Annotated in this window: 52 protein-coding genes, 1 tRNA gene, 1 riboswitch and 1 other annotated feature (1 of these 55 running past the window's edge); of the genes, 11 read left to right on the forward strand and 42 right to left on the reverse strand. The window is 38.6% G+C overall.

Annotated features, from left to right (window positions below; all coding sequences use genetic code 11):
• Positions 1-35: 35 nt before the first annotated feature.
• Complete coding sequence (locus tag FD44_RS00595) at positions 36-1,700, reverse strand: putative polysaccharide biosynthesis protein (RefSeq protein ID WP_010620022.1); 1,665 nt, start codon at positions 1,698-1,700, stop codon at positions 36-38.
• Positions 1,701-1,861: 161 nt separating this feature from the next.
• On the opposite strand from FD44_RS00595, the gene FD44_RS00600 reads away from it, so the two are divergent.
• Positions 1,862-2,776 carry an alpha/beta hydrolase gene (locus FD44_RS00600; RefSeq protein WP_050899322.1) on the forward strand — a complete coding sequence of 305 codons (915 nt, stop codon included), beginning with the start codon at positions 1,862-1,864 and terminating at the stop codon, positions 2,774-2,776.
• A gap of 19 nt (positions 2,777-2,795) precedes the next feature.
• Here FD44_RS00600 and leuS read toward each other — a convergent pair whose 3' ends face one another.
• A complete protein-coding gene (leuS, locus tag FD44_RS00605) occupies positions 2,796-5,216 on the reverse strand; it encodes a leucine--tRNA ligase (RefSeq protein WP_010620024.1) in 2,421 nt (806 codons plus the stop codon).
• A gap of 79 nt (positions 5,217-5,295) precedes the next feature.
• Positions 5,296-5,499: a binding site (T-box leader), on the reverse strand.
• A gap of 116 nt (positions 5,500-5,615) precedes the next feature.
• On the opposite strand from leuS, the gene FD44_RS00610 reads away from it, so the two are divergent.
• Entirely contained in the window at positions 5,616-6,272 is a 657-nt protein-coding gene (locus FD44_RS00610) for a phosphatase PAP2 family protein (protein ID WP_010620025.1), read from the forward strand.
• A gap of 100 nt (positions 6,273-6,372) precedes the next feature.
• Here FD44_RS00610 and FD44_RS00615 read toward each other — a convergent pair whose 3' ends face one another.
• On the reverse strand, positions 6,373-7,866 hold the full coding sequence (locus tag FD44_RS00615) for an MDR family MFS transporter (RefSeq protein WP_033445234.1): 1,494 nt from the start codon (positions 7,864-7,866) through the stop codon (positions 6,373-6,375).
• A gap of 56 nt (positions 7,867-7,922) precedes the next feature.
• Entirely contained in the window at positions 7,923-9,116 is a 1,194-nt protein-coding gene (metK, locus tag FD44_RS00620) for a methionine adenosyltransferase (RefSeq protein ID WP_010620027.1), read from the reverse strand.
• A riboswitch (SMK box riboswitch) is annotated at positions 9,114-9,204 on the reverse strand. Its footprint overlaps the gene before it by 3 nt.
• 127 nt (positions 9,205-9,331) lie before the next feature.
• Between metK and FD44_RS00625 the strand changes: the two genes are divergently transcribed.
• A complete protein-coding gene (locus tag FD44_RS00625; protein WP_010620028.1) occupies positions 9,332-10,051 on the forward strand; it encodes a hypothetical protein in 720 nt (239 codons plus the stop codon).
• Positions 10,052-10,077: 26 nt separating this feature from the next.
• On the opposite strand, the gene FD44_RS00630 is transcribed toward FD44_RS00625, so the two are convergent.
• Entirely contained in the window at positions 10,078-10,353 is a 276-nt protein-coding gene (locus FD44_RS00630) for a hypothetical protein (RefSeq protein ID WP_029327561.1), read from the reverse strand.
• Between the two features lie 648 nt (positions 10,354-11,001).
• Here FD44_RS00630 and FD44_RS00640 point away from each other — a divergent pair.
• A complete protein-coding gene (locus tag FD44_RS00640; protein ID WP_010620031.1) occupies positions 11,002-11,322 on the forward strand; it encodes a heavy metal-binding domain-containing protein in 321 nt (106 codons plus the stop codon).
• A gap of 55 nt (positions 11,323-11,377) precedes the next feature.
• Here the strand turns inward: FD44_RS00640 and FD44_RS00645 are convergent.
• The 4 genes from FD44_RS00645 to rnz form a co-directional block, all read right to left on the reverse strand.
• Positions 11,378-11,465, reverse strand: a tRNA-Ser gene (locus FD44_RS00645).
• A gap of 80 nt (positions 11,466-11,545) precedes the next feature.
• Positions 11,546-12,064, reverse strand: coding sequence for an adenine phosphoribosyltransferase (locus FD44_RS00650; RefSeq protein WP_029327562.1), 519 nt, complete (start codon positions 12,062-12,064; stop codon positions 11,546-11,548).
• Positions 12,065-12,087: 23 nt separating this feature from the next.
• Positions 12,088-14,409, reverse strand: coding sequence for a single-stranded-DNA-specific exonuclease RecJ (recJ, locus tag FD44_RS00655; RefSeq protein ID WP_010620033.1), 2,322 nt, complete (start codon positions 14,407-14,409; stop codon positions 12,088-12,090).
• Between the two features lie 51 nt (positions 14,410-14,460).
• Complete coding sequence (gene rnz, locus FD44_RS00660; protein WP_010620034.1) at positions 14,461-15,399, reverse strand: ribonuclease Z; 939 nt, start codon at positions 15,397-15,399, stop codon at positions 14,461-14,463.
• Between the two features lie 419 nt (positions 15,400-15,818).
• Between rnz and FD44_RS00670 the strand changes: the two genes are divergently transcribed.
• On the forward strand, positions 15,819-16,562 hold the full coding sequence (locus FD44_RS00670) for a hypothetical protein (protein WP_010620036.1): 744 nt from the start codon (positions 15,819-15,821) through the stop codon (positions 16,560-16,562).
• Positions 16,563-16,605: 43 nt separating this feature from the next.
• Here FD44_RS00670 and FD44_RS00675 read toward each other — a convergent pair whose 3' ends face one another.
• The 5 genes from FD44_RS00675 to FD44_RS00695 form a co-directional block, all read right to left on the reverse strand.
• Positions 16,606-18,528 (reverse strand): acyltransferase family protein, encoded by a 1,923-nt coding sequence (locus FD44_RS00675; protein WP_010620037.1) that lies wholly within the window; start codon positions 18,526-18,528, stop codon positions 16,606-16,608.
• Between the two features lie 44 nt (positions 18,529-18,572).
• A complete protein-coding gene (obgE, locus tag FD44_RS00680) occupies positions 18,573-19,871 on the reverse strand; it encodes a GTPase ObgE (RefSeq protein WP_010620038.1) in 1,299 nt (432 codons plus the stop codon).
• 92 nt (positions 19,872-19,963) lie between these two features.
• Positions 19,964-21,754, reverse strand: coding sequence for an excinuclease ABC subunit UvrC (gene uvrC / locus FD44_RS00685; protein WP_010620039.1), 1,791 nt, complete (start codon positions 21,752-21,754; stop codon positions 19,964-19,966).
• A 127-nt stretch (positions 21,755-21,881) separates the two neighbouring features.
• Positions 21,882-22,628 carry an amino acid ABC transporter ATP-binding protein gene (locus FD44_RS00690; protein ID WP_010620040.1) on the reverse strand — a complete coding sequence of 249 codons (747 nt, stop codon included), beginning with the start codon at positions 22,626-22,628 and terminating at the stop codon, positions 21,882-21,884.
• On the reverse strand, positions 22,618-24,090 hold the full coding sequence (locus FD44_RS00695) for an ABC transporter substrate-binding protein/permease (protein ID WP_010620041.1): 1,473 nt from the start codon (positions 24,088-24,090) through the stop codon (positions 22,618-22,620). The genes FD44_RS00690 and FD44_RS00695 overlap by 11 nt, the downstream gene beginning before the upstream one ends.
• Before the next feature lie 137 nt (positions 24,091-24,227).
• On the opposite strand from FD44_RS00695, the gene FD44_RS10610 reads away from it, so the two are divergent.
• Entirely contained in the window at positions 24,228-24,398 is a 171-nt protein-coding gene (locus FD44_RS10610; protein ID WP_010620042.1) for an SPJ_0845 family protein, read from the forward strand.
• 75 nt (positions 24,399-24,473) lie between these two features.
• Here the strand turns inward: FD44_RS10610 and argH are convergent, their stop codons facing one another.
• The 10 genes from argH to rpsO all read right to left on the reverse strand — a co-directional run bounded on the left by argH (position 24,474) and on the right by rpsO (position 35,989).
• The gene (argH, locus tag FD44_RS00700) at positions 24,474-25,853 is read right to left on the reverse strand and encodes an argininosuccinate lyase (RefSeq protein ID WP_010620043.1); all 1,380 of its coding nucleotides are present in this window, start codon (positions 25,851-25,853) and stop codon (positions 24,474-24,476) included.
• Entirely contained in the window at positions 25,843-27,141 is a 1,299-nt protein-coding gene (locus FD44_RS00705) for an argininosuccinate synthase (protein ID WP_010620044.1), read from the reverse strand. The genes argH and FD44_RS00705 overlap by 11 nt, the downstream gene beginning before the upstream one ends.
• 193 nt (positions 27,142-27,334) lie before the next feature.
• Positions 27,335-27,634: a nucleoside triphosphate pyrophosphohydrolase family protein gene (locus FD44_RS00710; RefSeq protein WP_010620045.1), complete on the reverse strand. Its 300-nt coding sequence runs from the start codon at positions 27,632-27,634 to the stop codon at positions 27,335-27,337.
• A complete protein-coding gene (gene yihA, locus FD44_RS00715; protein ID WP_029327563.1) occupies positions 27,624-28,229 on the reverse strand; it encodes a ribosome biogenesis GTP-binding protein YihA/YsxC in 606 nt (201 codons plus the stop codon). The genes FD44_RS00710 and yihA overlap by 11 nt, the downstream gene beginning before the upstream one ends.
• 94 nt (positions 28,230-28,323) lie before the next feature.
• Positions 28,324-29,574 carry an ATP-dependent Clp protease ATP-binding subunit ClpX gene (clpX, locus tag FD44_RS00720; RefSeq protein WP_010620047.1) on the reverse strand — a complete coding sequence of 417 codons (1,251 nt, stop codon included), beginning with the start codon at positions 29,572-29,574 and terminating at the stop codon, positions 28,324-28,326.
• Positions 29,575-29,753: 179 nt separating this feature from the next.
• Positions 29,754-31,070, reverse strand: a complete 1,317-nt coding sequence (gene tig, locus FD44_RS00725; RefSeq protein WP_010620048.1) for a trigger factor — start codon at positions 31,068-31,070, stop codon at positions 29,754-29,756.
• A gap of 223 nt (positions 31,071-31,293) precedes the next feature.
• Positions 31,294-32,481 carry an elongation factor Tu gene (gene tuf, locus FD44_RS00730; protein ID WP_010620049.1) on the reverse strand — a complete coding sequence of 396 codons (1,188 nt, stop codon included), beginning with the start codon at positions 32,479-32,481 and terminating at the stop codon, positions 31,294-31,296.
• Positions 32,482-32,771: 290 nt separating this feature from the next.
• Positions 32,772-33,701 (reverse strand): hypothetical protein, encoded by a 930-nt coding sequence (locus tag FD44_RS00735; protein ID WP_010620050.1) that lies wholly within the window; start codon positions 33,699-33,701, stop codon positions 32,772-32,774.
• A gap of 52 nt (positions 33,702-33,753) precedes the next feature.
• On the reverse strand, positions 33,754-35,493 hold the full coding sequence (locus FD44_RS00740) for a ribonuclease J (protein ID WP_010620051.1): 1,740 nt from the start codon (positions 35,491-35,493) through the stop codon (positions 33,754-33,756).
• Positions 35,494-35,719: 226 nt separating this feature from the next.
• Positions 35,720-35,989: a 30S ribosomal protein S15 gene (gene rpsO, locus FD44_RS00745; protein WP_010620052.1), complete on the reverse strand. Its 270-nt coding sequence runs from the start codon at positions 35,987-35,989 to the stop codon at positions 35,720-35,722.
• 282 nt (positions 35,990-36,271) lie between these two features.
• Between rpsO and rpsT the strand changes: the two genes are divergently transcribed.
• On the forward strand, positions 36,272-36,535 hold the full coding sequence (gene rpsT / locus FD44_RS00750) for a 30S ribosomal protein S20 (RefSeq protein ID WP_010620053.1): 264 nt from the start codon (positions 36,272-36,274) through the stop codon (positions 36,533-36,535).
• A 36-nt stretch (positions 36,536-36,571) separates the two neighbouring features.
• On the opposite strand, the gene holA is transcribed toward rpsT, so the two are convergent.
• The 17 genes from holA to pdhA all read right to left on the reverse strand — a co-directional run bounded on the left by holA (position 36,572) and on the right by pdhA (position 53,954).
• Entirely contained in the window at positions 36,572-37,606 is a 1,035-nt protein-coding gene (holA, locus tag FD44_RS00755; protein WP_010620054.1) for a DNA polymerase III subunit delta, read from the reverse strand.
• Positions 37,606-39,483, reverse strand: a complete 1,878-nt coding sequence (locus FD44_RS00760; RefSeq protein ID WP_162258112.1) for a DNA internalization-related competence protein ComEC/Rec2 — start codon at positions 39,481-39,483, stop codon at positions 37,606-37,608. Before FD44_RS00760 ends, holA begins: the two co-directional genes overlap by 1 nt.
• Positions 39,484-39,869: 386 nt before the next feature.
• Positions 39,870-40,349: a ComE operon protein 2 gene (locus FD44_RS00765; protein WP_010620056.1), complete on the reverse strand. Its 480-nt coding sequence runs from the start codon at positions 40,347-40,349 to the stop codon at positions 39,870-39,872.
• A gap of 68 nt (positions 40,350-40,417) precedes the next feature.
• Positions 40,418-41,143: a helix-hairpin-helix domain-containing protein gene (locus tag FD44_RS00770; RefSeq protein ID WP_010620057.1), complete on the reverse strand. Its 726-nt coding sequence runs from the start codon at positions 41,141-41,143 to the stop codon at positions 40,418-40,420.
• Positions 41,144-41,218: 75 nt separating this feature from the next.
• The gene (locus FD44_RS00775) at positions 41,219-42,262 is read right to left on the reverse strand and encodes a SepM family pheromone-processing serine protease (RefSeq protein WP_010620058.1); all 1,044 of its coding nucleotides are present in this window, start codon (positions 42,260-42,262) and stop codon (positions 41,219-41,221) included.
• Positions 42,252-42,737, reverse strand: a complete 486-nt coding sequence (gene coaD / locus FD44_RS00780) for a pantetheine-phosphate adenylyltransferase (RefSeq protein WP_010620059.1) — start codon at positions 42,735-42,737, stop codon at positions 42,252-42,254. Before coaD ends, FD44_RS00775 begins: the two co-directional genes overlap by 11 nt.
• Positions 42,734-43,297: a 16S rRNA (guanine(966)-N(2))-methyltransferase RsmD gene (gene rsmD / locus FD44_RS00785; protein WP_010620060.1), complete on the reverse strand. Its 564-nt coding sequence runs from the start codon at positions 43,295-43,297 to the stop codon at positions 42,734-42,736. Before rsmD ends, coaD begins: the two co-directional genes overlap by 4 nt.
• Positions 43,297-43,590, reverse strand: coding sequence for a YlbG family protein (locus FD44_RS00790; protein WP_010620061.1), 294 nt, complete (start codon positions 43,588-43,590; stop codon positions 43,297-43,299). The genes rsmD and FD44_RS00790 overlap by 1 nt, the downstream gene beginning before the upstream one ends.
• A gap of 11 nt (positions 43,591-43,601) precedes the next feature.
• A complete protein-coding gene (locus FD44_RS00795; RefSeq protein ID WP_010620062.1) occupies positions 43,602-44,759 on the reverse strand; it encodes an FtsW/RodA/SpoVE family cell cycle protein in 1,158 nt (385 codons plus the stop codon).
• A gap of 160 nt (positions 44,760-44,919) precedes the next feature.
• Entirely contained in the window at positions 44,920-46,761 is a 1,842-nt protein-coding gene (gene typA / locus FD44_RS00800) for a translational GTPase TypA (protein ID WP_010620063.1), read from the reverse strand.
• 124 nt (positions 46,762-46,885) lie between these two features.
• Complete coding sequence (locus FD44_RS00805) at positions 46,886-47,671, reverse strand: inositol monophosphatase family protein (protein ID WP_010620064.1); 786 nt, start codon at positions 47,669-47,671, stop codon at positions 46,886-46,888.
• Positions 47,672-47,676: 5 nt separating this feature from the next.
• Entirely contained in the window at positions 47,677-47,970 is a 294-nt protein-coding gene (locus FD44_RS00810) for a UPF0223 family protein (protein ID WP_010620065.1), read from the reverse strand.
• Positions 47,960-48,919: a Rossmann-fold NAD(P)-binding domain-containing protein gene (locus tag FD44_RS00815; protein WP_010620066.1), complete on the reverse strand. Its 960-nt coding sequence runs from the start codon at positions 48,917-48,919 to the stop codon at positions 47,960-47,962. The genes FD44_RS00810 and FD44_RS00815 overlap by 11 nt, the downstream gene beginning before the upstream one ends.
• 130 nt (positions 48,920-49,049) lie before the next feature.
• On the reverse strand, positions 49,050-50,474 hold the full coding sequence (lpdA, locus tag FD44_RS00820; protein ID WP_010620067.1) for a dihydrolipoyl dehydrogenase: 1,425 nt from the start codon (positions 50,472-50,474) through the stop codon (positions 49,050-49,052).
• Positions 50,475-50,481: 7 nt separating this feature from the next.
• Positions 50,482-51,786, reverse strand: coding sequence for a dihydrolipoamide acetyltransferase family protein (locus FD44_RS00825; protein WP_010620068.1), 1,305 nt, complete (start codon positions 51,784-51,786; stop codon positions 50,482-50,484).
• Between the two features lie 66 nt (positions 51,787-51,852).
• On the reverse strand, positions 51,853-52,830 hold the full coding sequence (locus tag FD44_RS00830) for an alpha-ketoacid dehydrogenase subunit beta (RefSeq protein WP_010620069.1): 978 nt from the start codon (positions 52,828-52,830) through the stop codon (positions 51,853-51,855).
• A gap of 2 nt (positions 52,831-52,832) precedes the next feature.
• On the reverse strand, positions 52,833-53,954 hold the full coding sequence (gene pdhA / locus FD44_RS00835) for a pyruvate dehydrogenase (acetyl-transferring) E1 component subunit alpha (RefSeq protein ID WP_010620070.1): 1,122 nt from the start codon (positions 53,952-53,954) through the stop codon (positions 52,833-52,835).
• 295 nt (positions 53,955-54,249) lie between these two features.
• Between pdhA and def the strand changes: the two genes are divergently transcribed.
• Entirely contained in the window at positions 54,250-54,810 is a 561-nt protein-coding gene (gene def, locus FD44_RS00840; protein ID WP_010620071.1) for a peptide deformylase, read from the forward strand.
• Positions 54,811-54,826: 16 nt separating this feature from the next.
• Here def and FD44_RS00845 read toward each other — a convergent pair whose 3' ends face one another.
• A complete protein-coding gene (locus tag FD44_RS00845; RefSeq protein WP_010620072.1) occupies positions 54,827-55,327 on the reverse strand; it encodes a hypothetical protein in 501 nt (166 codons plus the stop codon).
• A 216-nt stretch (positions 55,328-55,543) separates the two neighbouring features.
• Here FD44_RS00845 and FD44_RS00850 point away from each other — a divergent pair, with 216 nt between their 5' ends.
• From FD44_RS00850 to FD44_RS00860, 3 genes are all read left to right on the forward strand, one after another.
• Positions 55,544-55,762 (forward strand): DNA-directed RNA polymerase subunit epsilon, encoded by a 219-nt coding sequence (locus FD44_RS00850; protein WP_010620073.1) that lies wholly within the window; start codon positions 55,544-55,546, stop codon positions 55,760-55,762.
• On the forward strand, positions 55,762-57,438 hold the full coding sequence (gene rnjA, locus FD44_RS00855; protein ID WP_010620074.1) for a ribonuclease J1: 1,677 nt from the start codon (positions 55,762-55,764) through the stop codon (positions 57,436-57,438). The genes FD44_RS00850 and rnjA overlap by 1 nt, the downstream gene beginning before the upstream one ends.
• A 143-nt stretch (positions 57,439-57,581) precedes the next feature.
• Positions 57,582-57,671, forward strand: partial view of a diacylglycerol/lipid kinase family protein gene (locus FD44_RS00860; RefSeq protein ID WP_010620075.1) — the beginning only. Its footprint extends 870 nt past the window's final position; 90 of the gene's 960 nt are visible here — the first part of the coding sequence; the start codon lies at positions 57,582-57,584; the stop codon falls past the right edge of the window.

Genomic DNA, 57,671 nt, shown 5'->3' on the forward strand with positions numbered 1-57,671 from the left:
AACTTGACAGGGCCTAGTGCACTGAACGGTATTTTTTATTTTATTTTAAATAAGGTTCTTAACCGGCCCACCCGTGACCCCATAACGCGATCGGCTAATCTTGAATGGAGAGCCAAATAAACGTAGACGTAGCCACCAATTGCTGCGGCAATCAGTACCACAATTAAACTAATGACTTTACCACTGCCTAATCCCAACCAGTTAACTAAGATTTCCAAAAGTCTGGTCATTACCCAAGCAACCGCAAACGTTAATAACGAATACAAGAGTACCCTGTTTGTGTCTCGACTAATTGCATGATAATTTAAGCCAAATTGACGATTCAGTGATCGAATGATGAGATAATTTGCAACGATAAATCCAGCAGCCGTTGCGACTAATGGGCCAAAACTACCCAAATAGTAAACAGCCGGCACTTGAACAATAAACTTAACAACCGTTCCAACTAGAAAGTATCTGACGGCCCGTTTATTCTGTGAAATTCCCTGCATAATAGCGGAAGTCACCGTAAAAAGTCCTAAAATAATCGAAACGTATGATGAAAATTCCAGAATTTGTGTTGCCAATTGTGCTTGTTGATGGCCGTAAAAAACGGTATTCAACGGCCCCGCAATCGCGGACATTCCTAAGGCGCTCGGCAACATGATGAATTCAAGCATCAAAAAAACGTTTGTAATTTGTCGGCTGATTTCACCGTGATCTTTTTTGGTATACGCTTCCGACAGTAACGGAACAGCAGTTATTGCCAACGCTGAGGATAAGGAAACTGTAATCATAATCAATTTATTTGAATTAGCAGCGAACATGGCAAATAAATCATTTAAATAAACTTGCGAATAATTTGCAGCTAATCTCATAATCCTAAAAAAGGTAAATTGATCAATCAGTTGAAAAATTGTAATTCCAGCTCCCAAGATAATAAACGGAACCGCCTGCTGTAATATTTCACGGTAAAGCTGCTTTGCTGGAACAATAATTTCGTTGCTACTGTTTCTTACTAGTTCTTGGAATTCATCACGTCTTCGTAAGTAATAAACGCCAAGAATGAGTAGCCCGGCTACAGCGCCAACAAATGCTGCAAATGTTGATTGAGAAACAGCAGTTACCCAGCTACCGTGCATGACGCGCATAATAACGAACGCCGTCACTAACATGTAGATAACCCGTGCTAATTGCTCAACAAATTGAGAAATCGCAGATGGTGCCATTTGCTGATATCCCTGAAAATAGCCCCTAGTCAGACTCATGGTTGGAATGATCAAGACTGCCCAAGCTAGAGAATGAAGAACCGGAATGACATTTTTATCGTCTCCAGCAAATATGGGTGCGCCAAAATAAAGTAACAAGGCACAAACGATTCCCGTTGCAGCAGCCAATACTAGCCCAAGCTTGTAAAGTCGAACGCCAACCCCATATTCATTTAGTGCATTATAATGTGCAACTTGCTTTGCTATTGCTGATGGGATTCCAGCAATCGCCGCAATTAGAAAGAAACTGTAAATATTATAACCCTTTGCAAATAGCGCGTTACCTTGAAAGAAGAGGCTACCAAACCAAATACCCCAAGGAATAATGTAAATTGCACCAAGTATTCGTGATAGAATGCTTCCCGCTGTCATCCAGGCGGAGCCATTGACCATTTGTCGTTGTGCATCAACAGTTGGTTTGCTGGTAGTGTCTTGATTTGAACTCTCAGACATTTTGTACCCTACTTTCTATTAATCAATCTTAACTATTCTAATATGAATTTAAAGACTTAGCAACGACAATTAGAAAAGCTTAACTAGCTTCTCAAAATCGAGTCTGCTATCATGGGTGCAATACATATAAAATTAAAAAAGTAAGGTCGGTTTGATTTCAATTGAGACGTAAAATTTGGCTATCCCTATTAATACTAGTTGTAATTGTGTCGATTGTTCTTGGTATCAACACAATTCATTTAAAAAAAGCGAAACTTAAGAAAACTTATTCCTTCAATTCTACCCCAACGCTCTTTGTTCACGGATGGACTGGAAGCTTAAAATCAGAATCACAAATGGTTAAAACTGCTGAAAAAATTGGCGTGGCAAAAACTGAATTAATCATTCATGTTAAGCCCAACGGTAAACTTAACTACATCGGACACTATCATCAACACGTCAAAAACCCAATCATTGAAATTGTATTCGATAACAATCGGGCTGGCGAGTTCAAAGATGCCGCTTGGATTAAATCTGTTATTAAGTCCTTAAAAAATAGGTACCATATCAAGCGATTTAATGCCGTTGGCCATTCAATGGGGAGTTATGCCCTTCTATACTATTGCTTGCTGAATGGTAAAAACCCCAACCTTCCCAAGCCCAATAAACTGGTCTTAATTGCAGGTCCATATGACGGCATCATCAATAATCATAAGCTAAATCAACCACAAACTGCGCCACTTAGCAATCTTTGGGAAGACAAGCCTAATGAAAATGCACTTTTAGCAAATGGCCGTCCAAAGATTGTTCATCCGGAATACCGTCGACTCCTTCGATTGAGAAAAAATATTCCCCGAAATATTCGCGTTTTAAATATCTATGGAAATTTGGAAAACGGCTCTAACTCTGATGGCGTCGTCACAATCACGTCGGCAAGATCACTTGGCTTTCTATTACGTGGACGAATTGCGAAATATAAAGAACTAAAAGTCGTTGGCGAAAATGCACAGCATAGCAAATTACACAAAAACAACTTTGATGTTAATAGAGGATTAATTTCCTTCCTATGGAAAAAGGAAAAGCTTGAGACCAAATAGTCTCAAGCTTTTTTTGTGGTTAACCAACCACAATATTCACAATTTTATTTGGAATAACAATCACTTTTCGAACCGTAACATCTTGTAAGTGCATCTTAACATTTTCATCTGCCAAGGCGATCTTTTCAATTTCATCCTTTGTTGCCTTAGTTGCTACCTTGATATGAGAACGAACTTTTCCGTTAACTTGAACGGCCAGCTCTACTTCATCCACAACTAATTTAGACTCATCAAACGTAGGCCATTGGGCATACGTGATTGTTTCAGTGTGTCCCAATAGTTGCCATAGCTCTTCAGTAATATGTGGGGCAATTGGCGAAAGCATCTTTACCAATCCCTCCATATAGATGATTGGCAAGTTGTCAGCTTTATACGCCTCGTTTACAAAGACCATCATCTGTGAAATGGCAACATTAAACCTTAAATTGGTCATATCGTCAGTCACGATTTTAACTGTTTCATTATAAATTTTATCGAGTTTATGATCATTCACCGTTGTTACGCGGTCGCGAAGATGATTATTATCATCGATCATAAGTCGCCAAACGCGGTCCAACCATTTATGCGCACCAGAAATTCCCTCAGTACTCCATGGCTTAGAAGCATCCAACGGGCCCATAAACATTTCGTAAATACGTAAAGTATCTGCACCATATGCGTTTACAATTTCATCAGGGTTGATGACGTTTCCTTTAGATTTAGACATCTTTTCGTGATTAGTTCCCAAAATCATTCCTTGGTTAACAAGCTTGTGGAATGGTTCCTTAGTTGGAACAACACCCAAATCATAAAGGACTTTGTGCCAGAATCTCGCGTAAAGTAAATGTAAGACGGCGTGCTCGGCACCACCAATATAAAGATCTACCGGTAACCAATACTTTAATTTTTCTGGGTCAGCGACAGCTTTGTCATTATGTGGATCGATATAGCGGAGGAAGTACCATGAGCTACCAGCCCATTGTGGCATTGTATTTGTTTCTCGCTTCCCCTTACGGCCATTCTCATCCACAACATTAACCCAGTCATCCAAATTAGCTAATGGGCTCTCACCGGTCCCTGAAGGCTCTAATTGATGAGTTGCGGGTAATTTCAACGGTAATTCATCTTCTGGAATTAGTGTTGTTTCGCCATCCTCCCAATGAATAACAGGAATTGGCTCACCCCAGTATCGTTGTCGAGAGAAAATCCAGTCTCTTAGACGGAAGTTAACCTTTTTCTTACCAACATTATGAGACTCTAACCAATCGATTGCCTTTGAAACGGCTTCTTTCTTGCCTAAACCATTCAAAAAGTCGGAGTTTATATGCACACCATCGCCAGTATAAGCTTCGTTTGCAACATCGCCGCCTTCAATAACTGGAAGAATTGGTAACTCAAATTTCTTGGCAAAATCATAATCTCGTTCATCATGAGCAGGCACGGCCATGATTGCACCCGTCCCATATGAGGCAAGTACGTAATCACCAATCCAAATTGGAACTTGTTTGCCATTAATTGGATTAATCCCATACGCACCCGTAAATACACCTGATTTATTTTTATTTAAATCAGTTCGTTCAAGATCAGACTTACTTTCAATTTGTTGCTTATAGGCATTCACCGCTTCACGCTGTTCGTCAGTTGTAATTTCGTCAACTAACTCATGTTCCGGTGCTAAAACCATGTAAGAAGCACCAAATAACGTATCGGGTCTAGTCGTAAAGACCTCAATCTTTTGATCATCACTGCCCGCCACATTGAAGAAAACGCTAGCTCCTTCAGAACGGCCAATCCAATTACGTTGTTGTTCTTTAATACTTTCAGGCCAATCCAAATCATCTAGATCATCAATCAGTCGGTCAGCATAAGCAGTAATCCGTAAAACCCATTGTCGCATTGGCACTCGGTATACGGGATAACCGCCTCGTTCTGTTTTACCGTCAATAACCTCTTCATTAGCAACTACCGTACCGCCCATGAAGTCAGGTGCCCAGTTAACCATAATTTTATCTTCGTATGCTAACCCTTTTTTATAAAGTTGCTCGAAAATCCATTGCGTCCATTTATAGTACGATGGATCCGTGGTATTAATTTCACGATCCCAATCGTATGAAAAACCAAGTGATTTAATTTGGCGTTTAAATGTTTTAATATTTTGAGCTGTAAAGTCCTTAGGATTATGCCCAGTTTTGAGCGCATATTGTTCAGCAGGTAATCCAAACGCATCCCAACCCATTGGATGAAGCACGTTATAGCCTTGCATGCGTTTCATTCGAGAAACAATGTCAGTCGCCGTATAACCTTCAGGGTGACCAACGTGTAATCCTTGACCAGATGGATAAGGAAACATATCAAGTGCGTAAAACTTCTTTTTTGATGAATCATCATACGTCTTGAAAGTTTTGTTTTCCTTCCAATAGTGTTGCCACTTTCGTTCAATAACCTCGTGATTATAAGCCAAATTTAAACGCTCCCTCTCAAAATAATAAAAATAATTTTTTTAATTTATACAAAAAAAGCCTACAAGAAGTTATCACTCCTTGTAGGACGAACTAGCCGCGGTACCACCTACGATTCCCAAAAAATGGGCTCTTAAATTCGTAACGCGAACTAAACGTCCTGATCTACTACAATTCAACCAGAAATCAATCAAGGTGAGTTCGGTTAATGAATGGGCTAAGTTCACAGCAACCACTTAGTTTCTGAACGCAATCATTTGCCTACTATTCCTCTAAAGATTAAAATTTTATAAGATGTCCTAATGCTACCAAAGCTATCCTCAAAAAGCAAGGTAGCTCAAGATAATTTGGCACTTTCTTCGTGCTATACTATGACTAGTTTATGAATGGGAGGACTCCTTTTGCAATCAAACTCACTAACAACTGAATGGAAAGTTTCCGGTATTCGCTGGTTGTTCGCCATCATTTCATTATTATTGTTCTGCATCATAGCGGTGGCCGTCAGTAAGCATCAATATTGGATTTCAGTCTTTGACTCTTGGATTATTAATCATGTGCGAGCACCTGAATTTAACTCGTATAAGCAACTAGGCATTTTTGTGACTAAAACTGGTAACCAGACCCCAGCTGGTATTCTGACGTTTGCGATCGTCGTCATTGCGTCAATTTTTAAAAACTACCGGTACGCCACTTTTTTGCTTGTTAATGTTTTACTGTTGGGCGGCCTGGGAAATTCGATTATCAAAGAAATCGTAAAACGACCACGTCCGGATGAAAATCCTTTTTTACATTTAACTTCATACAGTTTTCCAAGCGGCCATTCAATCACTGCAATGTTAACCTTTGGAACCCTTATCCTACTGATTCGCCATTTGATAAGGTCAAAGAAAATTCAAATTCCGCTTATCTTCGTCCTATGCATATGGATACTCATCATTGGAATGAGCCGAATTTATGTTGGCGTTCACTATCCAAGTGATGTATTGGCCGGATTCTTACTGGGTTACTTTTTTTTAACCCTTTCTCAAACTTTTTTCTATGGTATCAAATGGAAATAATAAAATTTGAATTTTACCAAGTTTCACGCTAATTAAGGATTACTAATCAGACAAAGCAAAAGGCTTAGCACATTTTACAATATGCCAAGCCTTTTTATGTCTACTCTAACTTATCTTGCTTTATTTCTGGTCGATCAAACCAGTTGGTTACAAATGCAATCAGAATCAAACAAACTCCCAAAATAAAGACATAATGAATTCCTTGATACAAAATATGTCGTAGAATTGGTAAAAGTTTTTCCTGAAGATCTGTTGCAGTTTTAGGATTAATTAACTTATTCATCATTGACATGGATGTCGATTGATGCGAATTAACGCCCTTCGCCATGGTCACATTCAACACAATTCCAAATACGGAAACCATCAGCGTTTGTCCAAGTGTTCGACTAAGCGTATTTAATGAAGTTGCGATTCCAATGTCCTTGGCGGAAACTTCATTTTGAACAGTAACCGTTGTTGTTGTAATCGTAATTCCAAACCCAGTTCCGCAAATTGCGGCGACTAAGTAGAACCAGCCAAATCCTGTTGAATATGGAAAGAGCGCAAAAATAGCAGATCCAATTAAAATAATCGTCAGACTAATCATCACCACTCGTTTGGGGGTCAAACTCAATAACAGTTTTCCTGCAATAAAGGACCCCACCATCCACATAATTGAGCTAGGCGCTAAAGCAAATCCGGCAATCGTAGCTGGCAAACCTTTGATTCCCTGAGCCCACATTGGAATGTAAACATCAAAACCAATAAGATAACCACTAATCAGCGCCGCAACCAAATTTTGAGTGACAAATGTTCTGTCCTTAAATAGTTCAAGAGGAATGATCGGATAGCTAACTCGTTTCTCTCGACGAATAAATAAATAGCCAGTTATAATTGCTAACACAAAAGTCCCGACCACCATGAACCAGTTTATGGTCGTTTCACTGAGCATTTGAAAAATATACATAATTGCTAACAAGGTAACTGATAGCCATAAACTCCCTTGATAATCCATCTTTGTTTTTCGAGGGACAAAGGTTTCGTGATGAAAAATAATAATTAATGCAATGACAATAATGCCAATTGGAACGTTGATAAAGAAAATCCAGTGCCACGTTAACTGATCAACAATGAACCCTCCAATTAACGGCGCTACAATAGATGCAATTCCCCATGAGGCTCCGTTAAAGCCAAGAACTTTGGCGCGCTTTTCGAATGGATAAATATCAGCAATAATCGTAAACGTCACTGGCATAATAGCACCAGCACCTATCCCTTGTACTGCCCGCCACATAATAAGCGTTCCCATGCTTTCAGATAAACCGGAGAGAGTTGACCCTATGATAAATACTGAGAGCCCAAAGACCAACACTTTTTTCCGCCCAATTGTATCTGAGAGTTTTCCGTATATCGGTGTAGCAATTGCGTTTGTCAGTAGATAGATAGAGAAAATCCAGTTCATGATTGAAACACCATGCAAATCACCAACAATCGTTGGCATTGCGGTTGAAACAATGGTCCCCTCAATTGCAGACATGAATGAAGCCACAAAAACGGCAATTGTCACAATGACGACATTACTCTTCTTTTCCAAAATTTCACCTCCGTGTTTCATCTCAATAAAAAACAGTGACAATTTTGTCAGAAAACAAAATTTATCGCTGTCCTTTTTTAGTTTCTATCGAAAAACTTCTTTAATTCATCAACCTTATCCAAATGTTCCCAAGGCAAATCAATATCTGTACGGCCAAAATGACCATATGCAGCAGTTTGCTTATAGATTGGGCGCTTCAAATCAAGCATTTTAATAATTCCTGCTGGACGAAGATCAAAAATTTGACGAATAGCACTCGTTAGCTTAACTTCCGAAACGTTTCCAGTTTCAAACGTATTAACAGAAATAGAAACTGGTTGTGCCACACCAATTGCATATGCTAATTGAACTTCAACTTGGTGAGCCAATCCTGCAGCAACAATGTTTTTTGCAATGTAGCGAGCAGCATAACTAGCTGAACGGTCTACTTTAGTGGCATCCTTTCCTGAGAAAGCACCACCACCATGACGTGCGTAACCGCCGTAGGTATCCACGATGATTTTACGGCCGGTTAGGCCTGCATCACCTTGTGGTCCACCAATCACAAAACGACCAGTTGGGTTAATGAAAAATTTTGTTTTATCATCAAGTAACTTAGCTGGAATAACAGCTTTAACGACTTGATCGATAACGTCTTTTCGAATTGTGCTTAACTCAACATCTGGATCATGTTGGGTACTAAGAACAACGGTGTCTACTCTAATTGGTTGATTATCATCATCATACTCAACCGTCACTTCAGCCTTAGCATCTGGCCGTAAGTAACTGATAACACCATCTTTTCGTAACGCAGCAATTTTTCTCATCAACCGGTGGCTTAATGAAATTGGAAGTGGCATCAGTTCAGGTGTCTCATCAATTGCATAACCGAACATCATACCCTGATCTCCGGCACCAATTTGGTCAAGTGGATCCTCATCACCCTTACGAGTCTCCAGAGAATCATCAACTCCTTGAGCAATATCCGGTGACTGCTCGTCAATCGCAACCATAACGGCACAGTTATCGCCGTCAAAGCCATACCGACCATCTGTGTAACCAATACTCTTAATGGTTTGACGAACAACATGTTGAATGTCGACATATGCCTTTGTTGAAATTTCACCAAAAACGAGTACGAGACCCGTCGTAACTGAAGTTTCACAGGCAACCCGCGCATCAGGGTCTTGTTCAAGCATCGCATCTAGGATTGCATCACTGATTTGATCAGCGATTTTATCGGGATGCCCTTCTGATACAGATTCTGAAGTAAATAAATGTTTTTCTTGCACTTTAAAATTCCCCCTATGGATTAAATACGGTTACAAGGCTTCTTCACATGAAGTGAATCCTATCGGGAATGGAAAACTCATAACTTTACAATCTTAGCACAATTAATACCCTGATGTAACGGCGAATTTTTCTAAACAGGATAATCCTTTATCACCAATAAAAAAATGCGTTATAATAATGCCTATAATTCTAAAAGTTATGGAGTAATTTAATAGTGAAATTTAACCTTGGATCACTAAATAAACAAAAGAAACTTCGAGAAATGCTCATCTACTGTTTTCTTGAAACGACAGCATGGTGGTTAATTATTTCTCGATTTACAGGTGCAAATCCTCTATCTTCCCTCACAACCCGTACGGTATCGCTCATGACCTTTAGTCTGATCAGTGCTTTCTTGATTGCTTTTATCATGGATACTAATTTCTCTTCAAATTTAATCTTGCCGATTGGAATCATCGGTTTGATTCCGATTATTCTTGATATTGAAAAGTTAACATTCCCAATCTTTGGGTTACTACTTTTGCTAATTATCGGGCTATTCGCCTCGTGCATCCCGCAATTACAACTGCAAAATTATTTTGGCCTACTTACTATCTCACTTTTAGTCGTAGCTGTTGTGCCAATTACCATCTATTATGGTCAATATCATTATTTTCCAAATGCACTGTTCACGAGTTTCATTGCTTTTTGGTTTCTAACGGCCTTTTTCTTAGAACCATATTTTACGAAAAAAACACAGTCCATCTCAATCACATCAATTGTTTTATTGGGTGCAACAGTGGTCGCTATTTTCTTCTTATCCCATATTTTTCTTGCTTTCGTCTCTGTCATATTGTTACTGGTTTCCTGGTACGCAAAACCGCTATTGCTCAAATCGCATTGGTGGTTAATCATATTTGGAATTTTACAGATTATTATCTCTTTCGCGCTTTAAGCCTTCGTCATTATGATGAGGGCTTTTTATAATGCGATGAATAAGTTTGGAAAGATAACGCCAGGCTTTTTTAATTTGATGTTCATTTGTAGTTGGTCATCCAGTGTGGTCATTAAATCCTCAAATTCAAGACGTTCGTCACCAATCCACCCTTTAAAATCAACCATTTTACATTCACCCTCGACTATTGCGTACTCCTTCTTAATGAGCAAGCCTATTCCTTCAATTGTCACCTCAATATGTAATTCCCCATCACTCATCAACATTTCTTTTAATAATTTCATACCATCATTTACCAACATAATTTCCTCCTTATTTCGACTATTTATCACTTTTACTCTAAAAATTGCTTGATTCTCCTCTTTCAAAAACTTATTACATGCTTCTAACGATCTTAAATGGGTCTGAATTGTTCTCGAAAATGAGGACAAATAGGTTCACTCCTTCTGCTTTATTACAATCTATACTAATGAATGAGAACAAAAAAACAAAGTGCTCTTGCAAACCCTTTCAAGTTGTCTTACAAACGCTTCCAAGTTCACTTTCGTTTTAATCGTTTTTTAATCGAGTCTAACAATCCTTACTCTCCCATGGGATAAGCAAATGAGAAAAAAACGGCCAAATGCGGAAAAAAACGCTAAAGTGAAAAAGGCCTTTATTTTTAAATTACGAATCCTATTAAACTGGGAAAGTGCTTTTTTTCAAGTGCACCGCAACCCCGAAAAAACGTTTTCACAACTTTTGGAATTTTCTCTTTTTTTAGCGTATTATGAAGTTGAAACCGGAAAAATATTATAATTTAATGAGGTGGTTTTCTAATGAAACTTTTCCGATTCAGTTTGATTACAATATTAAGTACGTTATTCTTTTCAATTTTATTTAATTTAAAGCCTAGACGGATAAAATAATTTTCGATGGCTTTAATGGCTGACTACAAGGAGGAGATCATAATGACTGAAATACTAATCACTACGACAGAACACATCCCTGGTAAAGAATATGAGGTCATCGGCGAGGTATTTGGCCTTACAACCCAATCCAAAAATGTTTTTAGGAATATTGGTGCTGGATTGAAGAACGTCGTTGGCGGTGAAATTAAAGATTACACCAACATGCTAACCGAATCTCGAGACATTGCGATTGACCGCTTAAGGAAAAATGCGGCTGACATGGGCGGCGATGCCGTCGTTATGATGCGCTTTGACTCTGGATCAATTGGTACTGACATGCAATCAGTCGCCGCTTATGGAACTGCAGTTAAATTTATATAAAACAAAAGGGCCTATTAAAGTATGATAATCATACTTTAATAGGCCCTTTTTAGTAAGGAGAGTACAGGATTTGAACCTGCGCGCCGGTATAAGCCGGTTCGACGGATTTCGAGTCCGTTGCATTACCACTCTGCCAACTCTCCATAAGTAGCGTACTTATTAAGTATAGCAATTTTGACAACTTCTGCCAAGTTGGACTTAACAAAAATAGTACGCTTTATTATTAATATTCCATCAAACTAAAAATATCGTAATCGCTTATCTTTTCACGACCATGCAGATCCTTTAATTCAATGATAAAGGCGGTTCCAACAACAATGCCACCCAATTCCTCAACCAGTTTAATGGTTGCACTGATTGTGCCACCAGTAGCCAACAAATCATCAGTTACTAGGACCTTTTGACCTGGCTTGATAGCATCTTTATGCAGATAAAGAGCTGAAGTACCATACTCAAGATCATACGTTGCTTTCACGGTCTCTCGAGGTAGCTTTCCCTGTTTACGAGCGGGTGCGAAGCCAATACCAAGTTCATAGGCAATTGGACAACCAACAATAAAGCCTCTCGCTTCTGGGCCAACAACCATTTCAGCACCTTTATCCTTTGCATAATCGACCAACTTATCCGTTGCTTCACGGTAAGCCGCGCCATCAGCCATCAAAGGTGAAATATCTCGAAAAATAACGCCCTTTTCTGGGTAATCAGGTACACTCGCAATATATTTGGTTAAATCCAATGCCATTAAATAGCAACTCCTTTAATTCGTTAAACTAGCTGCGTTTGCAACCAAACTTTTAGCTCATTTGCATTACTTAGCAGTAGTTTTTCTTCTGTTTCAATTTGTTGTTCTCTTAATTGATAGCTTGGAGCAGCTGCTAAATCGACTCTACTTGGTTTAGCAGCGCCACTCATTAGGCCTTGACTAACCTGAACGAACCCTACCTCAAAGAAAACTTGTATCATAAATACTAATACGTTCCGATTAATTTCTAAATACTTTGCCAATTCATCCATTTGATGGGCAATATCAACATTTCTGTGTGTTTCCACGAACTTAAACAGTTTAGCATACTGAGCGCGTTCTGGCATCCCCAAAAGCGAAATAGGCTGCTTTTTGTACAAATACAGCACAATTTTGCTAGGTTTTACTTGTTTAAGAATGCCCCCTAGGTCTTCAATTGTATCTGGACAATCAACAATATAGATAACCGTTTCCGGATTAACTTGCTGGATTGAAAAATCTTCAAAAAGGATACCTTGGGCATTCTCTCCTATAAACGGAAGCAATTGGGTCATTATTTTCTTATGGAAAAAGAGGTAAACACCAGGTTTTTGAAACATTTGTTGGTTTAATTGATTCGTTCGTTTAATAAAGAGCTGAGTCCCACTCACAAGAACATCCTTTACCATTACTTGTAGGGTAGATCTACCTTTCCAAACGTTAAGATCTAGGCAACCAATAATTTCAGTGTCATTCGGGCCATTCTGAATGTCTTTTGCAAGCGATCCTTTTCCAAACGCAATGGCGTCTAAGGATTTCCCATTCTGTCCTAATTTAAAACGTAAATGCGTTTTATCTGCACCCATTACCTTTACGCCAGAAATACTGTCTGGGTCAAATCGAAAAAGTGGTTCAAGGTTATCAGTTCCAAACGGTGCAAGTCGCTTCATCAAGTGGAAAAAGTCCATTGTTGTATCGGCTAAATTTAGCGTAGCTGCAACCTTAACTTGCGACCTTTCTTGCTCACTTAATTTTTGCTTGTCGGCTTCTTGCTCAAGTGCCTCTCGAACTTGATTAATGTTATCAATAGTCGTGGTCATTCCCACGGCCATCGCATGACCACCAAAATTGACCATTAAATCACGATGTCCATCTAAAGCAGAAAAAAGATCGAAGCCATCAACGCTTCTCCCCGATCCCTTGGCCCGTCCGGTTGTAGAATCACGATTTAAAACAATGGTCGGTTTTCCCGTTTTTTCAACGATACGACTCGCAACTATTCCTAAAACACCTTCATGCCAATTATTACCATCAATAATTAACGTTTGGCTGTTACGATTAGTTTCTGTGTCAGCCTGCGCTTCAGCTTCTAAACTGATTTGTTTAACTAATTCCTGTCGTTCTTTATTTTGGCTTTCAACATCTCGAGCGAGTTCTGTTGCTCGATCTTCATCAACCGTTGTTAGGAGCTCAACCGCTGGTGCAGCATCATTTAGTCGACCTAACGCGTTCAGTCTTGGTGCGATGCCAAATCCAATACTTTGCTCATCAAGTTCTTCAGGATTAATTTTGGCTTCTTTAATCAAAGCTGATAACCCTAACCTGGCAGTTTGCGAAATTGCTTGTAACCCATAATAAACGAGTACTCGATTTTCTCCAGTCATTGGCACTAAATCAGCAACTGTCCCAATTGCCACTAAATCAAGTGCGTCCTGTGGTATCTCTTGTAGAAGTGCGGTCACCACTTTAAACGCAACACCTGCCCCTGAAAGGCCCCCAAATGGATAGTTACTTCCTGGAAATCTGGGGTGAATAATCGCGTAAGCATCTGGTAGTTGTTCAGGTAATTCGTGATGATCGGTTACAACAACATCACAGTTCAACTTATTGGCGGCGGCGATGGCTTCATTACCAGAAACCCCATTATCTACTGTAATAATTAAAGTTGTCCCGTTCTCGATTATTTTTTTTAAGGCTTCGACGTTTGGCCCATAACCATCACTAAATCGATTTGGAATATAAAACTCAACCTCAGCGCCAAGCTGGTCCAATGCCTCATACATAATGGCGGTGCTAGTGACGCCATCAGCATCATAGTCCCCGTAAACGGTTATTTTTTCGCTGTTTGAAACAGCTTCCTCAATACGATCAATTCCACGTTGCATATCATGCATTAATAAAGGATCAGCTAATTGATCAGGATTCGGATTCAAAAAGTTTTGAATTGAATCTGCATCTTCATAGCCTCTATTAATTAATATTTGGCAAATAATCGGATCAAGTTCTAATTCCTGACCTAATTTTTTTGCTTCATCAGATGGTTGATCAACATTTTTAACATTCCATTTATATTGTGATTTTATCAATTGACCAAACGCTCCCTACTCTCAATGACGATTTTTTGCGAGTTGTTCCCATTAATGTCTAGATTTATCAAATGGAACTTCTATCTCATCAAAATCCTTCACAACTTTAGTGTCTGAAAATACCTTTTTGGCTTCTTTTTCAAGTTCATGCGCCATTTTAGAGGTATATCTTGCTGAAATGTGCGTTAGTAAAAGTTTCTTAACGCCCACCTTCTTCGCAACTTGAGCAGCTTGGATGTTAGTTGAATGATAATAGTTATAGGCCAAGTTGCCCTCACCTTTTCCAAAAGTACTTTCATGAACTAATACATCAGCATTAGTCGCAAGCTCTGCAATATTAGCCGTTTTTCTCGTATCACTAATAACGGTAATAATTCGGCCTTTTTGTGCGTTACCAATAAAATCTTGACCATCTAAAACGCGACCATCAGGGAGTTCAACCGTTTCCCCTTTCTTAAGTCGACCGTAAAGTGGTCCAAAGGGAACGTTGGCTGCCTTTACCTTATCTGCCATTAGCTCACCTGGATGATCTTTTTCAACAACTCGGTAGCCAAAACAATCTATCTTATGATCTAAAGGTGCCATATAGACGGTAAATTTATCATCATCATAAATTTCCCCAGGCTTTTCTAACTCTTCAAACTTAATAAAATAGGACAGTTTTGTTTCTGTGACGTGTAAACTCGTCATGACAAAATTTTTAATTCCTTTTGGTCCGTATATCGTTAACGGTGTTTCTCCACCTTGAAATGAGCGGCTACTTAACAAGCCAGGTAATCCAAAAATATGATCCCCATGCAAATGTGAGATAAATATTTTATCAATCTTTCTCGGTTTTAATGTTGTTCGAAGTATTTGCTGTTGTGTCCCTTCTCCACAATCGAAGAGCCACACTGAGTTCCGCTCTTCCAGGAGCTTTAAAGCAAGACTTGAAACGTTTCTAAACTTTCCTGGTACACCTGCACCAGTTCCTAAGAATTCTAATTGCATATTGTTATCCTTTTCTAACTTAATAGTCTACTTTTATAATTAATCCATTTAAATTTTACTTTCATTTTTGCCTTATCAATTGTAGCATACATATAGGAAATTGCGATTTATTAATCGCGGAATTGAGGATAAAATGCAGCTTTCAGACTTTCGAATAATGAGCTCTGATCTAAGACCTGACCTACTAATATACGTCGAGTATCTCGGTAAACAATTACCGGTTGTCGATACTTTCCTAAATAAAAATACTCTGGTACTCTTAGGTGGTGACAAAGAACCGCTATCCTTAACCTCATTACTTAATATCACGAAAGAATTGTCCGAATCTCTTAGTATTTTTGTAAAAAAAGATTCGCCGACTCGGGTTTATGGATTCAAAATTGAAGGAAATAAAATTATCATTAATTAGGAGACCATCCATGAATAAAAAGTTTTTAGTAACCGCAATATTGCTGCCATTACTCCTTTTGGCAGGATGTCAATCTACGAGCAAACCATCAGAGAATGATAGCAGTCACAATTCAGTAAAAACTTCCGAATCCTCTAAAGCAAGCGAATCAAGTAAACTTCAAGCTTCGAAGAACGAGACTCAAGCCAACTTTTCCGTTCCATCAAAGGATAAAAAGAGTGAACAATACGTTAAGAGTGGTAAATTGACTAAAATTAATCAATTTAGTTATGATTCGTTAGGAACTAAGCTCACCCTAAAAAGCAGTAAAACGAGTCATTTAATCACCCAAAATAAGCAAATTAAATATGAACTGACCAACCATAAAATTTATCAGAATAAAGCGACTACTAGTCGAGCAGTCGATGCAGCAGAAACTGCCTTTTCTACCGTAAAGATAGGATCTTCTTATACCACGCTTCAGCTAAAATTCACGGTCACTAATTATTTAAACAAACCTATTTTAATAGATGGTGTCAGTCGAATTAAGTTTAATAATGCAGGAACAGTTAGTTCTGCGTCTGGACTGAGTGATTCAAGTGCCGGCCAACAAATCAAGGCGAATTCATCAAAAAGTTTTTTTGCCATGGCACTGCTACCTAATGATCGTTTGAAAAAGCTTAATCCCGTTTCAATCAGTTTTTCTGGTGGATATAATTCTACCGGTTCCCAAATTGCTAAAACACCAGCAACTCTTCAATTACAATTGGAATAATAAAAAGACAAAATCGACCTGCACAGGAAGATTTTGTCTTTTTTTATTTCTCAGTTTTTGTCATTGATCTAGCAACTAAACCAGCCAAATATTTGTTACCCGTCGGATTAGGGTGAACGTGGTCATCATAGAACCATTTACTTTGATTTTTACTAATTGAATGCCAATCAATAATCTTCAAATTATCATAGTGTGCAGGCGCTTCCTGCAGTTTTTGATTAACTTCACGTTCCCAATTTCGCGTTGGCACATGCGTATTAATCCAATAGACATGCCGTTTAGGACCAATTGCCTTCATAACGTCATCCAGTTGATCATCAGACATTGGGCTGTTCGTACCTAGATTAATCAGAACCGTATCATTTAACTGACCTTTCGCAGCCAGCCCCTTAATAACATCGGGAGCATCCCAAATTTGACGTCCAACTTTTGCAGAAATAATCATTTGTGGAAAAATCCGTTGCAAATCTGCTGAATTATCCGCCAAAATTGAATCACCCACTGCTGTCACTTTCATAACTTTAGCCTTGTCCAATTCAGTTTTAGATAGTTGATAATCCGTTGCAATTGCTTTTTCCTCACCAGTTAGACTGGCAGTTTTTTTAGATTCCAGCTTTTCAGTTGCTTGTGAGGAGCTTTTAGATTCGGCTTGTTTTTTCTTGATTGCTTTATTGCGTGCATTGGCAGCTTTTGTGTTGGTAGCAATTTTCTTTTGAAGTGCCAAATCGCCTTGATTTGCTCGACTTGGCTTCGTCACAGCACCCGTCATGGCAACAATTAGGATTAAGATAGCGGGAACCAACCATAGACGTTTCCATCCATACGGAGACTGCTTCTTAACAAACCTTCGAATCGAAGTACCTATATGACGATAGTGATACTTTCGAAGTGGCCCTTCTAGATATCGATATGAAAGATCACTTGCTACTAAAATTAAAATAACTTCGATAGCCGCGTGAAAAAGTGGATGAGCTGCAATATTAGTCATTTTGGCTTCGTAAAAAATCATAATTGGAAATTGATACAAATAAATACCATAGCTCCGCTTTCCTACCCAACTGAAAACGGGATTGGAAAATAATCGATTCATATCCGCACCCGGATGGGCGATTGTGGCAACTAAAATCGTTGAGAAAATAGTGAAAAGGAACATCCCACCAACATAGGTGAATCGGCTTTGACCTGACATTAAGAAAAACATCGCAATAATAATGATTAGACTAGCCACGCCCACACCGTTTAATGTAAATCGCAACCTTTGCGAGATGACTGGTTTTAACTTAGTAGCCGGCCAAACAAACGCAAGCGCAACACCAAACAGAACAGCAAATAATCTAGTATCAGTCCCGTAATAAACCCGATTGGATGATGCACCGCCGATTGTTAAAGCTGCCATCAAAATTCCGGACAAAATTGCTAATGAAAGTAAAATTTGAAAAATCTGCTTTCGTTGCTTAACGAGTGCAAGCAGTCCAATTAAGAGCAGTGGCCAAATAAAGTAGAATTGGCCTTCAATCGAAAGTGACCATAAATGAGTAAACGGAGACTCACCATTAAATCTATCAAAATAGGACTGTCCGTGACCAATTTCCCACCAATTATAAATGTACAGGAAATTAGTCCAAATGATATCTTTTAACCCGGTCAGAAGACTTCGCTGAAACAGCGTAATATACGCGGCAGTTGCTAAAACCATTGCAACCAGTGCCGGATACAACCGCTTTAATCGCCGTTCATAAAAACCCACTAAATCAATTCGTCGGTTTTGTTCATATTCTTGTAAAAGTAAATCCGTAATCAAGTATCCAGATACCACAAAGAAAATGGGTACTCCTAGATATCCCCCTTGAAGTCGGTACGGTAGCAAATGATAGACAATGACACCAATTACCGCCAGCGTCCTAATACCATCAAAGCCAGTGATGTAACGACTATTTTTAAGTCGTCGCTCATTTGTCTTTTCCATTAAAACTTCCCCTTTTTATCGGCCCCTATTTGCCAATGACAACTCTATTCCACGTACTCAAAAGTGAAATCTTCAATTTGAACAAGATCACCATTTTTTGCACCCATTTCTTGCAGTTCATCATCGATACCCATTCCACGCATCTGCCTTGAGAATCTAGTTAAACTAGCCTCATGGTTTAAATCTGTCATTTGGAATAATTTCTCAATTCGCTGACCAGTTAATACCCAGGTTCCATCTTCATCTTGATTAATTTCAAAATCTGGAACGTTCTCAGGAATAACATCTTCTTCTGTCTCCAAATCATCAAGACCCTTAACTGGGAATTGAGGCGTCTTATCCAATAACTCAACAGTTTGAATAATTAATTGCTTCAGTCCGCTATGAGTCACAGCCGATATGGCAAAGATTTGCGGTTGATTTGGTAATGTTGTATCTTCCGCAAGCTGCTTTTTGAACTCTTCTAAATTTTCCGCAGCCTCTGGAATATCCATCTTTGTCGCCACAATAATTTGTGGTCTATCAAGAAGGCCTTCATCATACTTCCTTAACTCATCGTTAATTTTGTGAAAGTCATCAAATGGATCGCGATCTTCTGCCCCACTCATGTCAATTAAATGAAGCAACACACGAGTTCGTTCAATATGACGCAAGAATTGAATTCCTAGGCCAACACCATCTGCAGCCCCTTCAATCAGACCGGGCAAATCTGCAACAGCAAAATCACGGCCATCATCAAGCTTTACCATCCCTAAGTTAGGGACTAATGTCGTAAAGTGATATTCTCCGATCTTAGGCCTTGCACTTGTAATAACTGACAGTAACGTCGACTTTCCAACCGATGGGAATCCAATCAACCCAACATCGGCCAACATTTTAAGTTCAAGTTTAACTCGACGTTCTACTCCTGGTTCACCATTTTCTGCAAACTCAGGTGCCGGATTCTTTGGTGAGGCAAATCGAATATTACCTCTTCCACCGCGACCACCTGCGGCCACAATAATCTGATCATTAGAATCTACCAAGTCACCGATAACAGCGTTGGTTTCTTCATCGATTACAGTTGTTCCTTGAGGGACACGAATAATCCGATCATCGGCTCCTGCGCCTGTCATCCCTTTTATACCACCATTGGTTCCACTATTAGCTTTAAATTTTTGATTATATCTAAAGTCCATCAGGGTTCTTAGCCCCTCGTCTGCTCTAAAGACAACGTTGCCGCCACGGCCGCCATCGCCACCGGCTGGGCCACCATTTGGAACGTACTTTTCTCGTCTAAAGGCAACCATTCCGTTGCCGCCATTACCAGCTTTTACGTTTATTGTTACTTGATCTACAAACATTTATATTCCTCATTCTCTATCTGACGTTTTTCCTTTTTCCGAAGTTGTTATCCCCAAGATTATAACATGTTCTCCAACTGCTTCATAGTTGGTTATTGGCTGGTTTCATTCTGCTTTAGCGTTACTTTGATGGTGTCGACAACTGTGGTTGAAATACCAAGTTCTTTTAATTCATCAGGAGCGGCTTCAGCAATTTTTTTGATTGATCCAAATTTTCTAAGCAATTTATTTCTCGTTTTTGGGCCAACTCCTGGAATATCATCCAGTCTAGAGCTCAAAGAATGCTTTGAATGAACTTGCCGATGAAATGTTATTGCAAATCGATGAACCTCATCCTGAATTCTTTGAAGCAAATAGAACCCTTGAGATTTTGGATCCAAATGAAGCGGCGTATCACCTTCACTTGCAAGTAAATCTGCTGTTTTATGTTTATCATTTTTAACCATTGCAGCAACTGGGATATCTAAGCCCAGTTCATTTTCCATCACATCTTTTGCCGCATTAAGTTGAATATCGCCACCATCCATCAAAACGAGGTCTGGCATCTTAGCGTGCTCCTTCAGTAAACGTGTGTAACGCCGTCGAATGACTTCACGTGTACTGGCAGCTTCATCGGCGTGATCCACCGTTCGCAATTTATATTTACGATACAAGCTTTTATTAGGTTGTCCATCAATAAAGACGACCATCGCGGATACTAAATCAGCACCTTGAATATGAGAATGATCAAACGCCTCAATTTTATGGCCAGGCGCAATTCCTAGTGCCTTAGTAATCTCTTCCATTGCGCCAACCGTTTTCTGCTCATCAAGTTCCAGTAAACGAAACTTCTCTTCTAGCACGAGTCTGGAGTTCTTACCGGCCATTTCTAGCAATGATCGCTTTTCTCCCCTGACTGGAGTTCTAACTGGTAACTGTAAAATATCACTTAGAATTTCGTGGGGAATTTCTTTTGGAACCAGTATCTCTCGTGGTAACACATTATTTTTCCGATTATAAAATTGAAGGATAAAAGTGGTCATTTCCTCAATAGCATCGTTAACAACTGGGAATAGCCGTTTTTCACGTTTCATTAGGCGCGACTGGCGAATAAAGAATACCTGAATTGAAAGCCACCCTTTATCAAAGTAGAAGTTAAAAATATCTCTCGGTGTTCGGTCATTTGAAATAATTTTTTGCTTTTCAACAGTGACTTCGATGTAGTGAATCTGATCGCGCAATTCTGCTGCTCGTTCAAATTCCATGCTTTGCGCTGCTTTATCCATTCTTATTTTCAAATCTTTCTTTACATCTGCGACATTACCATTTAAGAAAGATTTTATTTTCTTTATTTGCTCTTCATATTCCTCAACTGGGACCTCTTTAAAGCAAGCCCCCAGACATTGTCCCATGTGATAGTAAAGACAAGGACGATGCTGGTAACCATTACAACGTCGCAACGGATAAACTTTTTCAAGGAAGTGTAACGTTTCTTCAGCTGCATAAACATTTGGATAAGGTCCAAAGTAAAACCCACCATCTTTACGAACGCTACTAACAATCTTCAATTGAGGATCACGTTCATTCGTAATTTTAATATATGGGTATCCAGTTCCCTGTTTGAGTTTAATATTGTAATGTGGTTGATGTTTTTGAATTAATGTAATTTCAAGAAGAAAGGCTTCTTTATCAGTGGAGGTAATAATCGTTTCAAAATCAGCTATTTCAGACACCAAATGGGCTGTTTTCCCATCATGATGACTTTTAAAATAGGACCGCACCCGATTCTTTAAATTTTTTGCCTTCCCAACGTAAATAATTTTGCCATTTATGTTCTTCATCAAATAACAACCAGGAAGTCCAGGAAGTAGTGCTAGCTTATGTTCAATATGCTCTGAAGCCATCAAAATCCCCCCTATAGTCTTTAAATTCAGCTATTTGATTATAACCCGAATAAACGTTTGGTTCAATTATCACATCTTGAATCAAAAAGGAATCGGAATAATATTATTCCGACCCTTTATGCCACTACTAACTATTAATAATCTTACTAATAAAATCTTTTGCTCGGTCAGTTTTAGGATGATCAAATACTTCAGTCGGCGTCCCTTGTTCTTGAATATAACCGTCCGCCATAAACCAAATTTCATCTGCCACCTGCTTAGCAAATCCCATTTCATGGGTCACAACGACCATTGTCATTCCTTCTTCGGCCAGCTCTTTCATCACTGCAAGTACTTCTCCAACCATCTCTGGGTCCAAAGCGCTAGTGGGCTCATCAAAAAGCATTACTTGTGGATTCATTGCCAGTGCCCGGGCAATTGCTACCCGCTGTTGCTGACCTCCAGAGAGACTATCAGGATATGCATTTGCTTTTTCTTCTAGGCCAACCCGTTTGAGTAATGAACGGGCCTCTTTTTCAGCGTCTTGGCTGCTCATTTTTTTAACCTTAATTGGGGCGAGTACTAAATTCTGAATGACCGTCATGTTCGGAAATAAATTAAAATTTTGAAAAACCATTCCCATTTTTTCACGCACCGTACTTAGTTCTTTTTCAGATAGCGTCGTTATTTCGGTCCCATTAAACTTAATCTGGCCCTTTGTTGGCGACTCTAACTTATTCAGGCAACGAAGGAACGTACTTTTCCCTGCCCCAGAAGGACCAATCACACAGATAACTTGTCCATCATGAACTTCCTCGGAAATATTCTTTAAAACGTCATTTTTCCCATACTTTTTCGCTAAATCTTTTACTTCAATTACCGCATTATGAGTCATGTTGCATCCTCCCTTCAAAATGATTCAAAATTCTGGTTAGTCCGAACGTTAAAATAAAGTACAGAACCATCGCTACAAACACTGGCATAACACCACGATAAGTGTCTGCACGCACGATATTTAGCTGATAAATTAAATCAGTAACCCCAATAATCGACACAATCGAGCTTTCCTTGATAAGCGAAATAAATTCGTTCCCCAACGCTGGCCAAATATTTTTAAGTGCCTGAGGTAAAATAACGGAACGCATGATATCCGTCTTCGACAATCCCAGACTTTTTGCTGCCTCGTCTTGCCCCTTAGAAACTGAGTCAATTCCACCTCTAATAATTTCAGCTATATACGCTCCACTGTTTAGGGAAACTGCTATTATTCCTGAAACGAGTGCAGGTAAATTGATGATAACCCCAACACCAAAGTAGACGAACAAGACTTGAACCATAAGTGGTGTCCCACGAACAAATTCAATATACCCCACTGCAATTCCCTTCAATAGTTTATTGTTGGCAAGTCGCATTAAGGCTAAAATAACTCCCAATAAAACACCAATGATTCCTGAAACAGCTGCTATGATTAGGGTATATTCAACCCCCTCTGCGAAATACTTCCAGTAATGGCCCATTGAGGTGTTCGCAGTATTAACTTTCAAATATTTTCCAGCTTGATTCAAATAAACCTTATTAATTAGATCATCTTTCTTTATTTCGCGAATACTTTTGTTTGCGGCCGCAACTAGACTATCAGAACCTTTTCTAAACGCAATGGCGGAACCCGTACTATTTTTATCTAACTTATAGGAAGAGTGAATCGCAATAACGCTGGAATCGTTCTTGGCGTATGCCTCTGCCGTTGGCTTTTCCATCCCTACTGCTTCCAATTTATGCGTTTTAAGTGCTAATACCAAATCTGTTCCTTTATCCATTCCCTTAATCGTAACTCCAGGGATATATTTTTTTGCCAAATTATATTGTAGTGTCCCCGTTTGAGCCCCAATTTTTTGGTTTGCTAACGATTTTTGATTTGGATATTTGCTTGCATCCGCTTTATTAATAAGGAAGTCTTGCCCACCCATATAATAAATGTCTGAGAAATCAACGCTTTGTCGACGAGATGGGGTTGGATTCATTCCTCCCAAAACCATATCCGCTTTACCGGTTTCAAGGGCAACCAGCAACGAATCAAACGTCATACTCTTAATCACTAGTTTGACGTGGATGTCTTTCGCTATTTTCTTTGCGATTGAGACATCCATCCCTACTATTTTGCTCTTACCTTTTTGATTAACCTGAAACTCATATGGCGGATAATCAGGGCTCGTCGCTAATACCAAAGTTCCCTTTTTTTGTACTGCTGCAAGTGAATTATCCGTCGCAGCATGAACGCTACTTGGCGCCATAGACATTGCAGTAATTCCCACTATGACCATTGCCATCATTATTAATAACTGTTTTAGTTCCTTCATTATTCTATTCCTCTTTATTTTTCAATTTTCCTGATAGCAATATTTCAATGTTTTATAAGATTCTGACTCAGATGGCAAACCATATGACAAACAACATTTTTTCTGCTATGATAGCGTCAAAGTAAGGAGATGGAGAAATGGCTATTAAAGTTAAACGTCAAGATGACTTAGACGCTATGTTTGGAAAATTTGCTCGAATGGATCCAAAAGACGCTAAACGTGATAAATTTCTAAAGCACGATGAAGCACATAAGGACCTCAAAAAGGCTAAGCCATTACTTGATCGGGACGATCATTTTCATAAATAATTAGTTAATTTTCGAAAAATGGTTAAATAAAATAAGGACTAGGATAAGCTCAGTGCTTGCCTTAGCCCTTATTTTTTATTGATTTAATTCTACTTTCGCTAATTCAATTTGTTTCTTAACCTGATCAAATCCAGTTCCACCTTCAGAATGACGGCGTTCTACCGCAATGGTTGGTTTCAAAACTTCATACACTTGCTGGTCAATTTTTGGATTTATTTTTTTATAATCCGTCAATGAAATGTCTTGTAAGTTTTGATGGTTTTGAATTCCCTTAAGGACTAATTCACCAACAATTTTGTGCGCTTCCCTAAATGGAATCCCCTTTGTTGCCAAATAATCAGCTAACTCCGTCGCGTTAGAGAAGTCATTTTCAACTGCCGCATGCATCTTGTCCTTATTTACCTTTAACGATTTCAACATTCCGTTCAGGACTTTTAAGGATGGTAGAATCGTCTTGATTGTGTCAAAAGTTCCCTCTTTATCTTCCTGAAGATCCTTGTTATAAGCAAGTGGCAAAGATTTCATTGTCGCAAGGAGACCCATCAAGTGGCCATATACTCGACCACTCTTACCACGAATAAGCTCTGCCATATCTGGATTCTTCTTTTGAGGCATGATTGAACTTCCGGTTGTGAAAGCGTCACTGAGCTCAATGTAGTTAAATTCATAGCTCACCCACATACTAAGCTCCTCACAGAATCGTGATAAATGCATCATTAAGATTGAAGCATTACTTAAGAATTCTAAGGCAAAATCTCTATCTGATACTGCATCTAGGGAATTTGCATATACTTTACTAAATCCCAATTCTCTGGCAACAAACTGACGATCAATCGGAAAAGTTGTGCCTGCCAGCGCTGCAGCACCTAATGGCAACATGTCTGTATGTTCTTCATTAAAAGTAAATCGCTCTTTATCTCGCTTTAGCATTTGATAATATGCCATTAAATAATGGCCATAAGAAATTGGTTGGGCATGTTGCAAGTGGGTATAACCCGGCATAATAGTCTCAACATTTTCTTCAGCTAGCTTAACTAACGTACTCTGAACCATGCCAATTTCATCGATAATTTTTGGTAATCGGTTCTTTAAATACAAATGAAAATCCGTCGCAACCTGATCGTTGCGAGAGCGGGCTGTGTGAATTTTGCCTGCAACCGGACCAATTCTGTCCGTTAAAATCGATTCAATGTTCATGTGGACATCTTCGTTAACAGTTGAGAATTCAATCTTACCGGCATGTAAATCGCTTTGGATGCCTTCAAGACCTACAATAATTTGCTGAACATCTGAATCAGGCAAAATTCCTGTTTTACCAAGCATTTTAACGTGAGCCAGTGACCCTTCAACATCTTCATCCGCCATTAATTGATCGAAATTAATTGAAGCACCAAAATCGTTTACCCAACTGGCACTTTCTTCTTGAAAACGACCACCCCATAATTTAGTGCTCATACTTTACCTTCTCGTCCTTTTCTTGACCGGAAACTAAAACTTTTTCTGCTGTTTTTTCATGTGCAATTTGGTTTAGGAATGCTTTTTGTTTATTTTTAATGTTTACTTGTGAATAAACTTGAGTTGGTAATCCCCAAAGCTTTACGAAGCCTTTAGCTGCCTCTTGATCAAATGAATCAGCTGAGGTATAAGTGGCAAGATTTTTATCATAAAGTGAGTTGTCAGATTTACGTCCCAAGACGGTCACGTTTCCCTTAAATAATTGTAACTTAATTGTCCCATTGACCGATTCTTGGCTTTGTTTTAAGAAGGCCAATAAGCTGTCCATTAGTGGTGAAAACCATAAGGCATTATAGATAAGTTCAGTCAGTTGTTTTTCAATGACTGGCTTAAAATGAGCTAAATCCCGTTCAAATGTCATGTCTTCAAGTTCTTTATGGGCCTTAATTAAAACCGTTGCAGCGGGAGCTTCGTAAATTTCACGAGATTTGATTCCTACTAATCGATTTTCAATATGATCGATTCGGCCAATTCCATGTTTGCCAGCAATTTTATTTAATTTTTGAATAATATCAGCTAATTTCATTTCTTGATGATCTAGGGTAACGGGAACGCCCTTTTTAAAATCAATTTCAACAACCTCAGGCTCATTTGGTGTCTCTTCTAAGGGATTAGTCATCGCATAAGCATCTTCTGGAGCTGTTGCCCATGGATCCTCAAGCACACCCGCTTCGTTTGCACGTCCCCAAATATTTGCATCAATTGAATACGGTGAGTCTAAGTCAATTGGAATCGGAATGTTATTATCTTTAGCGTACTTTATTTCCTCTTCACGTGACCAGTGCCAATCTCTCACTGGTGATAATACTTCAAGACTAGGATCCAGTGCATGAATAGCAACTTCAAAACGAACCTGATCATTCCCTTTACCCGTGCAACCGTGTGCAACCGCAATTGCATCGTGCTCATGAGCTACTTCGACCAATTTTTTACTAATTAAAGGACGAGATAAAGCCGAAATCAATGGATATGAGCCTTCGTAATAAGTATGACCTTGCAAAGCGACTAAGGCATAGTTTTCAGCGAATTCATCCAATGTGTCAATCGCATAAGCTTCAACTGCACCTACGTTTAGAGCCTTTTGTTTGATAAAGTCGAGATCTTTTCCTTCTCCAACGTCAATACAACAAGCAATAACGTCATAGCCTTTATCTTTAAGCCAGGCCACTGCGACTGAAGTATCTAGTCCACCAGAATATGCCAAAACAACCTTTTTATTCTCTTCCATTTTGATTCCCTCATTCTCTAATTATTTTTTAATGAATTTGATAATAAAAAGAGAATATCATTATTATACATACTATGCAAGCTTTATACATAAAAAACCGCAATATTCATAGATATATTCATAAATTCGGAATATTTTGGTTAATTTAGCCCAAAAAACAGCTATCCTCATCGAGGATAGCTGTTTTTACTTCTTAGTTTTGTTGTTGAAATCCGTTTGGATAACGCTTATTTAAGCGTTCAATGTTATCTTTTGCGACATTATCAAATGGAATATCTGCCCATTCCGCAACTTGGGAAAGATACCACATCACGTCACCCATTTCCTTCGTCAACGCTTTTTTATCCAAGTTTTGACTATAGAAGGTATATTGTCTAACTAGATCAACGACCTCGCCAACCTCACTTGATAAACCCAAAGCACAGTTAGTTAAAACTTGTTCATTTCCATAAAGCGTACGATTAGCCGCCTTTTGATAATCATTAAATTCCAACTTCGTTACCTCCAAATGCTTGTGTCTCAATCCATTTCCATATATCTTCCTTACCCATTTTAGTTTGAGCAGAAAACATAATAAATGAATCTTTTTTATCAAATTCGAGTTTCTTTTTTATGATACTTTCTTGTTTGTTCCATTTGCCTCGCACAATCTTGTCGCTTTTAGTGGCAACAACTAAGATTGGAATTTCATAGTAGCTCAACCACTGATACATTTGCACGTCTTCTTGAGAGGGCTCGTGTCGTGCATCAACTAACGAGATAACTCCTTTTAATTGTTCACGCTGAGTTAAATAGGTTTCAATCATTTCTCCCCATTTTTCTCGTTCTTGCCTTGATACCTTGGCATAGCCATACCCTGGTACATCCACAAAGTACAGGTCTTCCTCAACTTTATAAAAATTCAAAGTTTGAGTTTTACCGGGCTGGCTAGATGTCCGTGCGTAACTTCTTCTGTTTATCAAAACGTTAGTCAATGAAGATTTCCCAACATTTGATCGACCGACTAGTGCAATTTCAGGATAACCTGTTGTTGGATATTGAGTTGGTGATACAGCACTCATTACGAGTTCAACGTTATTTACTTCCATCATTTGCGTCCTTTCATTTTCCCTCATACCATTCTACCATACCGTCGGACAAATAAAAAAAGCCGAAATAGAATATTCCGACTTAATTATTGGGCTATGAAGCCTTTTGATTCTTCAAAACAATCTCTGGCTCAGCCTTTTCCGTAACAGTTTTTGGTGTAATAATGACTTTCTTAATATCATCTCGTCCTGGTATATCAAACATAATGTCTCGCATAACATCTTCAATAATAGAACGTAAACCACGAGCACCAGTATCACGATCAATGGCTAACTTTGCCATTTCGCGCAAGCTTTCTTTCTTGAACTCTAGCTCAACGCCGTCAAGTGCAATCAGCTTCGTATATTGCTTTACTAAAGCATTCTTAGGCTCTGTAAGGATTCGTACCAAATCATCCTCAGAAAGCTTCTCTAAAGCCGTTAGAATTGGTAAACGACCAATAAATTCTGGAATCAAACCAAATTCCAGTAAGTCTTCTGGGACAACTTGCTGCATAAAGCTCTGATTTTCGTTAATTTTGTTACGTGCTGAATCAGTTCCGAAACCAATTGTTTTGTCACCTAATCGGTTCTTAACAATTGTTTCAATTCCATCAAATGCACCACCCACAATAAACAAGATATTCGTTGTGTCGATTTGAATAAACTCCTGTTGTGGATGCTTTCGTCCGCCCTGCGGTGGTACATTAGCAGTTGTTCCTTCAAGGATCTTCAGTAAAGCTTGTTGAACTCCTTCACCAGAAACATCTCGGGTGATAGAAACATTCTCGGCCTTCTTCGCAATCTTATCGATTTCATCAATATAAACGATTCCTTTTTCAGCTCGTTCAACATCATAATCCGCACTTTGAAGTAGTTTCAATAAAATATTCTCAACGTCTTCACCAACATAACCAGCTTCAGTAAGTGTTGTTGCATCTGCAATTGCAAAAGGAACGTTTAAGATTTTAGCTAAGGTCTGAGCTAAAAATGTTTTACCAGAACCAGTTGGTCCAATCATGCTAATATTACTTTTTTGTAATTCTGGCCCATCTTCGTCTTCTTCTTTGTTTAACTGATTAATTCGTTTGTAATGATTATATACAGCAACAGAGAGCGTCCGCTTTGCTTCCTCTTGCCCAATTACGTAATCATTTAATGAGTCAACGATTTCTTGAGGAGTTGGTACCTTGAAATCAGCAGCTTCTTCATTACTAAATTCTTCATCGATAATTTCTTTACATAAATCGATACATTCGTTACAGATATAAACGCCTGGACCTGCAACAATTTTTTTTACTTGATCTTGTGACTTGCCACAAAAAGAACAATTCACTGGACCATTCGTATCGGTATTTTCAAACAAGCAACTCACTCCTTCTATTATGAATTTTATGAACCCTCACGAATAAACAATATAACACAATCATCAAAAAGTAACATCTAAAGGCTTCTCTTCATGATTAAATTATACAACAAAGACCCATGAAAGAAATAAATTAGCTCTCACAGGTCTTCTATAAAAGCCTCATCAATAATTAAAAATTATTTATTGTCAGCTTTCTTTTCGTCTTTTTTTGCATCTTGTTTTGCAGAATCAGCAATTAAATCAACAGCCTTTTTAACTGCAATGTCGTGCTGTAGCATGTCATCAGAAAGTGCACTACGTACAGCACTCTCTTCCATGCCATATTGGCCAGCCAAGTCTTTCACTTCAGCCTTAATATCGTCTTCTGTTGGTTCAATCTTTTGATCTTCAACAACAGCCTCTAATACAAGGTTAGTCTTTACTCGACGTTCTGCATCATTTTCAAATTGCTTACGTAAATCAGCTTCTGTTGTCCCAGTGATTTGGTAATATGTCTTAGGATCAATTCCTTGTTGTTGCATGTTAGCAAGGTATTGGTCAGTTTGACGTTGGATATCTTCTTGCATCATGGCTTCTGGAATATCCTTAACTTCAGCATTGTCAACAGCTGCAGTAATTGCAGCATCTTCAATAGCATCGTGGGCTTCCTTAGTCTTTTGATCCTTAAGTTCATCTTTAATCTTAGTCTTTAATTCTTCAAGACTATCTACCTCTTCATCAACATCTTTAGCAAATTCATCATCAAGTTCAGGTAATTGCTTCTCCTTAACTTCGTGAATCGTTGTCTTAAAGGTAGCTTCTTTACCTTGTAGGTCTTCGGCTTGATAATCCTTAGGGAATGTTACTTTTACATCAACATCCTCACCAGCCTTGTGACCAATTAATTGGTCTTCAAAGCCTGGAATAAATGAGTTAGAACCAAGTTCTAAGGCGTAGTTGTCAGCCTTACCGCCATCAAATGACTTGCCATCAACTGAACCATCAAAGTCGATTGTAACAGTATCACCCTTCTTGGCAGCTTCGTCTTCTTTCAAGACTAATTCTGCTTGTTGTTGGCGACGCTTTTCAATTTCTGCATCAACATCTTTTTGGTAGACACGTGTGTTTTGCTTTGGAACACTTAAGCCTTCGTAATCGCCTAATTTTACATCAGGTTTAACGGTAACAACAGCTTTAAGAACCCAAGGCTTGCCTTTTTCCATTGACTCAACGTCAACTTGTGGTTGGTCTACTGGGTCGATTTCAGTTTCTTTGATAGCTTGCTCATATGCTTCTGGTAAAACGATGTTTAAAGCATCCTGGTATAAAGCTTCTTCACCATACATTTGGTTGAAAATTTGACGAGGAACCTTACCCTTACGGAATCCAGGTACTGAAAGATTCTTCTTTGTTCGATCAAAAGCTTGATCAATACCTTTTTTGATTTGCTCAGAGCCAATCTCGAATGTTAATTCGCCTTGATTAGCTTCTTTCTTTTCCCATTTTGCAGTCATTATATTTCCTCCGAAACCTCATGTTATTTAATTACAATTCTATTAATTGCATACAAATTTTAGTTTAACGTATCCAAGTCAAAAAGTAAATTACTTTCCAGCAATAACCGCATTCTAACGGTAAAGTTATCCAAAATTCATACTCAAAAAACACAATCATGAAAAAAGAACTCGAAAAGTTTAACTTTTCGAGTTCTTCTTTTAGGCCTAAAACTAAAGAGTTTTAGTCAAGAATTTCTGAAACGACTCCGGCACCAACAGTATGGCCACCTTCACGAACAGTAAACTTAGTACCCTTTTCAATGGCAGCTGGAGCGATTAAGTCAACTTCGAAAGTTACGTTATCGCCAGGCATAACCATTTCAACACCGTTAGCTAATTCGATAACACCAGTGATATCAGTGGTATGGAAGTAGAATTGAGGACGGTAGTTAGAGAAGAATGGCGTATGACGGCCACCTTCCTCTTTAGAAAGGATATAAACTTCAGACTTAAACTTCTTATGAGTTTGAATCGAACCTGGCTTTGCAAGTACTTGGCCACGAACAACTTGTTCACGGTTAATACCACGAAGAAGGACACCAACGTTATCGCCGGCTTCACCAAATTCCAAAGTCTTACGGAACATTTCAAGACCAGTTACGGTACTCTTAAGAACTTCTTCTTGTAAACCAACGATTTCGACTTCTTCACCGACCTTGATAGTACCACGATCGATACGACCTGAAGCAACAGTACCACGACCAGTGATCGTAAATACGTCTTCAACAGGCATCAAGAAAGGTTTGTCGTTATCACGTTTTGGAGTTGGGATATATTCATCAACAACATCCATCAAGTGAAGGATAACTTTTTCTTGTTCTGGATCGCCTTCAAGAGCTTTAAGTGCAGAACCACGAATAACTGGAATATCGTCACCAGGATAATCGTATTCTGAAAGTAACTCACGGACTTCCATTTCAACTAAGTCGATTAATTCATCATCATCAACTAAATCGGTCTTGTTAAGGAAGACAATAAGATATTCAACACCAACTTGGCGAGCCAATAGGATATGCTCACGAGTTTGTGGCATTGGGCCGTCGGTTGCAGCAACAACTAAGATAGCACCGTCCATTTGAGCGGCACCAGTGATCATGTTCTTGATGTAATCAGCATGTCCTGGAGCGTCAATATGAGCATAGTGACGTTTTTCAGTTGAGTACTCAACGTGAGCAGTATTGATCGTTATTCCACGTTCACGTTCCTCAGGTGCCTTATCAATATCAGCGTAATCTTCGGCCTTAGCCAAACCTTTGGCAGCTAAAACTTTAGTAATAGCTGCAGTTAAAGTAGTCTTACCATGGTCAATATGGCCAATTGTACCAATATTTACATGGGGCTTACTTCTGTCATATGTTTCTTTTGCCATTAATGAAACCTCCTGTTTTTATCGCAAGAATAATCTCAGCACCAAAGCCATGGTGCTGGCAATCCTTTGAGTATAATTATACTACTTCTTCACAAAAAGACAAAATGACGTGTCTCTAGAAGAATCCTTAAAGTATTATATAGACTGAATCGAGTTTTGTAAACCAAAAAAAGCGAATTTACGCATTTTTCCTGAAATTTAGCAAAACAAACCAAGTAAAAGAGCATTTATCTGCTTAATATCTATAAAAATTGCAGGAATTTTCAGATTAAAAATTAATTTTTAAAAATCTATTCTGAATTTTTAAACGATTGAATCATACTTTTTGTATATTTTTGCATTTTATTTTGCCATTTTATTATTGCTTTTATTTGTTCGTTTTCTTCATCAATCGTCACTTCAGTATATGAACTAGATAGAACTTGAATCCAAAGCGTCGAATTGGTAATGACGTTTTCGGCAAAGGGATAAAGGTACATGAGCTGCAACCTTAATTCCTCATGCAGCTGTTCACCCAAAATCGGATCGTTTACATCAACTTCTTCATTAAGAATCTGATTAGTTTCTATATAACTCTTAGTTTGCTGGATAGGTAGCAAGTCTCCGGTGTTAAGCGGATGCTCTTTTTCATCTAGCCAATACATATTTACTTTTTCTTGCAGTCTCATCTTTTGCATAGACTCTAATACGCTTGAACGAATAATTGGATGAATAAATGGATCTAACAATAAAAACCTAGCGCTTTTTAGCCACAATAATAGCGGTAATTTTTTTGCGGTTTGAAAGCGTGCAATTTGGACTGAAATCGGCTCATCAGCCATATGATAGAATTGGTTGGCTATTTTTTTGTTAGTCTCTGCCATATTCGATGAACTGCCAATTTCAGCAGATGAAATTTTCTCTAAAACTCTCTCTTTATACTCACCAGGAAAATCTGCTGTACCAATTATTTCTCGAAGCAGAATAAAAGAATCGTTTTTTATTAATACATTTTGAAAGAAGTTAAATAACGGTTCTTCAGCTAAATAAGCTTCAATTGATTCTAAAACTATTCTTTCGGCTGCCACAAACTGATTATCGAGGTAATAAGCATTACTTAGATAAATGTTGAGCTCCTCTGTGGGGGACTCTTTGTATAGCTCCTCAAATTTCAAAACTGCTTGATGATACTTTTCACTTGCAAGTGCCTCTTTTGCGCCGTTCAAAAGTTCTTCATTCATGATAATTCTCCACCTACAAAAAGAACCGAAGCGTGATTACTCCGGTTCCATCTTATTTAGATTCATCTTTTTTGTTTTCTACTGCAGCTGTGTTTTCGTGTTCCTTAGTTGTTTTACTGCGATGATGTTGATTTACTTCCATGATAACGGGCAAAATAACCGGATGACGTTTTGTTTGGTCAAACAAGTAGTGATTTAAATTTTCTCTAACATCTTGTTTTAAATGTCCCCAATCAAATTCTTTATGATCTAGATTTGCTTGGACTACTTTCTTAATGATGTCCGAACTTTCATGCATGAGGTTTTTGTTAGCTTTTACATAAACAAAACCTCTCGACGTAATCTTTGGTTCTGAAATAATTTTCTTTTTCTTTCGATCAATTGTCACAACAGCAACAAATATGCCATCTTCCGAAAGCACTTTTCGATCACGCAATACAATATTTCCAATATCACCAACACCAATACCATCAATCATCGTATTGCCAACGTTAATACTACTGCCTAAATGCATTTCGCCATCATCATATGTGATAACGTCACCCTTAGCAGTCATGAAAATGTTTTCATTTTTGATGCCAACTTCTTGTGCAGCTTCCGAATTTGCTTCCAATAAACGATATTCACCTTGAATAGGAACTAAATACTTGGGCTTCAAGATATTAATCAAAAGTTGTAGATCATTCTTACTAGCGTGTCCTGAAGAATTTAGCTCATCAGAGATAGAAATCACTTCTGCACCAGCACGGTAAATCATATCCCGCGTTTTAGCAACAGTTGTCTCCATTGCATGTGAAGGTGTTGTCGTAATAAAGACTAAATCCCCTGCTTGAATCTGGGGTCCCTTCTCCTGTTGATTAGCCATTCTTTGGAGAGCTTTTATTGGTTCACCCATTTTTCCTGTCTGCAATATAATCGTTTCTTCAGGCGCTAATTTATCTAGGTCTGCTTCCTCAACTAATAGATTATCAACAGGTAATATCAACTTATTTAAACGTAAAGCGGTGTTTACTATTTTTTCTAAGTCATGGCCTGTTAATAAAACTCTACGATTTGTATTAGCAGCCGCATTAAAGACCTGTTGGATTCGGAGAATATTGGAGGCTACACTGGCAACAATAATACGTCCTTCATGATATCTAAAAGTTTCTTCAACATATTTAGCTATATCACGTTCATTGGTTGTTTCAGCTGGATTTTCCGCATTAGCAGAGTCACTTAAAAGCGCCAATACACCCTTTTGACCAATTTCAGCTAATCGACCGTAATCTGTTTGAAAATCACGACCTGCTGTCTGGTCAAACTTAAAGTCCCCAGTATAGACAATTTCTCCTTCATCAGTATCCAAAACAATTCCCATTGATCCAGGAACAGAATGGGTTGTTCGGAAAAACGAAACCTTCACATCTCCAAAATCAATTTCAGCATTTGCATCTACAACGTGAAAATCAGAGAACTTTTTGGTTGTTTCATTGCTTTCCACAGACAACTTGGCTAATTCGATTGTCATTTTTGAGCCAAAAACTGGCACATTGAATTTATTTAAAAAGTATGGAAGTGCCCCAATTGCATCTGCATGGCCATGGGTTAAGAACACGCCGACGATTCGATCTTTATTTTCCTCAAGATAAGAAAAATCAGGAATCACAATATCAATTCCCAATAATTCATTTTCCGGGTACTGAAGTCCACAATCCAAAATATAGATACCATCATTAATGTCAACAACATACATATTTTTGCCGTTCTCACGTACGCCACCAAACGGGCTAATTTTAATTTTACTACTCATAATTCACCTCATACGAACTGTATTTTCGTCTAATAACTATCATTCGGGGATAATTAAGCAATTGCTAGAATTATCGACCTGCTACCTTCATCCAATTTCTTGGAAACGATCTTATTTAAACTGAATACAGTGTACCATATTTTAGAGAAATACAATATATAATGGTGTTTTTTGTGACTTGATGGGATAAAAAAAAGCCCTCTAATTGAGGACTCTTAGAATAGAATTAACGACGTAATCCTAAGCTATTAATAAGATCATGGTAACGTTGAACATCCTTGCCACGTAAGTAAGCAAGTAAGTTACGACGGTGACCAATCTTCTTCATCAATCCACGTTGTGAATGGAAGTCTTTTCTATGAGTTTGCATATGAGTGTTGATTTCAGTAATGTCGGCTGTTAAAACAGCGATTTGAACTTCTGCTGAACCAGTGTCTCCATCATGTCGTGCATACTTTTTAATAATTTCGTTTTTTTGCGTTTGAGTAATTGCCATTGTGTAATACCCACCTTTCAAATTTTTTTGTCCCCTTCACTGAGTAAAACGGCTGTGAGTGTCCGTTAAACTAAGTTAGGGATAGTTATCACACTTTTTCTATTATATCTTAGCCATCAAAGACATGCAAGATATTTTAACTTTTGACTTTACTATCAAGTAAAAAACCTTTACATTAAAAGGGAGAAGTGTTGCAATCGGTGATTCTATTCTGTATAATTACATACGTTGAAAAAAATCGATAACCAGGCAACGGTTTTCTACTTGTTGGAGGTGAAATTAATGCCAATTATTAAATCTGCGATTGAACGTGCACGCACTAACGTTAAGGCTAACAAACGTAATGCGCCACAACTTAGCGTAATGAGAACGACTGTTAAGCAATTTGAAAAAGCAGTTACTGCTGGAAGCGACAACGTTACAGAATTGTACCGTGCTGCTTCAAGTGCTGTTGATCATGCTGCTTCAAAGGGCCTAATCAAAAAGAACAAGGCTTCACGTGATAAATCACGTATGGCTGCTCGACTTGCTAAAGTTGCTAAGTAAATAAAAAAAGCTCTGATCAAATGATCAGAGCTTTTTTTATGCCGTCATAACCTCATCTGTAAACTGTACCATAAATAATTCAAACAATGTTTCGGGATCCTGAGTTGTTGATTTTAATTTCTTTTCAACATCAATTAATCCAAGATAGGCTTTTTGCAATAATAAAACATTGAAATGCTTAACTGTTTGCAGTGATAGTTTGACTCTATATGGATGGACCTTTAACGTACTTGCTAACGTTCCCTGACTATAGCCATGTCGCGTAAGTATCTGCACCTGTAACAATAATCGAAACTGGCTCACCAATATGGCATTTATTTGTAACGGTTCCACCTTTGAAAGTAATAGTTCCTGATATAGTCTGATTGCGCGTGCAGTATTTTGACTCAGCACTGCTCCTACCAAATCAAATACGTTCTGGTCTAGCGTTTTCGTAACGAGTCCCCTCACTGCATCATCATCAACTAACTTTGAGGAATGGCAATAAAGCTTTAATTTTGGCAATTCATTCATGATCAACGTTAAATCACCATTAGTTCTTTCGAGAAGTAACTGCTCTGCAGATGGCTTAATTTGAAAATTATCCTGTTCAAGTTCGTTCTTTATTATTCGTTTAATTTGTGGCTCTTTTAGATTGCTGATATCAATTATTTCTGCAACAGATTTTAATTGCTTTGAAATTTTTTTGCGAGAATCAAGCTTATCATATGGTGCAAAGAAAACTAGGATAGTACTTGGCTCAGGATGCTGTAAGTAATCGAGTAGATCATCTAAGTTATGATTAACTTTGCTTCCTTTGTGAGTTGATCCCGTAAAGAAATATGGGTTATTAACAAAAACCAGTCTTTTCTCTCCAAAAAAAGGTGCTGATGAGGCATCCGAAATTGCCTGGGAAATGGAAGTCGTTTCCATGTCATAACTGGCAAAATTCATGGTAAGCTCGTCCGCTGGAATAAGGGTCTTTAAATTCTTTTTAATTTTTTGCTGTAAATAAGACTGATCACCAAGAACTAAAGCAACATTCTTAATTTTATTTGAATCAATTTGTTTTAAAAACTCATCAAAAGTCATCAGTTCCTCCTTAAAAAGGTATGCCATTTTCCAATATGGTTTCCTTCAAATACATATGAAATCATACCATCTGTTTGTGTATTAAAATATGGGATCCCCTGTTTTTTTAACGTTTGTAGTGTTTCTTCATTAGGATGTCCGTACCGATTTTCTCTCCCAGCAGATATTATTCCTAATTTTGGCGATATTTGCTTGAGTACCTTTGGATCTGAGGCTGTCTTACTACCATGATGGCCTAATTTTAAAACATCCACCTTAAGTGTCGGGTATTGCTCAATAATATCTCTCTCCCCTTGCCTATCCAAATCACCCGTAAACAGCCACCGCTTTTTTCCTAGCCAGCAGGTCAAAGCCATGGAATCACCATTTTCGCCAATTCCAGAGTGAAACGGATGCAATACTTCAAAGGGAGATTTGTTGGGAATACTACCGGCGCGTAAAGGTTTAATATTGCTTAAGGAAATGAAATTTTTAACTTTATTAATAAAGGCCGGATTTTTCTGCATACCCAGTGGAACATACAAGTTATCAACGTTCAAGTTAGCCAATACAACTGGCGCATCCCCAGTATGATCCGCGTCTTTATGACTTAAATATAACCCATTTAAATGTGAAATTCCTTTACTTTTTAAATAATTAATCGTAATTGTTTCTGCTCGACTTCTCGCTTTTGTGGTTTCCTTAAACTTCGAATTTCCGAAAGCCAGTCGTCCACCCGTATCAATCATTGAGACGCTGCGGTTAAACGGTTCCCTCACTAAAAAGCAATCACCCTGTCCAATATCAAAGTAGGTAACCTCTCCATGGATTGGTAAATGAATCATCCCAAACATTCCTAGATATACAACTAATATTGTGCTCAATAAACCTAAACTTTTTTCCTTTTGACCAATCAAAATTAGCGTCGCAATAAAAACAAAAGCCAGTCCTCCAAGTGCAGGCTTACCAAAAGTAATGAGGCCTGGAAGTTTTGCAACATTATTTAAACCTGCGTTAAATATTCCAATTAGCAAATTGGCAATTTGTCCAATGAACGTAAACTTTAAGCCCAATATACCGCCCATAAATGTTAATGGAAAAATGAAGGCACTAAAGAACGGTAAAATTAGTAGATTGGCTAGTAAGGACAAAACATGCCATTCAAAAATATGGAACAAAATGAAGGGTAAGCTTATCAGGTTCATTAAAAATGTTTGTACCCAGAATTTTTCATGGCTAACAAACATTAAACAAAAAGCTAGCCCAAAACTCAACTGATTTCCCATTTGCATGATTAGTGCAGGTTGAATAGCCGTACAAATCATCAATGTCACACCAAAATTGTCCATTGGTAAAATTTGTTTCCCAAATTTTAAGAATAATAATCTCATCTCCGCCATTATTATTGCTCTTAAAAGGCCAGTTGCGCCACCCGTAAATATGAAATATAGGGGTAAAGCAACGATTAAAAGCCACTGAATCAAGTTTTTTGAGCGACGGAATAGTGTTAGCAGTCTCTCAATCAGCATTAGAAAAATGGATACGTGTAAACCTGAGATGCTAAATAAATGAATGAGTCCCAATTGTTTAACACCAGTTAATTGCTGATAAAAGTCCTGAGTTCTGGCACCCAAAATCAGACCTTGAAAATATAGTTTTAATTCTTTAGGTAGCCTTTGAGATTGAGAAACAGCTAAACATCGCCAAATGTGGCACTGATTAATCACGCTTTGAATAATGTTTGTTGCTTTTGCAGATTGAATATTAAGAATCTGATTAATTTTGATCGTATTTAAAATACCATTTTGTTCATCATATTTTCGCCGATCAAATTCATTTACGTTTGTCGCTTGAACGGGCAGCGCCACATCACCCTTTACAGAAAACAGAATAGGCACTTTAATTCTTTTATAGCGCCTTATTTCACTTGGTGAGTTACTAAAATATATTGCTGAAATTTTGGTGCCATTACTAAGTCTGCCCATCAACCTAAGTTGATTCCCAACCACCGTTACGTTATCTGGTTGAACGAACAAGCTTACCCGAACATTTTCAACGGGCGTAATTTGGGATTGATTCTGCCGGATATTAAAACAAAAGAAGTACCCTGAGAAAATCAAAAATCCAATCACACAACTGATTAAAATTTTAATGTTTTTGAGATAAATAATCCTAATTAGCCAGTATATTAGTACACATAAGCCTAAAACCTTATTTCCATAGCAAAAAATTGCCAAACCACTCACATTAATTGCCGGAAATATCCAATAACCACGTTCAATAATTAATCAGTTAGATAAGTTTCCAATGATGCTTCATCAAGAATATCGGAAGTAAGCGATACTTTTTCTAGTGCAACGTTTTTAAGCTTAATCAGTTTTTCAGCATACGGATCATTATGATAATTTCTTAGATAGTAAATTTTAACAATCCCCGCCTGTAACAGCATTTTAGTACATTGTAAGCATGGAAAATCAGTGACATATATTTCTGCCCCATCAGTCGATTCACCAAACTTAGCACACTGCAAAATAGCATTCATTTCTGCGTGAATGGTTCTCATGCAGTGGCCATCTACCAAGTAACAACCCTCATCAATACAGTGTGTATCTCCTGCAACTGAGCCATTATACCCGCCTGCAATAATTCGTCGATCCCTGACTAAGGTTGCACCAACAGAAAGACGATTGCACGTACTTCTTGAAGCCAATAGGACCGCTTGTATCATAAAATATTGGTTCCAAGGGATTCTTTTTTTATCCAAGATTAAAGATCTCCTTTTAAAAGTTTTCCCTCCTAGTATAGCAAATTTCTAACCTTAAAATCTTACAATTATACAGTCGCGGTTTCTGAAATTTTTTCAACTGTTTTATCACCAAACCCGCTAATTTTTGTCAAATCGTTGACGCTCTTAAACTCTCCGTGTGCTTCGCGATATTGAATAATATCTTCTGCTTTTTTCTCTCCAATTCCCGAAAGCTCCTGTAATTGCGATGCATCAGCCTGATTTAAATTAACCTTAGCCCCTCCAGCATCCGGGGAGCCATTAGAAGAATTCGGAGTCTCGCTGGGATTACTACTTGAACTCTCAACTGGTGTTCCCGTCATTGCGCCCGGTTCACCTTTAACCTCCCCCTTCACTGGAACGTATACTACTTGCTGATCCGTCAAGGATTGTGCCAAATTTATGTGCTTTTGATCGGCAGACCTATTAAAGCCACCAGCCAAATCAATTGCATCGTTCACCCGCATATTAGCCGTCACTTGGTAGACACCTGGATTTTTGACTGCGCCTTTAACATCAATGTAGATTTGTTTATGTCCGTCTGAACTGGCTGTTTGTTGAAAACCACTAGACTGGGTTGATGCTGATGACCCACTAACTTTTCTAGGACTTACCATGGAATTGCCAGTTTGTGTGCCATTCAAAGTTGGGCTATCTGTCCCCCCTTTTTGATTGAGCATGAAGAAACTAATAGCTACTAAAATAAGGACTGCAATAATTCCGCCAATTATTTGAATCCGATATTCTTGATATAATTCCTTTACCTTATCCAACTTGCCACCTCCTTCACTGTTAAGTACGAAAAATAGTCGAAAAAAAATCAGTTAGATTATTCTCTAACTGATTTTTTATTTTTCTAAATAATCTAATGCATCCTTAAAGGTTTGTACTGGTACTACTTTCATCCCCGGCGCATATTTTTTAGCAGTCTTTTTTGCCTGTTCATAGTTAGTTAAATGATTTGGCTCATATTTGAGCACTTCTTTGCTTGGCTTTAAGTAAGGGGCGAAAAATATCTTTGCTCCTGCTTTATGTGCGGCAATAATTTTCTTATCAATTCCGCCAATTTCGCCAACTGAACCATCAGGATTAATCGTTCCAGTACCCGCTATTTTTTGTCCATGCCTAATGTTTTTCCCAGTTAACTGGCTGTATATTTGTAGGCTAAACATTAATCCACCTGAAGGCCCACCAATATCCCCAGGGTTAACCTTTATCGGAATTTTAGTATGAACTTTTATATTATCAGTGAGCGTAATTCCAATTCCAGGAGTTCCCTTTGCAATATCAATTAACTTACCGGTTGCTTGCTGCGAGTGGCCATTGTGTGTAAAAGAAATTGTCATTTTCTGATTTACTTTTTGTTTCCGAATGTACTTCTGAAAGCCATATGCACTTGAGAAATGTTGTTTATTTACTCTGGTTACAGTGTCTCCCACGCTTAATTTTGAACGAAAATTAGAATTTTTACTAATATTTAAAACGTAAATTCCAAGATATTTTCTGGAAACTTGTTTGTTTGCCGCCTTATATGCGGTTGCAATTGCCTGATTGATGGCACTTTGCATGTAAAAATTTTGAACTTTCTCATAGGTTTTACCAGTTTGCCCACCGGTAACTGCCTCTTCGCTTTCAATTGAATAGTAATCAGGTTTAAGCTTTGCGAGTGCCATCGTAATCGGGCGGGCTTTTGAGATTCTGACATATGTAATCATAAAGGAACCTTTATTCTTGTCAGGATGCTTAGAAATCTTTACAAATGAACTCAAATCATCCGCTGATCCAGGTGCCTCGATATACTTAGACATTGGCCAAAATAAAGCGATTACGAGCGCTAATAAAAAAACCGAGACGAGGATCGTCCGATTTATAAAATGTTTATTATTTTTCATTTGGCTCACCAGCTTCGAGGGCACTTGCAACAATTGGTGGCACTAGATCACTTAAATTCCCGTTGAAATGGGCAACTTCCTTCAACAAACTAGAAGCAACAAAATCATACTTAGAATCAGCCACCATAAATAGTGTCTCCACGTTACTATCTAAATATTGATTCATTCCAGCAATCTTTTTTTCAAACTCAAAATCAGTATTATCTCGAATTCCTCGAATAATAATTTTGGCGTTGATGGATTTCAAAAAGGTGACCGTAAGACCCGTTTCAATTCTTGCAGTGACATTTGGTAGCCCTTTTGTACTGTCTTTAATAAAAGAAAGCCGTTGCTCACTTGAAAAAAGTGATTTTTTTGAAGTGTTAGTACCAACTACTACCACTACCTCATCAAAAATTTGGCTCGCTCTTTTAATGATATTTAAGTGTCCGTTTGTAATGGGATCAAAGCTTCCTGGATACACTGCTATTGTCATCCGTGTTCCTCCTCGCCAAATCGATAAATATTAATTTCCGTAATTCCATAATCTTTTTTTTCAACCAACCGGAAGCCTTCTTGTTGTCCAAGCTTGGCATCTTGATCAGTTTCACAAGCAATAATAGCGTCATCACTAAGTAAGTCTAACTTTTTAAGGCTTGCCATTTGGTCGCTTATTTTTTGTTCTTTATAAGGCGGGTCAAAGAAAACAAGCGAAAATTTTATGTTTTGCTTAGAGAATTGCTTCAATGCTAAATTAGCATCTCGCTTTAAAATTGAAAATTGATTAGGAGATTTCGTGACTTCAATATTTTGCTTAATTGTTTTAATGGCTAGGCCCTGACGATCCACTAAATAGGCCATGTCAATTCCTCTAGAGACCGCCTCAATACTTAACCCACCGGAACCCGCAAATAGGTCCAAACTGTTACCACCCTCAAAATAAGGGCCAATAATGTTAAATAATGATTCTTTTATCTTATCGGTTGTTGGCCGAGTTTTCGTTCCTGGCACTGCTTTTAATCGACGACCACCAAATTGACCTGCAACTACACGCATTAATCTTCCTCCGTTAAACTATTATCAACAGCTTTAAGCGGATCATTCCGATCTTGTTTCCTAAACCAAGTATCCAATTCTGCTCGTGGAGATTCGACCAGTCGTTTCACAAAATGGAGTTGTTCTAATTGCTTTTTTGTTTCTGCAATTTTTTCTTGGTGCACAAAAATGACAGCATACCTCATTCGTTTTGAAATATACGTAATTTCTCCAAATCGCTTTAACTGGCGCATTTGCTTAAGATTATACGTATAAACAATCAGTTCTTCTCTTTGTTCAACTTTAAAATCCATAAAATCACCTTTTATTCTCGATTATATTTTTCTTTCGCACTAATATTCAAGAGTGTCCCAATTGCAACACTTGCTGTAATCATACTAGAGCCCCCATAACTCACAAATGGAAAGGTTACTCCAGTAATTGGTAACATTCCCAATACCCCACCTAAATTGAAAAACGTTTGGACGGAAAGATAAGTAGCAATGCCATAGCAAAGAAGTGAGTAAAAATTGTTTTTGCTACGAATTCCAATTAAAACCGCTCTTCCAATAATAACCATCAGTAATAAAATAAGTGCAAGACAGAATAACAGACCTAATTCTTCCGCAGTTATTGCGATAATAAAATCAGTGTTGGGTTCAGGCAGGTAGCCAGTTTTTTGAATTGAGCGGCCAAGGCCGACACCAAACAATCCACCATTGCTCAAAGCATAATATGAATTGACTAATTGTTGCCCGACTGTCTGAGCATGCGCAAATGGATTTTCAAACGCAATAATCCGTTGTAACTTGTATGACTTAACAATTCCACTATTTGCCAGTATTCCGGCTAAAGGAAGTAAGATGAAATAAACCGCAATAAGTGACCCTATTAGCCAACTAGCACTCTTTTTTATTCCCATGCCACTGGCCAACCAAATAACGGCTATTGCAGCAAAGTTAATCACCGCACCACCCAAATCAGGTTGAAGTAAAATCAGCAAAATTTGTAGCATGCTTAAAATCATTGGCGCCTTTAACTCATCCCACCAATTTTTTACTGATAAATGCATTTCTGATTGTCTACGGGCATTAGCCACGTAGTACGCATTTAAGAAAATTAAGAAATACTTGGAAAACTCAGCTGGTTGAATACTAAACGAGCCAAAAGAAATCCATCCCGCCGCACCGTTAACTGTTTTTCCAAAGAATAAGAGCCCTAACAGAACGACCATAAAAACAACCCAAATGCTGAATAGCGTTTTGGCTTTTCTGAATCTCTCAAGATTTAATCGATAAACGACATATGCTAGTCCAAGTCCGATAATCACAAATGTCGATTGTCGCTTTAAATAACCCAGTGGTGTTCCACCACTTTGTACTGCAATGTTTGAACTTGAAGAATATACCATCACTATTCCGATAGCACACAAGATAATAAATGGCACAAAAATAAAATAGTCTAAATATTTAAGTTTTTTCATACGTACTCACTCATCCACAACATTATGAGGCTTGCCCCTACTGTAATTAATTGACATTATTATATCATAATCACACTGCATATTTTCTTTTTTTAAAATTCAAGAGACAATCTTAGAACAAATTAAAAAGCCGCTGAAAAAATTCAGCGGCTTTTATAGCTTATTTAGAGCTTGATCGGTTCTTCTTAGCATTCTTTTCTCGGAGACTTGAATCAAGAGTTTGCTTACGTAAACGAACACTCTCAGGTGTTACTTCACAGTACTCATCATCATTCAAGAACTCTAATGATTCTTCAAGTGAAAGATGCGTAGGAGTCTTAATCCGTGATGCATCATCAGAACCAGCTGCACGAACGTTGGTTAAGTTCTTACCCTTTGTGATATTAACTGTAATATCATTTTCACGGCTATTTTCACCGACAATCATTCCTTCGTACACTTCGGTACCAGGTTCGATTAACAATGTACCACGACTTTCAATACCCATCATCGCGTATAAAGTAGCCTTACCAGAATTCATAGAAACCAAAGTACCCTTTGAACGGCCAGGATGCCAGTTTCTAATAACTGGTGCATATTTCTTAAATGTATGGTTCATGATTCCGTATCCACGAGTCATTGACATAAATTCGGTTGAGTAACCAATTAATCCACGTGAAGGTGCAAGGAATGTCAAACGAGTTTGTCCGTTTTCAGTTGATTCCATGTTTTGCATTTCACCTTTACGTTGTGAAAGACTATCAATAACGCCACCAGTATATTCTTCTGGTGTATCAATTTGGACCTCTTCAAAAGGTTCACTATTAACACCTTCAACGTCTCGGTAAATAACTTCTGGACGAGATACTTGTAATTCAAAGCCTTCACGACGAAGGGTTTCAACCAAGATTGAAAGGTGAAGCTCACCACGACCTGATACAACCCAAGCAGCTGGTTCACTGGTATCTTCAACTCGAAGTGATACATCAGTCTGCAACTCACGCTTTAGACGATCTTCAAGTTGGCGACCAGTAACAAACTTACCTTCGCGACCAGCAAATGGTGAATCATTCGTTCTGAAAGTCATTTGAAGGGTTGGCTCGTCAATACGAAGTACTGGCAATGCCTCTTGCGTTTGAGGATCAACAACAGTCTCACCAACGTTAATGTCTTCCATTCCTGAAATGGCAATTAAATCTCCGGCTTTAGCTTCATCAATTTCAAGTCGTTTTAATCCAAAGTAACCGAAAAGCTTCGTTACACGGAAGTTCTTTGTTGAACCGTCAAGCTTCATCAAGGTAACGTTGTCTCCAACCTTAATCTTGCCTCGGAAAATACGGCCAATTCCAACACGACCAACGAAATCATTATAATCTAGCATTGCCACTTGGAATTGAAGAGGTTCATCTTCGTTATCAAGGGGTGATGGAATACTCTTAATGATTGTGTCAAAGACAGGCTTCATTGTGTGTTCTTGTGAATCCAATTCTGGATCATAACTTGAAGTTCCATTCATAGCTGAAGCATAAATAACTGGGAAATCAAGTTGGTCTTCATCAGCACCAAGTTCAATAAAGAGATCAAGCACTTCATCAACAACTTCTGAAGGACGAGCACCTGGACGGTCAACCTTGTTAATGACAACAATTGGTGTCAAATGTTGGTCCAAAGCTTTTTTAAGCACAAAACGAGTTTGTGGCATAGTTCCTTCAAAAGCATCAACAACTAATAGAACACCATCAACCATACGCATGATTCGTTCAACTTCGCCACCGAAGTCGGCATGTCCTGGTGTGTCCAAAATATTAATTTGCTTATCACCGTAACGGACAGCTGTGTTCTTTGATAAAATCGTGATGCCTCGTTCACGCTCAATGGCGTTTGAATCAAGGGCACGGTCCTCAATCTGGACATGCTCGTCAAGGGTATCTGACTGCTTTAATAACTCATTCACTAAAGTAGTCTTACCGTGGTCAACGTGGGCAATAATGGCAATGTTACGAATATCATCTCTGGTTTTCAAAATGTTCTTCCTTTCGTTATCTAACTCTAATTTAGTAATCAACTACGTTCATTTGACTAACAGACGAACTTGATCAGTAATTCATAGTAGTTCGCATAAAAAAACTGTGACCTAATTGTCACAGTCAGACGTTCTCTTTTACAATTTTTCGAATGTCTTGTTGTGCTTTCTCTGTCGTTACCAATACAAGGTTAGATGATAACATATCTAACGGCGTTCCGTCAACCTTCGTGCATACTAGTCCGAGAGTGCTGGCCAAAATATTACCTGCTGCAACATCCCACGGCTTTAAATATGAAATGTATCCAACTGTTTTGCCAAGAAGCACGTGAATAAATTCAATCCCGGCTGAACCGTATATTCGCATCCCAGCACTATTTCTTATAATTGACTGCATCCCAAATTTATTTTCAATGACAAGGGGACCACTCGCCCCAAATAAGCCACTTCGTAAATTCACGTTTTCCGGATTCTGTAATTTTTGTTCGTTTGCAAAAACACCAATTGCGGGGCCTCCAGAATACAAAACATTTTTAGGCACATCATATATATATCCCAAAATCCCCTGCCCGTCTTGGTAGAGAGCTAACATAATTGCGTAATGATCTCGCTGCTTGACAAAGTTCATCGTTCCGTCAAGCGGATCAATAATCCAAACCGAGCCCTTCATCGAAGTTAGCCGATCACCTTGACCTTCCTCACCCAAAATTTTACTGTCAGGATCAAAAGTACGGATTTTATCAATTAGAAATCGCTCACTTGCTTTATCCACATTTGTCACTAAGTCGCGCGGACCAGTTTTAGTTGAAATATCTAATTTAGACTGCATCATTTTATTAATTAAATCGTAATCAGCCTGAAGCCACTTCTTAACAGTCTGATTAATTCGACCAATCTCTATCTTATCCATTTTATTCAATGGCCTCCAGACATTTTCACTCTTTTTTTAGTCGTCTGCTTACCTTCTTTAACCGTCCGATAAATACTATAGCCGCCACTAACTTGTTCAAAGCTACGGTCCAGCTGCTTTTCTTGTGCTTTAGTAGGTACAACCTGTTTAAACCTTGCATATGCGCTAATTAAGTCGTCTTTTAAAATTCCGGCATTGTTTTCATAGGCTTCCTCAACGTTTCTGTACAAATTGGTTACCGCAATAATGTCCGCACTATCCCAATCTTCTTCGAGTGGGTACTGATAATTAGTTTTCATCCACTTTGGTCTCCAATCCACCATTTTCAATCGTATTTATTAATGTTTTTATTTTCTTTTCAATTTGCTCATATTGGGATTGTTCATTTTCAGATAATGTTAAATCGGTTAATTTGGTTACACCTCGATGATCAACTAATACTGGTGTACTGGAAGCAAATGAGTCACTGGGGTTTTCAGCCTCTTGGATATTAGAAACACTCATGATAGCTGATTTCTTTAAAGTGATTGCTCTTAAAATATCCATTACCGCGAGACCTTGAAGCGTTTGGTTATTAATTAAATCAATTGCCGTCGTCTCCGCCTCTAAAGCTGCCAGATCCTGTGCACTAAAATTAGAGTCATCATTCGCCAAATACATTAATAACGGAGTTGGCCCCACATATGTCCGACTCCATGCAATCAAAGGCTCACTTGCTCGGCCAACCACCGAAACGTTAACATCTTGCTTTCCAACCACAAGCTGATCCTGAATAAGCGACTGAAGCAGTAAGCTTTGAGGGTAGGCACCAGCACCAATAATACTAGTCTTATCCATTCCCGAAAAACGCCATGCAAAGTAAGTCAGAATTTCATCTAAAAATCCAGAAATAATGAATTTCCCACCAAAACCGTTTTCAATAGCCTCGTTGATTCTTTGCCTAAACTTAGGCAAATTCTTTTGTAAAACTTCAAGTTCATTGGGAAAACTCTCAAGTTTAACGTTTTCAGGTAAATTACGTTGGAAAATAATTGCAATTTTTGAATCAGAAAAATCCGCCGTAGCACCCATTGAAATGTCAATCTGATCAACCACTTGACTGGCAGTAATAATGCCTTGTAATGACTCAACATCTGCCTCATCGTCAGGTAAAACCACTAAATTTAGTGGGAGTTTCGCCCCTATAGCAAGCTTAAGAAAATTACGGATATAGTCTGATTCACCAGCTAACACAATTTTAACTGCCATTTAATTTCCTCCAAATCAAAACTTGAAAACGCTTTGTATTTCTTAATTATAAATTTATTTCAGCGAATAGCAAGATTGTGGAATTTAGGCAAAAAAAACACACCCCTTTACGAGATGTGTTTTTCGGCATTTAAATGTGAGTAGGGAACCCAATAGCAATGTCAGCTGCTTCTTGGATTGGTTCACTCAAGGTTGGATGTGGATGAATCGTTAATGCGATATCCTCTGCATTCATACCTGAGTTAACAGCTAAACTCAGCTCAGCAATTAAGTCACTTGCGCCTGGTCCAACCACTTGGGCACCTACAAGCGTATTTTCATCTTTGGTCGTAACCAAACGAACAAATCCATCTGGTTGATCAAGTGAAACGGCACGTGCATTACCAGCAAATGGGAACTTGGCAGCAGAAACTTCAAGACCTTTATCTTTAGCTTCACTTTGGCTTAAACCAACAGTTGCTAATTCGGGATCTGCAAAGCAGACGGCAGGAACGCCAACGTAATCGTTAGCAGTCTTGTTTCCTGAAATGGCACCTGCGGCAACTTTACCTTGGAAAAAGGCTTTATGAGCCAAAGCAGGACCAGATGCGATATCACCAATTGCAAAAATGTGTGGTGAATCTGTACGACCTTGAATGTCAGTTTGAACAATTCCGTGATCATCCGTCTTGGCACTCGTAAATTCAAGACCGATATCATCAGTATTGGCTTTACGTCCAACAGTAACCATGCAGTAATCTGCTTTAACTGTTGATGCCTTTCCATCGACTTCATAAGTCACAGTGACACTGTTAGCATCTTGTTCTGAACTCTTGGCCATAGCATTGGTAACAATGTCTACACCCTTCTTCTTTAAACTCTTAACAACGATAGAAACCATGTCTTTATCGAAGTTAGGAAGAATAGAGTTAGTTCCTTCAAGAATGGTAACGTGAGAACCAAGGTTAGCATATGCACCAGCTAATTCAGTACCTACATAACCACCACCGATTACAACAAATTCTTTTGGAATTTCAGGTAAGCTTAAGCCACCAGTTGAATCGATAACGCGATCCTTAAATTTAAATCCAGGAATTTCAATTGGACGGCTACCTGTAGCGATAATCAAGTCCTTGAATTCGATTGTTAGACCGTCATCAGCACTCATAAACTGCTTAGGGCCAGTAGAAACTACTCGAAGTCGAGTGTCGCTGTCAAGAACGGCTTCACCTTGAATGATTTCAACCTTATGCTTCTTTAAAAGCATCTTGACACCGCTGGTCATCCGATCAACGACTTTCTTTTGTTTCCATTCCTGAGTCTTAGCAAAATCAATTGTGGCAGGTTGTGTTGTTATTCCAAATGTTGAAGCATCGTTTGCTTCTTGTAAACGGTGACCAGCATTAATCAAAGCCTTAGAAGGAACACAGCCCACGTTCAAACAGACACCACCGAGCGTCTCCGATTTTTCGACAATTGTTACTTTTTGACCCAATTCTGCAGCACGAATGGCTGCAACGTATCCACCAGGGCCAGCTCCGATAATAACGGTGTCCCTCTTCTCAGCATCAGCCATATTTAAATCATCCTTCCATTAATAACATATCTGGATCATGAAGAAGTGAAGTTAACTCGTTTAAAGCACGTTGAGCAGTAGCACCATCAATCAAACGGTGATCATAGCTTAATGAAAGCTTCAACATGTTTCCGACAACAATTTCGCCATCTTCGTTAACAATTGGCTCTTTAGCAATCTTACCAACACCTAAAATAGCAACTTCAGGGTAGTTGATAACTGGAGTAAACCAGCCACCACCAATTGATCCAACGTTACTGATTGTAATTGAACCACCAGACATCTGCTTTGCACTCAATTTGTTATCTTGTGCTGCTTGGGTGTTGTCAGTGATTTCTTTTGCAATTTCAAACATACCCTTTGAATCTGCGTTCTTAACATTAGGAACGTATAGACCATGTGGTGTGTCCGTTGCAATTCCGATATTGTAATAATGCTTGTAGACAATTTCTTGGGTTGAATCATCAATAGATGCATTCAATTCTGGGAAATCTTTCAAAACGGCTACAAGTGCCTTTGCAACGTATGGTAAGAAGGTCAAGTGAATGTCGCGGTCAGCGGCAGTTTGTTTATACTTCTTACGATTTGCCATCAAAGCAGTTACGTCAACATCATCAAATGAGGTAACGTGAGGTGCCGTAAACTTAGAAGTCGTCATTGCCTTAGCAATAGCTTTTCTAGTCATTGACATTGGTTCACGAGTTTCCTCTTCTGGAGTAGCTGAAACGTAAGGCTTGATTGGTTGAGCAGCAGTTGCTGCAGGAGCTGCGGATGCACTTGCAGCTGCTGGAGCAGTAGCGCCTGAACCTGCACCATCAATATCAGCTTTTAAGATTTGGCCGTGGTTACCAGTTGGTGTAACAGTGGTAATATCCACACCCTTATCACGAGCGTATTGACGAACTGATGGCATTGCCAAAACTAATTTGTTAGGATCTGATGCTGCAGGAACACCGGTTGGTGCAGCTGCGGCTGGTGCGGGAGCTGCTGCAGGAGCTGCAGCTGGTGCTGCTTCTTCTTTAGGTGCTTCTGCTGGTGCAGCCTCACTTGATCCTGAATCTCCAGTATCTGGTGATCCATCATCAATTTCAACTAGGACATCGCCAATTTCGGCGGTTTCGCCCTCTTGTTTTAGAATTTTCTTAATTGTACCGGCAACTGGAGAAGGTAATTCAGAGACTGATTTATCGTTTTGGATTTCAACTAAAACGTCATCTTCCTTAACGGTGTCTCCTTCTTTAACATCCCATGAAGAAATTTCACCTTCGGCCATTCCTTCTCCGAGTTCTGGGAGCTTGAACTGATAAGCCATGAGACAACTTCCTTTCTCTTACAAAATAATGATTAAATTCACTTACTAAATTGAATTCGCTTTCAATTAGTAATTTACTAAATCACGTACCTTAGCTTCAATATCATCGGCATTTGGAATCCAATCATTTTCAGCTTGAGCCCATGGATAAATTGTATCTGGGGCAGCAACACGTCCGATAGGTGCGTCCAATGATAAAATGACATTTTCAGCAATATCAGAAGCAACAACTGCACCAACACCGGCCATTCTTTGTGCTTCTTGTACAACGACGACTTTATGAGTCTTCTTGACAGAAGCAAAAATGGTATCAGTATCAATTGGAGAAAGTGAACGTAGGTCAATCACTTCGACTGAGATATTTTCCTTCTCTAACTTGTCAGCAACCTTGAGTGCTTCGTTAACTTCAGCACTGTAAGCGACAACCGTAACATCGGTACCTTCGCGAACAACTTTTGCTGAATCTAGCGGAACAGTATAATGGCCTTCTGGAACTTCATCCTTCATTGAACGATAAAGTTTCAAGTTTTCCATAAATAACACTGGGTCGTTGTTTTCAACAGCTGAAATAACAAGTCCCTTTGCATCATATGGGTTACTTGGTGTAACAACACGTAAGCCTGGAACTCCTGTAAAGAAGTTTTCTAGGTTATCAGAATGCATTTCAGCGGTATGAGTACCACCACCAAATGGTGTACGAATTGTTACTGGCATTGCACGTTTGCCACTGAAACGGAATCGGTTACGAGCCATTTGGCCTGCAATTGAGTCCACAGCTTCAAAAGTGAATCCCATAAATTGAATTTCTGGAATTGGACGCCAGCCGGTCCATGCAAGACCAATTGACATACCTAAGATTCCTGATTCAGCTAAAGGTGTATCGAAAACTCGATCTTCACCGTACTTGTCTTGAAGTCCAACAGTTGTACGGAAAACACCACCGTTTTTACCAACATCTTCACCGAAGATAAGTGTCTTTGGATCGTCGCCTAAGACTTGATCCAAACCATCAGTAATAGCTTTAATATAAGTTAGTTTAGCCATGGTTATTTCGACTCCTTTGCTTCGAATTCAGCAATTTGTTTCTTAATGTTTGGCGTTGGAACTTCAAACGTCGTCTTCAACATTTCAGTAACAGTTTGCTTTGGTGTTGCTTCTGCATCTTTCATTTCTTGTTTGAAGCTATCTTTATATTCTTCAACAAGCTTGTCTTCTTGTTCTTGTGACCATAATTTCTTATCAGTCAAGATTTTACGTAATCTGATTAGTGGATCACGGTCGAACCATGGTTGTTCTTCTTCTTTAGTACGGTAACGACTAGGATCATCACCAGCAGATGAATGAGCACCATAACGATAAGTTAAGGTTTCAAGCATAACTGGACCATTTCCAGCGGTTACGTAATCACGAGCTTCTTTAGTAGCTTGGTAAACTGCTAAGATATCCATACCATCAACTTGGATAGATGGAATACCCATGGCAACAGCTTTTTGAGCTAAGGTTTCAGCACCAGTTTGAGTCTTACGAGGAACTGAAATTGCCCAGCCGTTATTTTGAACAAAGAAAAGTGCTGGAGCTTGGAATGAAGATGCAAAGTTCATACCTTCATAAAAGTCACCCTGTGATGTACCACCATCACCAGTATAAGTAAATGCAACTGTATCTTTGTCGCCATTCTTCTTGATACCAAGTGCGGCACCAGCGGTTTCAACATATTGTGCACCAATGATAATTTGTGGCATCCATGCTCGAGTATCGCCGTAATCGTTACCAACAGCGTTACCTTTTGACCATAAGAAACCTTGTTTAACACTTGCGCCATGCTGAATTAATTGAGGCAGATCACGATAAGCTGGGAAGAGATAATCATTCGAACTCATTGCTGAGATTGAACCCATTTCACTGGCTTCCTCACCTTCCGTTGGAGCATAGAAACCTAAACGTCCCTGACGTGAGAAGTTCATAGTTTGTTCGTGCAATGCACGCTCCCAAACCATTTTCTTCATGAAGTCAACAAGTTGATCGTCTGAGAAGTTATCAAATAGTTTTTGATTAACTATCTTGGCGTTCTCGTCAACAATCTGAAGAGGGGTTTTATATGGATCGCTCATCGTTGATTTGATTTTATCAAAATCAACAGCCGTTGCTTCTTTCTTTGTCGCTGCCATAAATAACACTTTCCTTTCCGTGGTTATGTAAACACTGTTTGCGCAATTTCCATAATTTATGAAAACAACAACAAACAATGAAATACAATTTAACTACGGTTCTAATCTACCATTTTTTTCTGGACCTTGCAAGCCCTTTCACTAGCATAAAGTCACTATTTTCATGAAAATGGTGATAAACCAGCTTTTACAAAATACAATGAAATTATCTTTGATTATTTTTTCAAAAAGTGCTTCGAAAACAGAGAAAACTATGATAAAATTGACTGGTTTAGTATGCGTGGAGGTAATAAATTTGATATTAATGAAAGATATTGTTCGCGATGGAGATGTTGTCCTTCGGTCAGAAGCGCAACAAGTTACTTTTCCATTAAATGAAGAAGATAAGAAACTTGCGTCCGAAATGATGGAATATTTAGAAGTTAGTCAAGACCCCGAACAATGCAAAAAGTTCGGACTACGAGCAGGCGTTGGCCTTGCTGCACCACAAGTTGGCGTTTCCAAGATGATGGCTGCCGTTCTTGTTCCGCCAGAAAAAGAAGGCGCAAAATCACCATTTAAGGACGTTATTATCAACCCGGTTATCGTCAGTAATTCAGTTCAATCTGGCGCTTTGGTCGAGGGCGAAGGTTGTCTTTCTGTTGATAAAGAAGTGCCAGGATACGTTCCCCGCTATGATCGAATTACCTTAAGGTATCAAAATCAGGATGGTGAAATGAAGAAAGTACGTTTGCGTGATTATCCAGCAATTGTTTGCCAACATGAAATAGATCATTTACATGGAATCCTTTTTTATGACCACATCAACAAAGAGAACCCCTTTAAAGCACCCGAAGATACAGTTATGCTTGAATAAAGAAAGAGCTGCCAACTTATGGCAGCTCTTTTTCTTCATCTAATTTTTTTAAATCTCTTAAATACTCCACAGTTGATTCATTCATTAGATAGGCAACATCAACGTGAAGCTCATTTTTGTATAACCACATGTCAGTAACTGAAAACGCATCGGTTCCTTCCATTGCATGAACCTTATTTTCCTTCGAATAAATTTGTAATGAAGAATTGAGAGCTTCTTTGATATGACTGGCCAACTTTTGATCTGGACTTATCGGCTTCAACGTGTATTCAAAGGCCATCACCCCTCTGCCCCACACATCGGCAACCCCTTTTGAATTGACAGATTTCCTTTGACGATTAGAAATCAATCCTTGTCCTTCTGTCTGTTCTAATGCCCAAGCCATCGCACGGTCGGTCTGCCGTTTGGCATCATCTCTCAAACGATTAGTCATTCGTCTGAGTAAGAATCTTCTTATGAACCAGAGAATAAAAAGTGCAATCAACAGTGCGATAACAATTTCCAAAGTCATCTTCATTTTTAATCTCCTTTCATAAGAACGGTTTTTTACCTCTTTAGGTTTATTTTATCATTACTATTGCAAAACAGGTAATTCTATACTTACCATGTAACTTATGCTAAAATTGACGTTAATTGTTGTGTAAAACAACCCGATGTTCGGAATAATGTTTCAATGAATTAAATTGGCCATTAACTTTAATGGTTAAAATCAATATAAAGGAGTCATCAATGAATGATTTTTAAAGTTTACTATCAAGAGGATAATATTCGAAACCCCAAGCGAGAAACAACCAAGTCTCTATTTCTCGAGGCAGATACCGAAGTTGATGCTCGAACACTAATTGAAGAAAATACGGATCATAATGTCGAATTCATAGAACCTTTAGAGGGTAAGTTTCTAGAATACGAACAAAACGAATCAGGCTACAAATTAACGGAGTTTAATTCTTAATGACAAAGTTAAATATCAAGAATAACGAAGCTGCCATCTACGGTGTTGGTGGCCTCGGAGAAATTGGTAAGAATACTTATGGTATCCAGTTTCAAGATGAAATAATTCTTGTAGACGCTGGTATTAAATTCCCTGAAGATGAGCTTTTGGGAATTGATTATGTTATTCCTGACTATCAATATCTAGTTGCTAATCAACAAAAGATTAAAGCACTAGTTATTACTCATGGTCATGAAGATCACATAGGTGGTATTCCTTACCTACTGAAAGACCTGCACGTGCCAGTTTATGCTGGACCCTTAGCACTTGCATTAATTAAGAACAAGCTCGACGAACACGGGTTATTAAAAACAACTGAATTACACACAATTGATGAAGATACGGTTCTAAAGTTCAGAAAAATGAGCGTTTCATTTTTCAGAACTACCCACTCAATTCCAGATACGCTTGGAATTGCCGTCCATACACCGGTTGGCGTTATTGTGCATACTGGAGATTTTAAATTCGATCTTACGCCAGTAACGCACCAGCCACCGAATCTTCAAAAGATGGCGCGCTTAGGTGAAGAAGGTGTTCTTTGCTTAATGGCTGATAGCACCAATGCCGAGCGCCCTATTTGGACTAAATCCGAAAAATGGGTCGGAAAATCAATTCGTAAAATATTTGATCAAGTAGAAGGTAGAATTATATTTGCTACCTTTGCCTCAAATATTTCGCGAATTGAAACAGCTTGTGAAGTTGCCCTTGCACACGGTCGAAAGGTTGCAGTGTTTGGTCGTAGTATGGAAGCTGCAATTGTTAATGGTCGAGAGTTAGGCTATCTTAATTTGCCGGACGAAGCAATTGTTGATGCCAACGACATAAAATCAATGCCTGCTAATAAAGTCATGATTTTGTGTACTGGATCTCAGGGTGAGCCTATGGCTGCCCTCTCTAGAATTGCAAATGGTACCCACCGTCAAATCTCAATTCAACCCGACGACACGGTTGTTTTCTCAAGTAATCCCATCCCTGGTAACACAATTAGCGTTAACCACGTGATTAATGAACTAGAGGAAGCTGGCGCTCGTGTCATTCATGGCAAGGTAAACAACATTCATACTTCCGGTCATGGTGGACAAGAGGAACAGAAACTAATGCTACGCTTGATGCAGCCTAAGTTCTTCATGCCAATTCATGGTGAGTATCGAATGCTTAAAATTCATACTGAGCTTGCAGAAGAATGTGGTGTTCCCCTTGATCATAGCTTTATCATGGAGAACGGTGATGTCTTGGCGCTCACAAAGGATTCTGCTAGAATGGCAGGACACTTTAATGCCGGCGATGTTTACATCGATGGTAACGGAATTGGCGATATCGGAAACGTTGTACTTCGTGACCGTCAGTTACTTTCCGAAGAAGGCCTTGTCGTCGTTGTTGCAACAATCAACCTGAAGGATAAAGAAATTCAAGCTGGGCCTGATCTCTTATCACGTGGATTTGTTTATATGCGTGAATCTGGAGAATTGTTAAATGAAGGTCGACGTCTTGTCTTTAGAACTATTCGAAGAGCGATGCGGTCTAATAAAGCTAATGAAGCTTCCATTAGAAACGCAATTATCGATGATTTGCAGAACTTCCTGTTTGAAAAAACAGAACGTCACCCTATGATTCTACCAATGCTAATTATGAAATAAAAATAACACCTAAATCAAAATCTGATTTAGGTGTTTTCTTTCTGAATAAAATAAATATTTTGTTTGATTTCATTATTAGGTGTACCATCATTTAAAAATTGGTTATAATTTAACTTAGTTTAGTTTTAGAAAAGAGGATTAAGTTGGCAACCTACTTTTACATAATCATTAATGAAACTGCTGGCGGCGGAAAAACTCGGCGCTTATGGCCGGAAATCAAACAGGAATTAGAT

Origin of the sequence: Secundilactobacillus malefermentans DSM 5705 = KCTC 3548 (assembly GCF_001436395.1) — a bacterium.
Lineage (GTDB): Bacteria > Bacillota > Bacilli > Lactobacillales > Lactobacillaceae > Secundilactobacillus > Secundilactobacillus malefermentans.

Coding starts and splice junctions, on each gene's coding strand:
- FD44_RS00650 (WP_029327562.1), bottom strand. CDS start 12,064: ATGGCATTGGATTTAACCAAATATATTGCGAGTGTACCTGATTACCCA.
- FD44_RS00695 (WP_010620041.1), bottom strand. CDS start 24,090: ATGAAGGAACTAAAACAGTTATTAATAATGATGGCAATGGTCATAGTG.
- FD44_RS00675 (WP_010620037.1), bottom strand. CDS start 18,528: ATGGAAAAGACAAATGAGCGACGACTTAAAAATAGTCGTTACATCACT.
- FD44_RS00630 (WP_029327561.1), bottom strand. CDS start 10,353: ATGTTGGTAAATGATGGTATGAAATTATTAAAAGAAATGTTGATGAGT.
- coaD (WP_010620059.1), bottom strand. CDS start 42,737: ATGACAATAGCAGTGTATCCAGGAAGCTTTGATCCCATTACAAACGGA.
- FD44_RS00690 (WP_010620040.1), bottom strand. CDS start 22,628: ATGACTCATAATGCGGTAATTGAAGTAAAAGATTTAGCGAAAAAGTAT.
- rnz (WP_010620034.1), bottom strand. CDS start 15,399: ATGCAATTAGAATTCTTAGGAACTGGTGCAGGTGTACCAGGAAAGTTT.
- FD44_RS00775 (WP_010620058.1), bottom strand. CDS start 42,262: ATGAAAAATAATAAACATTTTATAAATCGGACGATCCTCGTCTCGGTT.
- FD44_RS00790 (WP_010620061.1), bottom strand. CDS start 43,590: ATGGATTTTAAAGTTGAACAAAGAGAAGAACTGATTGTTTATACGTAT.
- rnjA (WP_010620074.1), top strand. CDS start 55,762: ATGACAAAGTTAAATATCAAGAATAACGAAGCTGCCATCTACGGTGTT.
- obgE (WP_010620038.1), bottom strand. CDS start 19,871: ATGTTTGTAGATCAAGTAACAATAAACGTAAAAGCTGGTAATGGCGGC.
- FD44_RS00810 (WP_010620065.1), bottom strand. CDS start 47,970: ATGAAAACTAATTATCAGTACCCACTCGAAGAAGATTGGGATAGTGCG.
- FD44_RS00805 (WP_010620064.1), bottom strand. CDS start 47,671: ATGGATAAGATAGAGATTGGTCGAATTAATCAGACTGTTAAGAAGTGG.
- FD44_RS00830 (WP_010620069.1), bottom strand. CDS start 52,830: ATGGCTAAACTAACTTATATTAAAGCTATTACTGATGGTTTGGATCAA.
- rpsT (WP_010620053.1), top strand. CDS start 36,272: ATGCCAATTATTAAATCTGCGATTGAACGTGCACGCACTAACGTTAAG.
- holA (WP_010620054.1), bottom strand. CDS start 37,606: ATGACTTTTGATGAGTTTTTAAAACAAATTGATTCAAATAAAATTAAG.
- FD44_RS00640 (WP_010620031.1), top strand. CDS start 11,002: ATGACTGAAATACTAATCACTACGACAGAACACATCCCTGGTAAAGAA.
- FD44_RS00735 (WP_010620050.1), bottom strand. CDS start 33,701: ATGAATGAAGAACTTTTGAACGGCGCAAAAGAGGCACTTGCAAGTGAA.
- FD44_RS00850 (WP_010620073.1), top strand. CDS start 55,544: ATGATTTTTAAAGTTTACTATCAAGAGGATAATATTCGAAACCCCAAG.
- FD44_RS10610 (WP_010620042.1), top strand. CDS start 24,228: ATGGCTATTAAAGTTAAACGTCAAGATGACTTAGACGCTATGTTTGGA.
- FD44_RS00615 (WP_033445234.1), bottom strand. CDS start 7,866: ATGAAACACGGAGGTGAAATTTTGGAAAAGAAGAGTAATGTCGTCATT.
- FD44_RS00825 (WP_010620068.1), bottom strand. CDS start 51,786: ATGGCTTATCAGTTCAAGCTCCCAGAACTCGGAGAAGGAATGGCCGAA.
- tig (WP_010620048.1), bottom strand. CDS start 31,070: ATGACTGCAAAATGGGAAAAGAAAGAAGCTAATCAAGGCGAATTAACA.
- rpsO (WP_010620052.1), bottom strand. CDS start 35,989: ATGGCAATTACTCAAACGCAAAAAAACGAAATTATTAAAAAGTATGCA.
- FD44_RS00670 (WP_010620036.1), top strand. CDS start 15,819: ATGAATAAAAAGTTTTTAGTAACCGCAATATTGCTGCCATTACTCCTT.
- pdhA (WP_010620070.1), bottom strand. CDS start 53,954: ATGGCAGCGACAAAGAAAGAAGCAACGGCTGTTGATTTTGATAAAATC.
- FD44_RS00815 (WP_010620066.1), bottom strand. CDS start 48,919: ATGGCAGTTAAAATTGTGTTAGCTGGTGAATCAGACTATATCCGTAAT.
- argH (WP_010620043.1), bottom strand. CDS start 25,853: ATGAGCACTAAATTATGGGGTGGTCGTTTTCAAGAAGAAAGTGCCAGT.
- FD44_RS00595 (WP_010620022.1), bottom strand. CDS start 1,700: ATGTCTGAGAGTTCAAATCAAGACACTACCAGCAAACCAACTGTTGAT.
- yihA (WP_029327563.1), bottom strand. CDS start 28,229: ATGGAAGTAAATAACGTTGAACTCGTAATGAGTGCTGTATCACCAACT.
- lpdA (WP_010620067.1), bottom strand. CDS start 50,474: ATGGCTGATGCTGAGAAGAGGGACACCGTTATTATCGGAGCTGGCCCT.
- FD44_RS00740 (WP_010620051.1), bottom strand. CDS start 35,493: ATGAGTAGTAAAATTAAAATTAGCCCGTTTGGTGGCGTACGTGAGAAC.
- rsmD (WP_010620060.1), bottom strand. CDS start 43,297: ATGCGTGTAGTTGCAGGTCAATTTGGTGGTCGTCGATTAAAAGCAGTG.
- FD44_RS00795 (WP_010620062.1), bottom strand. CDS start 44,759: ATGAAAAAACTTAAATATTTAGACTATTTTATTTTTGTGCCATTTATT.
- tuf (WP_010620049.1), bottom strand. CDS start 32,481: ATGGCAAAAGAAACATATGACAGAAGTAAGCCCCATGTAAATATTGGT.
- uvrC (WP_010620039.1), bottom strand. CDS start 21,754: ATGGCTTCAGAGCATATTGAACATAAGCTAGCACTACTTCCTGGACTT.
- FD44_RS00705 (WP_010620044.1), bottom strand. CDS start 27,141: ATGGAAGAGAATAAAAAGGTTGTTTTGGCATATTCTGGTGGACTAGAT.
- FD44_RS00845 (WP_010620072.1), bottom strand. CDS start 55,327: ATGAAGATGACTTTGGAAATTGTTATCGCACTGTTGATTGCACTTTTT.